52 protein-coding genes and 3 pseudogenes (2 of these 55 only partly in view) are annotated in these 56,624 nt (G+C 57.1%); 34 read left to right on the top strand and 21 right to left on the bottom strand.

The window, feature by feature from the left end:
• Positions 1-822, bottom strand: partial view of an MFS transporter gene (locus tag PspR84_RS19675; RefSeq protein WP_102902244.1) — the 5' portion only. The gene continues 480 nt to the left of window position 1, outside the view; the window shows 822 of its 1,302 coding nt (coding positions 1-822); the start codon lies at positions 820-822; its stop codon lies beyond the left edge, outside the window.
• Positions 823-912: 90 nt separating this feature from the next.
• On the opposite strand from PspR84_RS19675, the gene PspR84_RS19670 reads away from it, so the two are divergent.
• The gene (locus PspR84_RS19670) at positions 913-1,929 is read left to right on the top strand and encodes an FAD:protein FMN transferase (RefSeq protein WP_160058816.1); all 1,017 of its coding nucleotides are present in this window, start codon (positions 913-915) and stop codon (positions 1,927-1,929) included.
• A 197-nt stretch (positions 1,930-2,126) separates the two neighbouring features.
• On the top strand, positions 2,127-3,521 hold the full coding sequence (gene sthA, locus PspR84_RS19665) for a Si-specific NAD(P)(+) transhydrogenase (protein WP_007984277.1): 1,395 nt from the start codon (positions 2,127-2,129) through the stop codon (positions 3,519-3,521).
• Positions 3,522-3,563: 42 nt separating this feature from the next.
• Here the strand turns inward: sthA and PspR84_RS19660 are convergent, their stop codons facing one another.
• Both PspR84_RS19660 and PspR84_RS19655 read right to left on the bottom strand, forming a co-directional pair.
• Complete coding sequence (locus tag PspR84_RS19660; RefSeq protein ID WP_016986737.1) at positions 3,564-4,286, bottom strand: glycerophosphodiester phosphodiesterase; 723 nt, start codon at positions 4,284-4,286, stop codon at positions 3,564-3,566.
• Positions 4,287-4,300: 14 nt separating this feature from the next.
• Positions 4,301-4,882 carry a PilZ domain-containing protein gene (locus tag PspR84_RS19655; RefSeq protein WP_016986736.1) on the bottom strand — a complete coding sequence of 194 codons (582 nt, stop codon included), beginning with the start codon at positions 4,880-4,882 and terminating at the stop codon, positions 4,301-4,303.
• A gap of 94 nt (positions 4,883-4,976) precedes the next feature.
• Here PspR84_RS19655 and PspR84_RS19650 point away from each other — a divergent pair, with 94 nt between their 5' ends.
• The 3 genes from PspR84_RS19650 to PspR84_RS19640 all read left to right on the top strand — a co-directional run bounded on the left by PspR84_RS19650 (position 4,977) and on the right by PspR84_RS19640 (position 8,226).
• Complete coding sequence (locus PspR84_RS19650) at positions 4,977-6,227, top strand: lipoprotein-releasing ABC transporter permease subunit (RefSeq protein ID WP_008087733.1); 1,251 nt, start codon at positions 4,977-4,979, stop codon at positions 6,225-6,227.
• Positions 6,228-6,234: 7 nt separating this feature from the next.
• Positions 6,235-6,918: a lipoprotein-releasing ABC transporter ATP-binding protein LolD gene (gene lolD, locus PspR84_RS19645; RefSeq protein WP_174244468.1), complete on the top strand. Its 684-nt coding sequence runs from the start codon at positions 6,235-6,237 to the stop codon at positions 6,916-6,918.
• 63 nt (positions 6,919-6,981) lie between these two features.
• Positions 6,982-8,226, top strand: coding sequence for a lipoprotein-releasing ABC transporter permease subunit (locus PspR84_RS19640; RefSeq protein WP_160058814.1), 1,245 nt, complete (start codon positions 6,982-6,984; stop codon positions 8,224-8,226).
• A gap of 108 nt (positions 8,227-8,334) precedes the next feature.
• On the opposite strand, the gene PspR84_RS19635 is transcribed toward PspR84_RS19640, so the two are convergent.
• Positions 8,335-9,684: a heavy metal sensor histidine kinase gene (locus tag PspR84_RS19635; RefSeq protein ID WP_160058813.1), complete on the bottom strand. Its 1,350-nt coding sequence runs from the start codon at positions 9,682-9,684 to the stop codon at positions 8,335-8,337.
• Complete coding sequence (locus tag PspR84_RS19630) at positions 9,684-10,364, bottom strand: heavy metal response regulator transcription factor (RefSeq protein WP_160058812.1); 681 nt, start codon at positions 10,362-10,364, stop codon at positions 9,684-9,686. Before PspR84_RS19630 ends, PspR84_RS19635 begins: the two co-directional genes overlap by 1 nt.
• A 163-nt stretch (positions 10,365-10,527) precedes the next feature.
• On the opposite strand from PspR84_RS19630, the gene PspR84_RS19625 reads away from it, so the two are divergent.
• On the top strand, positions 10,528-11,061 hold the full coding sequence (locus PspR84_RS19625; RefSeq protein WP_160058811.1) for a cupredoxin family protein: 534 nt from the start codon (positions 10,528-10,530) through the stop codon (positions 11,059-11,061).
• 61 nt (positions 11,062-11,122) lie between these two features.
• Entirely contained in the window at positions 11,123-11,953 is an 831-nt protein-coding gene (queF, locus tag PspR84_RS19620; protein ID WP_160058810.1) for an NADPH-dependent 7-cyano-7-deazaguanine reductase QueF, read from the top strand.
• 189 nt (positions 11,954-12,142) lie between these two features.
• On the opposite strand, the gene PspR84_RS19615 is transcribed toward queF, so the two are convergent.
• Together PspR84_RS19615 and PspR84_RS19610 are read right to left on the bottom strand one after the other, a co-directional pair.
• Complete coding sequence (locus PspR84_RS19615) at positions 12,143-12,406, bottom strand: DUF4404 family protein (protein ID WP_122596978.1); 264 nt, start codon at positions 12,404-12,406, stop codon at positions 12,143-12,145.
• A 108-nt stretch (positions 12,407-12,514) separates the two neighbouring features.
• Positions 12,515-13,135, bottom strand: coding sequence for an HAD family phosphatase (locus tag PspR84_RS19610; RefSeq protein ID WP_160058809.1), 621 nt, complete (start codon positions 13,133-13,135; stop codon positions 12,515-12,517).
• A 198-nt stretch (positions 13,136-13,333) separates the two neighbouring features.
• Here PspR84_RS19610 and PspR84_RS19605 point away from each other — a divergent pair, with 198 nt between their 5' ends.
• Complete coding sequence (locus PspR84_RS19605) at positions 13,334-14,023, top strand: VacJ family lipoprotein (RefSeq protein ID WP_038362262.1); 690 nt, start codon at positions 13,334-13,336, stop codon at positions 14,021-14,023.
• A gap of 53 nt (positions 14,024-14,076) precedes the next feature.
• Here the strand turns inward: PspR84_RS19605 and PspR84_RS19600 are convergent, their stop codons facing one another.
• The gene (locus PspR84_RS19600; RefSeq protein ID WP_160058808.1) at positions 14,077-14,376 is read right to left on the bottom strand and encodes a PilZ domain-containing protein; all 300 of its coding nucleotides are present in this window, start codon (positions 14,374-14,376) and stop codon (positions 14,077-14,079) included.
• 275 nt (positions 14,377-14,651) lie between these two features.
• On the opposite strand from PspR84_RS19600, the gene rssB reads away from it, so the two are divergent.
• Both rssB and rssC read left to right on the top strand, forming a co-directional pair.
• Positions 14,652-15,833, top strand: a complete 1,182-nt coding sequence (rssB, locus tag PspR84_RS19595) for a two-component system response regulator RssB (RefSeq protein ID WP_150651528.1) — start codon at positions 14,652-14,654, stop codon at positions 15,831-15,833.
• Positions 15,833-16,315: an anti-sigma factor antagonist RssC gene (gene rssC, locus PspR84_RS19590; protein WP_003226553.1), complete on the top strand. Its 483-nt coding sequence runs from the start codon at positions 15,833-15,835 to the stop codon at positions 16,313-16,315. The genes rssB and rssC overlap by 1 nt, the downstream gene beginning before the upstream one ends.
• 202 nt (positions 16,316-16,517) lie before the next feature.
• On the opposite strand, the gene tal is transcribed toward rssC, so the two are convergent.
• Together tal and PspR84_RS19580 are read right to left on the bottom strand one after the other, a co-directional pair.
• Positions 16,518-17,444, bottom strand: coding sequence for a transaldolase (gene tal / locus PspR84_RS19585; RefSeq protein WP_160058807.1), 927 nt, complete (start codon positions 17,442-17,444; stop codon positions 16,518-16,520).
• Between the two features lie 202 nt (positions 17,445-17,646).
• Positions 17,647-18,603 carry a cellulase family glycosylhydrolase gene (locus tag PspR84_RS19580; RefSeq protein WP_160058806.1) on the bottom strand — a complete coding sequence of 319 codons (957 nt, stop codon included), beginning with the start codon at positions 18,601-18,603 and terminating at the stop codon, positions 17,647-17,649.
• Between the two features lie 294 nt (positions 18,604-18,897).
• Here PspR84_RS19580 and PspR84_RS19575 point away from each other — a divergent pair, with 294 nt between their 5' ends.
• The 8 genes from PspR84_RS19575 to PspR84_RS19540 all read left to right on the top strand — a co-directional run bounded on the left by PspR84_RS19575 (position 18,898) and on the right by PspR84_RS19540 (position 28,589).
• On the top strand, positions 18,898-19,338 hold the full coding sequence (locus PspR84_RS19575; protein WP_064117874.1) for a low molecular weight protein-tyrosine-phosphatase: 441 nt from the start codon (positions 18,898-18,900) through the stop codon (positions 19,336-19,338).
• Positions 19,339-19,377: 39 nt separating this feature from the next.
• Positions 19,378-21,606, top strand: coding sequence for a polysaccharide biosynthesis tyrosine autokinase (locus PspR84_RS19570; RefSeq protein ID WP_160058805.1), 2,229 nt, complete (start codon positions 19,378-19,380; stop codon positions 21,604-21,606).
• A 40-nt stretch (positions 21,607-21,646) separates the two neighbouring features.
• Positions 21,647-22,729: a glycosyltransferase gene (locus PspR84_RS19565; RefSeq protein WP_160058804.1), complete on the top strand. Its 1,083-nt coding sequence runs from the start codon at positions 21,647-21,649 to the stop codon at positions 22,727-22,729.
• A gap of 15 nt (positions 22,730-22,744) precedes the next feature.
• Positions 22,745-23,857, top strand: a complete 1,113-nt coding sequence (locus PspR84_RS19560) for a polysaccharide pyruvyl transferase family protein (protein ID WP_095121071.1) — start codon at positions 22,745-22,747, stop codon at positions 23,855-23,857.
• The gene (locus PspR84_RS19555) at positions 23,854-25,086 is read left to right on the top strand and encodes a phosphoribosylaminoimidazole carboxylase (RefSeq protein ID WP_160058803.1); all 1,233 of its coding nucleotides are present in this window, start codon (positions 23,854-23,856) and stop codon (positions 25,084-25,086) included. Before PspR84_RS19560 ends, PspR84_RS19555 begins: the two co-directional genes overlap by 4 nt.
• Positions 25,077-26,180, top strand: coding sequence for a hypothetical protein (locus tag PspR84_RS19550; RefSeq protein WP_160058802.1), 1,104 nt, complete (start codon positions 25,077-25,079; stop codon positions 26,178-26,180). Before PspR84_RS19555 ends, PspR84_RS19550 begins: the two co-directional genes overlap by 10 nt.
• A gap of 12 nt (positions 26,181-26,192) precedes the next feature.
• Complete coding sequence (locus tag PspR84_RS19545) at positions 26,193-27,239, top strand: acyltransferase (protein WP_160058801.1); 1,047 nt, start codon at positions 26,193-26,195, stop codon at positions 27,237-27,239.
• A gap of 219 nt (positions 27,240-27,458) precedes the next feature.
• Positions 27,459-28,589, top strand: coding sequence for a GDSL-type esterase/lipase family protein (locus PspR84_RS19540; RefSeq protein ID WP_160058800.1), 1,131 nt, complete (start codon positions 27,459-27,461; stop codon positions 28,587-28,589).
• A 60-nt stretch (positions 28,590-28,649) separates the two neighbouring features.
• Here PspR84_RS19540 and PspR84_RS19535 read toward each other — a convergent pair whose 3' ends face one another.
• Together PspR84_RS19535 and galU are read right to left on the bottom strand one after the other, a co-directional pair.
• Entirely contained in the window at positions 28,650-29,063 is a 414-nt protein-coding gene (locus tag PspR84_RS19535) for a mannose-1-phosphate guanylyltransferase (protein WP_160058799.1), read from the bottom strand.
• 29 nt (positions 29,064-29,092) lie between these two features.
• The gene (gene galU, locus PspR84_RS19530; RefSeq protein ID WP_007910549.1) at positions 29,093-29,926 is read right to left on the bottom strand and encodes a UTP--glucose-1-phosphate uridylyltransferase GalU; all 834 of its coding nucleotides are present in this window, start codon (positions 29,924-29,926) and stop codon (positions 29,093-29,095) included.
• 391 nt (positions 29,927-30,317) lie between these two features.
• Here galU and galE point away from each other — a divergent pair, with 391 nt between their 5' ends.
• The 6 genes from galE to PspR84_RS19500 all read left to right on the top strand — a co-directional run bounded on the left by galE (position 30,318) and on the right by PspR84_RS19500 (position 36,517).
• On the top strand, positions 30,318-31,334 hold the full coding sequence (galE, locus tag PspR84_RS19525; protein ID WP_160058798.1) for a UDP-glucose 4-epimerase GalE: 1,017 nt from the start codon (positions 30,318-30,320) through the stop codon (positions 31,332-31,334).
• 230 nt (positions 31,335-31,564) lie between these two features.
• The gene (locus PspR84_RS19520; protein ID WP_007910552.1) at positions 31,565-31,801 is read left to right on the top strand and encodes a hypothetical protein; all 237 of its coding nucleotides are present in this window, start codon (positions 31,565-31,567) and stop codon (positions 31,799-31,801) included.
• Positions 31,802-31,945: 144 nt separating this feature from the next.
• Positions 31,946-33,007 (top strand): polysaccharide biosynthesis/export family protein, encoded by a 1,062-nt coding sequence (locus PspR84_RS19515; protein ID WP_052178248.1) that lies wholly within the window; start codon positions 31,946-31,948, stop codon positions 33,005-33,007.
• Between the two features lie 11 nt (positions 33,008-33,018).
• On the top strand, positions 33,019-33,684 hold the full coding sequence (locus PspR84_RS19510; RefSeq protein ID WP_160058797.1) for a YjbF family lipoprotein: 666 nt from the start codon (positions 33,019-33,021) through the stop codon (positions 33,682-33,684).
• Positions 33,684-34,442 carry a capsule biosynthesis GfcC family protein gene (locus tag PspR84_RS19505; RefSeq protein ID WP_160060118.1) on the top strand — a complete coding sequence of 253 codons (759 nt, stop codon included), beginning with the start codon at positions 33,684-33,686 and terminating at the stop codon, positions 34,440-34,442. The genes PspR84_RS19510 and PspR84_RS19505 overlap by 1 nt, the downstream gene beginning before the upstream one ends.
• Positions 34,439-36,517, top strand: coding sequence for a YjbH domain-containing protein (locus PspR84_RS19500; protein ID WP_160058796.1), 2,079 nt, complete (start codon positions 34,439-34,441; stop codon positions 36,515-36,517). The genes PspR84_RS19505 and PspR84_RS19500 overlap by 4 nt, the downstream gene beginning before the upstream one ends.
• Before the next feature lie 753 nt (positions 36,518-37,270).
• On the opposite strand, the gene PspR84_RS19495 is transcribed toward PspR84_RS19500, so the two are convergent.
• From PspR84_RS19495 to PspR84_RS19485, 3 genes are all read right to left on the bottom strand, one after another.
• Positions 37,271-38,665, bottom strand: coding sequence for an undecaprenyl-phosphate glucose phosphotransferase (locus PspR84_RS19495; RefSeq protein ID WP_160058795.1), 1,395 nt, complete (start codon positions 38,663-38,665; stop codon positions 37,271-37,273).
• Between the two features lie 391 nt (positions 38,666-39,056).
• On the bottom strand, positions 39,057-39,689 hold the full coding sequence (locus PspR84_RS19490; protein ID WP_160058794.1) for a helix-turn-helix domain-containing protein: 633 nt from the start codon (positions 39,687-39,689) through the stop codon (positions 39,057-39,059).
• 279 nt (positions 39,690-39,968) lie between these two features.
• On the bottom strand, positions 39,969-40,709 hold the full coding sequence (locus PspR84_RS19485) for a winged helix-turn-helix domain-containing protein (RefSeq protein ID WP_160058793.1): 741 nt from the start codon (positions 40,707-40,709) through the stop codon (positions 39,969-39,971).
• 505 nt (positions 40,710-41,214) lie between these two features.
• Here PspR84_RS19485 and PspR84_RS19480 point away from each other — a divergent pair.
• Positions 41,215-42,048, top strand: coding sequence for an undecaprenyl-diphosphate phosphatase (locus PspR84_RS19480; protein WP_110720582.1), 834 nt, complete (start codon positions 41,215-41,217; stop codon positions 42,046-42,048).
• On the opposite strand, the gene PspR84_RS19475 is transcribed toward PspR84_RS19480, so the two are convergent.
• Both PspR84_RS19475 and dusA read right to left on the bottom strand, forming a co-directional pair.
• Complete coding sequence (locus PspR84_RS19475; protein ID WP_160058792.1) at positions 42,049-42,477, bottom strand: DUF2388 domain-containing protein; 429 nt, start codon at positions 42,475-42,477, stop codon at positions 42,049-42,051.
• A gap of 27 nt (positions 42,478-42,504) precedes the next feature.
• The gene (gene dusA, locus PspR84_RS19470) at positions 42,505-43,479 is read right to left on the bottom strand and encodes a tRNA dihydrouridine(20/20a) synthase DusA (protein ID WP_174244466.1); all 975 of its coding nucleotides are present in this window, start codon (positions 43,477-43,479) and stop codon (positions 42,505-42,507) included.
• 139 nt (positions 43,480-43,618) lie between these two features.
• Between dusA and PspR84_RS19465 the strand changes: the two are divergent.
• From PspR84_RS19465 to PspR84_RS19450, 5 genes and pseudogenes are all read left to right on the top strand, one after another.
• Positions 43,619-44,426: pseudogene (locus tag PspR84_RS19465) on the top strand (site-specific integrase); the annotation flags it as partial.
• Between the two features lie 329 nt (positions 44,427-44,755).
• Positions 44,756-44,956: pseudogene (locus PspR84_RS29805) on the top strand (helix-turn-helix domain-containing protein); the annotation flags it as partial.
• A gap of 9 nt (positions 44,957-44,965) precedes the next feature.
• Positions 44,966-45,172: a hypothetical protein gene (locus PspR84_RS29710; RefSeq protein WP_238785363.1), complete on the top strand. Its 207-nt coding sequence runs from the start codon at positions 44,966-44,968 to the stop codon at positions 45,170-45,172.
• Positions 45,173-45,221: 49 nt separating this feature from the next.
• Positions 45,222-46,742 carry a ParB/Srx family N-terminal domain-containing protein gene (locus PspR84_RS19455; RefSeq protein WP_160058791.1) on the top strand — a complete coding sequence of 507 codons (1,521 nt, stop codon included), beginning with the start codon at positions 45,222-45,224 and terminating at the stop codon, positions 46,740-46,742.
• 1 nt (position 46,743) lies between these two features.
• Entirely contained in the window at positions 46,744-47,595 is an 852-nt protein-coding gene (locus tag PspR84_RS19450; protein WP_160058790.1) for a DNA adenine methylase, read from the top strand.
• A gap of 243 nt (positions 47,596-47,838) precedes the next feature.
• Here PspR84_RS19450 and PspR84_RS19445 read toward each other — a convergent pair whose 3' ends face one another.
• A complete protein-coding gene (locus PspR84_RS19445; RefSeq protein ID WP_160058789.1) occupies positions 47,839-48,513 on the bottom strand; it encodes a hypothetical protein in 675 nt (224 codons plus the stop codon).
• Positions 48,514-48,650: 137 nt separating this feature from the next.
• Here PspR84_RS19445 and PspR84_RS29705 point away from each other — a divergent pair.
• Both PspR84_RS29705 and PspR84_RS19435 read left to right on the top strand, forming a co-directional pair.
• Positions 48,651-49,299, top strand: a pseudogene (locus PspR84_RS29705) (IS4 family transposase); the annotation flags it as partial.
• Positions 49,300-49,729: 430 nt separating this feature from the next.
• Positions 49,730-50,092 carry a DUF6124 family protein gene (locus tag PspR84_RS19435; RefSeq protein WP_122608670.1) on the top strand — a complete coding sequence of 121 codons (363 nt, stop codon included), beginning with the start codon at positions 49,730-49,732 and terminating at the stop codon, positions 50,090-50,092.
• Positions 50,093-50,179: 87 nt separating this feature from the next.
• Here PspR84_RS19435 and PspR84_RS19430 read toward each other — a convergent pair whose 3' ends face one another.
• From PspR84_RS19430 to PspR84_RS19420, 3 genes are all read right to left on the bottom strand, one after another.
• The gene (locus tag PspR84_RS19430) at positions 50,180-51,595 is read right to left on the bottom strand and encodes an amino acid permease (protein ID WP_077573797.1); all 1,416 of its coding nucleotides are present in this window, start codon (positions 51,593-51,595) and stop codon (positions 50,180-50,182) included.
• 127 nt (positions 51,596-51,722) lie between these two features.
• Positions 51,723-52,775, bottom strand: coding sequence for an ornithine cyclodeaminase (locus PspR84_RS19425; RefSeq protein WP_160058787.1), 1,053 nt, complete (start codon positions 52,773-52,775; stop codon positions 51,723-51,725).
• Between the two features lie 50 nt (positions 52,776-52,825).
• Entirely contained in the window at positions 52,826-53,860 is a 1,035-nt protein-coding gene (locus PspR84_RS19420) for a histone deacetylase family protein (protein ID WP_160058786.1), read from the bottom strand.
• A gap of 119 nt (positions 53,861-53,979) precedes the next feature.
• On the opposite strand from PspR84_RS19420, the gene PspR84_RS19415 reads away from it, so the two are divergent.
• Positions 53,980-54,480, top strand: a complete 501-nt coding sequence (locus tag PspR84_RS19415; protein WP_103306326.1) for an Lrp/AsnC family transcriptional regulator — start codon at positions 53,980-53,982, stop codon at positions 54,478-54,480.
• Between the two features lie 413 nt (positions 54,481-54,893).
• Positions 54,894-56,624 carry the 5' portion of a methyl-accepting chemotaxis protein gene (locus PspR84_RS19410; protein ID WP_160058785.1) on the top strand. The gene runs 204 nt beyond the window's last position, so 1,731 of the gene's 1,935 nt are visible here — the first part of the coding sequence; its start codon is at positions 54,894-54,896; its stop codon lies off the right edge, out of view.

Below are 56,624 nucleotides of genomic sequence, written 5' to 3'. Positions count from 1 at the left end.
CGTCACCAGTAACGCGTCGAAGTCCGACAGGTGCAGCTCAGCCTTGCCGAACGTCGGGGTGTACGCGGTGATCAGGTAGAAAGAAACCGTGGTCATCACCACCAGCGCCATGCCGGCGATGACGATGCCAAAGTTCTGACCGATCGAGCGGACGATTTCCCGCAGGGTAGGGCGGTGTTTTCTGGCCTGGAACTCTGGGGTTTCCTCCAACGAGCGACGAATGACGAAGATCACCGGCACAATCATGCAACCGATCAGAAACGGCACGCGCCAGCCCCAGTCACCCATTTGTTCCGGACTCAGCCAGTGGTTGAGGCCGACGCCGAGCAAGCCGGCGAAGACCACCGCCGCTTGCTGACTCGCAGACTGCCAACTGACGAAGAAGCCCTTGCGGCCCGGTGTGGCAATCTCGGCCAAATAGACAGACACACCACCCAGTTCCACGCCGGCTGAGAAACCTTGCAACAAGCGGCCAAACAGTACGAGCAGCGGCGCAGCGACGCCGAGAGTCGCGTAGCCCGGCACGCAGGCAATCAGCACCGTACCGGCCGCCATCAGTGCCAGCGTGATAATCAGACCTTGGCGACGACCATGACGGTCAATGTAGGCGCCGAGGAAAATAGCTCCGAGCGGACGCATCAGGAAACCGGCACCAAAAGTGGCCAGTGAAAGCATCAGCGAAGCGAAGGCACTGTCGGTGGGGAAGAAGGTTTTGGCGATGGCCGTGGCGTAGAAGCCGTAGACCATGAAGTCGAACATTTCGAGAAAGTTGCCGCTGACAACGCGAAAGATCGCTTTGCCTTTGCCCGTGGTGGAGGACATGTTCAGGTACTCACTATTGGATTTTGTATAAAGATGTTGCAGATCCTTTAATTCATAATGGCCGCCGCGGTTTTACGGAGAGATGAATAATTGTTCACTGGACGCTTGTTTGGGCTTGTGATTCTGGCTGGCGTATTGGCTGGCTGCGGTAATGGCGAGTCCATGGAACGCTTCGGCGGGCCGACCATGGGCAGCACGTATTCGATCAAGTACGTGCGTCACGCTGGCATGCCTGACGCGACGCAGGTTCGCAGTGAAGTGGAGGGCATCCTCCGCGAAGTCGACCGGCAGTTGTCCACCTATCGCAATGACTCGGACATCGAGCGCTTCAACGCTTTGCCCGCCAACAGCTGCCAGAAAATGCCTGGGTCGATACTCGAATTGGTCCGCACAGGCGAACAGCTCTCAGCGCAAAGCGAAGGCTCCTACGACCTGACCGTTGAACCGCTGATGAACCTCTGGGGCTTTGGCCCACAAGGCCGCGAAGAGAAAGTCCCTGATGTCGCTGCGCTGGCTGAAGTAATGCAACGGGTTGGCCACCAGCATCTGCATATCAATGGCGATCAGTTGTGCAAGGACGCCGCCGTCGAAGTCGATTTCAACAGCATCGCCGCCGGTTATGCCGTCGACACCATCGCGGTAAGGCTCGATGCCATGGGCATCCACGACTACCTCGCTGAAGCCACGGGTGAGTTAAAGGCAAAGGGTCGAAAGCTCGATGGCTCACCCTGGCGCATCGCCTTGGAAGAGCCCCGTGACGATCAACAGGTCGCCGAGCGCATCATCGATGTCGACGGCTATGGCGTTTCCACCTCCGGCGACTACCGTAACTATTTCCTGCAGGGCGGCCGGCGTTATTCCCACACCTTCGATGCACGGACTGGTGCACCGGTCCTACACGACCTGGCGTCAGTCACGGTGATTCATCCTTCAGCGCTGATGGCCGATGGACTATCGACGCTGTTGCTGATTCTCGGCCCGGAAAGGGCGTGGGACTATGCCGAAAAACATGACATTGGTGCATTCTTTGTGATTCGTGCCGATACAGGTTTTGTCGTCCGCACCAACACGGCTTTCGAACGCCTCAGTGGCAAGAAAACTGACTGAGAACAATACGAAAGCTGGCGTTGTAGTGCAGGCAAAAGTAGCCTACGACGCGACCAAGGGTTAATGTGCGCGGCGTTGACGCTTCTATAGACTGTGTCCGGGTTCTTGATTGACCCCCAATTGTTCCTTCGCGCCGCCGTTCGGCGTGATTTAGCCGCCGGTGCTGCTGGCACCGCGGCCTGTTCTGAGGAGTACGCATGGCTGTCTACAACTACGACGTGGTGGTACTGGGTTCTGGCCCGGCGGGAGAAGGCGCGGCAATGAACGCCGCCAAAGCAGGGCGCAAGGTCGCGATGGTCGACAGCCGTCGCCAGGTCGGCGGCAACTGCACCCACCTCGGCACCATCCCGTCCAAGGCACTGCGTCACTCGGTGCGGCAGATCATGCAGTTCAACACCAATCCCATGTTCCGTGCGATCGGCGAGCCACGCTGGTTCTCCTTCCCGGACGTGTTGAAAAGCGCCGAGAAAGTCATTTCCAAACAAGTCGCTTCGCGTACCGGCTACTACGCCCGTAACCGCGTCGACGTGTTCTTCGGCACCGGCAGCTTCGCCGACGAGCAAACCATCGAAGTGGTCTGCGCCAACGGTGTGGTCGAAAAACTGGTGGCCAAGCACATCATCATCGCCACCGGCTCGCGTCCTTATCGCCCGGCGGACATCGATTTCCACCACCCGCGTATCTACGATAGCGACACCATCCTCAGCCTCGGCCACACCCCGCGTAAACTGATCGTTTACGGCGCCGGCGTGATCGGTTGCGAATACGCGTCGATCTTCAGTGGTCTGGGTGTACTGGTTGAGCTGGTCGATAACCGTGGTCAGTTGCTGAGCTTCCTCGACTCGGAAATCTCCCAGGCGTTGAGCTATCACTTCAGCAACAACAACATCACCGTGCGCCACAACGAAGATTACGATCGCGTTGAAGGCGTCGATAACGGCGTAATCCTGCACCTGAAATCCGGCAAGAAGATCAAGGCCGACGCCTTGCTCTGGTGCAACGGCCGTACCGGTAACACCGACCAGCTCGGTCTGGAAAACATCGGCGTCAAGGTCAACAGCCGTGGCCAGATCGAAGTCGACGAGGCTTACCGCACCTGCGTGCCGAACATCTACGGCGCCGGTGACGTGATTGGCTGGCCGAGCCTGGCCAGTGCCGCCCACGACCAGGGTCGTTCGGCTGCTGGCAGCATCGTTGATAACGGTAGCTGGCGCTTTGTGAATGACGTGCCGACCGGCATCTACACCATTCCGGAGATCAGCTCGATCGGCAAGAACGAGCAGGAGCTGACCCAGGCCAAAGTGCCGTACGAAGTCGGCAAGGCTTTCTTCAAGAGCATGGCGCGTGCGCAGATCGCCGGCGAGCCGCAAGGCATGCTGAAGATCCTGTTCCACCGTGAAACCCTGGAAGTGCTGGGCGTTCACTGCTTCGGTTATCAGGCGTCGGAGATTGTTCACATCGGTCAGGCGATCATGAACCAGCCGGGCGAACTGAACACCTTGAAGTACTTCGTCAACACCACGTTCAACTACCCGACCATGGCCGAAGCCTATCGGGTAGCCGCGTACGATGGCCTCAACCGGCTTTTTTGACGGGCTCCGGCCGGTGGCCTGAGCCGGCCGGGGAGACCGATTTCAGCAATTCTCGAGGGTGGCAGTGGCCAAACCGGGAAAGTCTGTAATCAGGCTGTCAACGCCGAAGTCGGCGAGTCTGCGCATCAGTGCAGGCTCGTTGACGGTCCACACCGACACATGCAGCCCCTGACGCTGCGCCTTCTGCAAGCGTTCCGGCGTACACAGCGTCCAGTTCAGCGCAAGAATCTCACAGCCATAACTGGCCGCGACCTTCAACGGGTCGAGCCAGGCGTATTCGGCGACCAGTCCGCGCGACACATCCGGCACCAGATCCAGCGCCGCTTTCAACACTTCCCGCGAACTCGAGGTGATCGTCACCTTGTCGAGCAGGCCATGCCGTTGGGCCATTTCACGAATCGCCAGCACCGTGGTTGCCGCGCGAGTGCGTGAAGCGCTTTTGACTTCCAGTTGCCAGTGCTCGAAATCGCACTTTTCGAACAACTCTTCCAGCGTCGGAATCGGGCACGGCTTGATCCAGCCCGGGCCACCCTTGCGCGCGTCGTAAGTGACCAGTTCGGCGGCGCTGTGCTCGACAACTTTGCCGCGCCGCTCCGTGGTGCGCTTGAGGGTCGGGTCGTGGATGACCATCAACTCACCGTCCTTGGACAGGTGCAGATCCAGTTCGCAGCGGCGCACGCCGTGCTTGAGACATTCCTGAAAACTGCTCAGGGTGTTTTCCGGTGCTTCGCCCTTGGCGCCGCGGTGGCCGTAGATGAGAGTCACGGTTCTTCCTTAAATTAAATGCCTGATTCGTTCTGTTCGCGGGCCAGACGTCGTTCCTGTGCCTGCTTTTGCAAGATATAGCGGGCGAGCAACTGGCGCTGGGCATCGGTCAAGTGTTCGAACTCGGTGCCGACGTCATAACCTTCGCCCTTGCGGTCGCAATGGGTGACACGTGCGCGCAGCAGCAGGCCCAGCGCTTGCGGCATCAGCACCAGTTTCACCGACAGGTGTGCACCGGTGGCAATCGGCGTCGGATACTGAAAGTCGATCCCGCCTTCGGAGATGATCACCGGTTGCGGCTCGCCGATATGGCCGAGCACGGTCAGGGCGACCACCTGGCTAAGCAGGTCGATGCGCTTGTTCTGGGATTTCAGGAACGCAGCGATGGCCCGGTCGCGCTCGCTGATCTGGCGCAACAGGTGCTGCGACTCGAATTCGCTCAGGTGCAGTTCGCTGAGCAGGTTGAAGAGTGGGGAAGCATCCTGCAACACTTCCTGGCCTGCGGCTTCGGGAGCGGACAGGGGCCGAATTTCCAGTGCGATCGTGTCCTCGATACGGTAGTATTCGCGGCGATCTTCTTCATCTAATGTCGACATGGCGAACCCATGGTAGCGGCGGTGGTCTGAGTGTAAAGCTGGTTATCGACCCCCGCCACAAGGACGTTCCTTTTCCCTCCGAACAAGCCCCGACATGTTCAGACCTCTCTTCGTATTTATCGGCACGCGTTATACCCGTGCAAAGCGTCGCAATCATTTTGTGTCATTCATTTCCCTGACTTCGATGATCGGGCTCGCCCTTGGCGTGGTCGTTATGATCGTCGTGCTGTCGGTGATGAATGGCTTCGATCATGAGATGCGCACCCGCGTGCTGGGCATGGTGCCCCACGCGACCATTGAATCCACTGAGCCGATCAACGATTGGCAAAGCCTGGCGACCAAGGTCAAGCAGAACCCGCAGGTGACGGCGGTTGCGCCGTTCACCCAGATGCAGGGCCTGCTGACCAATAACGGTCAGGTGTCCAAGGTGTTGCTCAACGCCATCGACCCTGCGCTCGAGCGCAACGTGTCGATCATCGACAACTTCATGAAGCAGGGCAAACTCGATGATCTGACGCCGGGCAGCTTCGGCATCGTCATCGGCGACAAGGCCGCGACCAAGCTGGGCGTGGGCATCGGTGACAAAGTCACCTTCGTCGCGCCGGAGGTCAGTGTGACCCCGGCCGGGATGTTCCCGCGCATGAAGCGCTTCACCGTGGTCGGCATTTTCCATGTCGGCGCCGGCGAGCTCGATGGCTATCTGGGTGTGACCAACCTGCAGGATCTGGCGAAGATGCACCGCTGGAAGCCTGATCAGGTGCAAGGCATCCGCCTGAAGTTCGACGACCTGTTCCAGGCACCGCGTGTGGCATGGAACATCGCCCAGCAGCTCGGCGAAGACCATTACTACGCCCGTGACTGGACCCGTACCCACGGCAATCTGTATCAGGCGATCCGCATGGAAAAAGCCATGATCGGCCTGCTGTTGTTGCTGATCGTCGCCGTGGCCGCCTTCAACATCATTTCCACGCTGGTGATGGTCGTCAACGACAAGAAGGGCGACATCGCCATTCTGCGCACGTTGGGCGCGACGCCGGGCACGATCATGCGCACGTTCATGGTGCAAGGCACGGTGATCGGTGTGGTCGGTACGGCGATTGGTGCGGTGGTCGGCATTTTCGCGGCGCTGAACGTCAGCGCGGCGATCTCGGCACTGGAAGGCCTGATCGGCCACAAATTCCTTAATGCTGACGTGTATTTCATTGATTATCTTCCGTCGCAGGTGCAGAGCCAGGACGTGGTCATGGTCTGCGCGGCGGCGTTGGTTCTGAGTTTCCTCGCCACCCTGTATCCCGCCTGGCGTGCCGCGCGCACCCAGCCGGCGGAGGCGCTACGTTATGAGTGAGTCGGGCATGAGTGAAAAAGCAATCTTGAGCTGCCGCAACCTGGGCAAGTCCTACGAGGAAGGCCCGGAATCGGTAGAAGTACTGGCCGGCCTGCAACTGGAGTTGCACCCGGGCGAGCGTGTGGCGATCGTCGGCACCTCGGGTTCGGGCAAAAGTACCTTGCTCAACCTGTTGGGCGGTCTCGATACGCCGACCAAGGGCAGCGTCTGGCTCGACGGTGAAGAGCTGTCGGCACTGAGCGAGAAGAAGCGTGGCCTGCTGCGTAACCGTGCACTCGGTTTCGTTTACCAGTTCCACCACTTGCTGCCGGAATTCACTGCGCTGGAAAACGTCTGCATGCCGCTGTTGATCGGCAAGACGCCGATCCCGGAAGCCCGTCAGCGCGCCACCGCGTTGCTCGAGCGCGTCGGCCTCGGCCATCGTCTGGAGCACAAACCGGCGGAACTGTCCGGTGGTGAGCGTCAACGTGTGGCCATCGCCCGCGCCTTGGTGAACAAGCCGGGCCTGGTGATGCTCGACGAGCCAACCGGCAACCTCGACTCCCACACCGCGCAAGGCATTCAGGATTTGATGCTGGAACTCAGCACCTCCATGCGCACGGCGTTCCTGGTGGTGACCCACGACATGAACCTGGCCCGCCAGATGGATCGCGTACTGCACCTGCAAGAAGGTTGCCTCACGCCTATCTGATTGGCTGAAACCCGGCGCCTGCAAAGGCGTCGGGTCTTTTATTTTTATACGGTGCCCCAGCGAATGTTCAGACCGTTATCGATCTTTATCGGCACGCGCTATACCCGCGCCAAGCGCCGCAATCGCTTTGTTTCGTTCATTTCGATGACTTCGATGATCGGCCTCGCCCTCGGCGTGCTGGCGATGATCGTGGTGTTGTCGGTGATGAACGGCTTCCAGCGCGAAATGAGCTCGCGCATCCTCGGCATGGTGCCGCACGCGACCATCGTTGGCGTAAAGCCGATCGATGACTGGCAGCCGGTGGCTGCGGCCGCGATGAAGAATCCTGAAGTGACTGCCGCCGTGCCGTTCACCGAGATGGAAGGCATGCTCTCCTACAAGGGCCTGATGCAGCCGATCCAGATCAGCGGCGTCGATCCGGCGCAGGAAGGCAAGGTCTCCATCGTTGCCCAGCACATTGTGCAGGGGCGTCTGGATGCCTTGAAACCGGGCGAGTTCGGCGTGGTGATTGGTGAAATCACCGCGCGGCGTTTCCGCCTCAACGTCGGCGACAAAATCACCCTGATCGTCCCGGAAGTCAGCACTGCACCGGGTGGCATCACCCCGCGCATGCAGCGGCTGAACGTGGTGGGTGTGTTCAAGGTTGGCGCTGAACTGGACGGCTCGATGGGCCTGATCCATGTCGCTGACGCCGCGACCATGCAACACTGGGGGCCGAATCAGGTGCAGAGCGTGCGCCTGGCGGTGAAAGACCTGTACGCCGCACCGAAAGTCTCCTCGGACATCGCCGCTGGTTTGGGCGCGGAGTTCAAGGCTGACGACTGGACCCACACCCAGGGTAGTCTGTTCAGCGCGATGAAAATGGAAAAAACCATGATCGGCCTGCTGTTGCTGATGATCGTCGCGGTGGCGGCATTCAACATCATCGCGACGCTGATCATGGTGGTGAACGACAAGGGCGCGGACATCGCGATTTTGCGTACCATCGGCGCCACGCCACGGCAGATCATGGCGATCTTCATGGTGCAGGGCACGGTGATCGGCATTGTCGGCACGATCATTGGCGGCGTGTTGGGTGTGATCGCCGCGCTGAATGTCAGTCAGATCGTGGGCTGGATCGAGCGAGTCAGCGGGCAGCATATCTTCAGTTCGGATGTGTATTTCGTCAGCAATCTGCCATCGGAATTGCAGGGTGGGGACGTGCTTTTGATCTGCTCGGCGGGCTTTATTCTGAGCTTCCTGGCGACGGTGTATCCGGCCTGGCGAGCGGCGAAGATCGAGCCGGCTCACGCGCTGAGATATTCGTAATCCTTTAGACCGCTTTCGCGAGCAGGCTCGCTCCCACAGGGGATTTGTGAACGATGCAGATCCAATGTGGGAGCGAGCCTGCTCGCGAAAGGGCCGGAGCTGCTGGCCTCAATCTCCCTTTGGCAACTCAATCACAAACCGCGTCCATCCCGCTTCGGATTCGCAATGAATCTGCCCGCCATGGGCGCGGACGATGGATTGAGTAATCGCCAGCCCCAGCCCTGCATGCTCACTGCTACCTTCCTGCCGCGCCGGATCAGCCCGATAAAAGCGGTCGAACAAGCGTGGTAGCAACTGCGCTGAAATCCCCTCGCCACTGTTTTCGACTGAAATACGCACAGCGCTCGCTTGATCAACTATCCGCACGCTCACATAGCCCTCAGCCGGGGTAAACCGCAGCGCGTTATCCAGCAAATTCGACAAGGCCCGGCGCAACATACTGCGATCACCTGCGATCCGCGCATTGCCCTCACGGCTCAGCTTGACCCCGGCGTCCTCCGCCAGCGGCGCAAAAAACTCCAGCAACACATCGGTCTCGTCCGCCAGTTCCAGCGCTTCGCGCTTGGGCATCAGCAAACCGTGATCAGCCTTGGCCAGATACAACATGTCGTTGACCAGTTGCGCCATCCATTGCAGTTCTTCGAGATTGCTGTGCAGGGCTTCGCGATAATCTTCGATCGGCCGTGGGCGGGTGAGGGTGACTTGGGTGTGAGTGAGCAGGTTCGACAGCGGCGTGCGCAGTTCATGGGCGATGTCGGCGGAAAACGCCGAGAGCCGCTGAAACGAGTCGTCGAGGCGTGCAAGCATGGCGTTGAAGCTGTGGGCCATTTCCGCAAGCTCTGGCGGCATTTGCGCTTCCGGCAGTCGGGCATTCAGCGAGTGTGCGGAAATCCCACGGGCGACCGCGCTGATGCGCCGCAATGGCCGCAAGCCGCTGCGTGCGGCCCAGGCACCGAGCAAAGCAGTGGCAAGCGCCGAGAGGCCGACGGTCAGCCAGATCAGATGCTGCATGCGTTGCAGAAAGTGCTGGTGATGGGTGATGTCCAGCAGCAAGGTCAATTGCGGCGACTCGGGTTGGTCCGGGGAGAGCGGGGCGTTGAGTACGCGGTAATCGGTGCCGTCATTGCTTATGGTCGACAGGCCGGATTGTGGCGGCAAATCCTTGGGGATTTGCGTCGAACTGTCATACCAGCGCTGGCCGTCGGCGCCGGTAATGCGCAACGACAGATCGGCCTGGCGACTCAGCTCATCCGCCAGCCGTGCTTCACGTTGAGCGGGTTGAATATCCTGCAAGGCGCGGCGCAGGCCGATCAGCTTGCCGTCCAGTTGCTGCTGGTCGAGCTCGATAAAGTGCGCCTCGCTGGCGCGGTCGAACAGCACGCCGGCGAACAGTGAAACCACGGCGGTGCACGCAGCAAACAGCAAGGCCAGGCGCGAACTGAGGGACAACCGGCGCATCAGGCGCCACGCTCTTCGAGCACATAACCCATGCCGCGCACGGTGTGGATCAGTTTGTTGGGGAATTCGTCGTCGATCTTCAGGCGCAATCGGCGGATCGCCACTTCGATGACATTGGTGTCGCTGTCGAAATTCATGTCCCAGACCTGTGATGCGATCAGCGATTTCGGCAACACTTCGCCTTGGCGACGCAGAAGCATTTCCAGCAGCGCGAATTCCTTGGCGGTCAGGTCGATGCGCTGGCCGCTGCGCTCGACCCGGCGGCGGATCAGATCCAGACGCAGGTCGGCCAGTTGCAGACTGGTTTCCTGCGCTGTGGCACTGCCGCGACGCAACAGGCTGCGCACCCGCGCGAGCAGTTCGGAGAAGGCGAACGGTTTGACCAGGTAATCGTCGGCACCCAGTTCGAGGCCATGCACTCTGTCCTCTACGGCGTCTTTGGCCGTCAGAAAAAGTACCGGCGTATCCAGCCCGGCGCTGCGCACCGCTTGCAAAATCTGCCAGCCGCTGCACCCCGGCAGCATCACATCGAGGATCAGCAACGCGTAATCACCGCTCAAAGCCATTTGCTGACCGCTGTTGCCATCGGCCACCAGTTCCGTATTGAACCCGGCCTCGGTCAGGCCCTGGCGCAGGTATTGGCCGGTTTTCGCTTGGTCTTCGACGATCAACAGTTTCATGGGCGACTCAGTGGATTCGGGGTGTAGAAATGAACGCGTTATACCTTGAGGGCAGGCGATAAACGCCAACCTGACAAAGTTGTAATCTGCCTGTCAGGTAGATGCCAGCGCAGGCCGGCTAAAGTTTCCCACAGGCTGAACCTTATCTTGTTGGAGAACGACCATGTTTTTACGTAAATCCGTGATATTGGCCGCCTGTCTGCTGGCGCTGAGTTCGCCGGTATGGGCGGCACCCGCGCACACCTACGACTTCGGCCAGCCAGCGCCTGCCGCCAAAGCCACGCGCAGCATTGAAGTGGTGCTGAACGACATGTCGTTCGACCCCAAGGCGATTCAGGTCAAGGCCGGTGAGACGGTTCGTTTTGTGCTGGTGAATAAAGGCCAGCTGCTGCACGAATTCAACCTCGGCGATGCAGCGATGCACGCCAGACACCAGCAGGAAATGTTGCAGATGCAACAAAGCGGCATGCTCACGCCTACCGGCATGAAGGAAATGTCCCACGATATGGCCGGCATGGATCACGCAGCGATGGGCCACGGCATGAAGCACGACGACCCGAACAGTGTGCTGGTCGAACCGGGCAAGACTGCCGAACTGACCTGGACCTTCAGCAAGGCCACCAGTCTGGAATTTGCCTGCAATATTCCCGGGCATTATCAGGCGGGCATGGTCGGCAAACTGACTGTCAGTCAGTAAGCACTCAAAGGCGCGGGCAAAGGCTGGTAGAATCCGCTGATTCTTCAGTCAGGTTTCCGCCATGCATCCCGCAGCCGAACATTCGCCGCTGGGCAAATCCAGCGAATACATCGCCACGTACACGCCGTCCCTGCTATTCCCGATTCCGCGCACCGCGAAATGGGCCGAGCTGGGTCTGACCGCCGACACTCTGCCGTATAAAGGTGTGGATTTCTGGAACTGCTTCGAGCTGTCGTGGCTGTTGCCGTCGGGTAAGCCGGTGGTGGCGATCGGCGAGTTCAGCATTCCGGCGGATTCGCCGAACATCATCGAGTCGAAGTCGTTCAAGCTGTACCTGAACTCGCTGAACCAGACGGCGTTTGCCGACGTTGCCGCACTGGAAGCGACGCTGATCAAGGATTTGTCGGCCGCCGCCGGCAAACCGGTCGGCGTGCGGGTTCGCAGTCTGAAGGACGTTGAAGCAGAAGGCGTTGTGGCGTTGCCAGGCGTGTGCATCGATGATCTGGATATCAGCGTCAGCAACTATGAGCATCCGCGCCCGGAACTGCTGCGTTGCGATGAATCGCGGGTTGTTGAAGAGAGCGTGCACAGCCATCTGCTCAAATCCAACTGCCCGGTGACCAGTCAGCCGGACTGGGGCACGGTAGTGGTGGAGTATCGTGGCGCGGCGCTGGATCATGCGAGTCTGCTCGAATACATCGTCAGCTTCCGCCAGCATTCGGACTTCCATGAGCAGTGTGTGGAGCGGATTTTCCTCGATCTGCAGCGTTTGTTGAAACCCGAGAAACTGACCGTATTCGCACGTTACGTGCGTCGCGGCGGTCTGGATATCAACCCGTATCGCAGCACTGAAAGCGTACAGTTGCCGAATCACCGGCTGGTGCGTCAATAAAGATCCGGAATGTGCGATATCCAATGTGGGAGCGAGCCTGCTCGCGAATGCGGTGTGTCATTCAACGTTGATGTCGACTGACACGACGCCTTCGCGAGCAGGCTCGCTCCCACAGGAGACGGTGTTGCAAGTTGTAGAAATGAAAAAGCCCTGCCAGTGATGGCAGGGCTTTTTTGTATGGCGTGGGAATCAGATCCCCATGCTGCCCAGCGCATTGACGATGTTGCGCAGGGTGCCGGCAATCGCTGGGTGTTCGACTTCGAAGCGTTCAACCGCCAGATTCACGCCATCGGCGATGCTGGCGTCTTGAGTGGCATTTTCCAGTTGAATTTCGGACTCAATTTGCGCCATCAGCACACGCAGGTCTTCACGTTCGACTTCCGACAGCGGCGGATTCTGCTCCAGTTGCTCGCGCAGGGCATTCAGCTGTTTTTGCAGTTCTTGGGCGGGCATGGTGGTTTCCTTTTATCAATAGGCACTGGCATTGACCGCAGCCGCGCGCCAAAGGTCTATGGCTGACCTTTAGATTAATCCACTCCCGGCAAACCTGCATGATCCCGATCAGGGCTTTTCGCCTTTGAGGCGGCGCAGGCTGATGTCGGCGAGGCAAGTGTCGAGTTCGCCCAGATGATCGATCACCGAGTGCACGCCGAGGCCGAATAACTGCATCGTCGCCTTGCCACGCAGTTGTTCGCGTTCTTTCTGGCTCAGCGCTTGCCATTCACCCGGCGCCAGGCCGCACAGCGAGCCGCAGGAGGCGAGACCGATGGTCCACAGCCCTGCGTTAAGGCCCGATTGCAGCAAACGCGGCTCACCGCTGACCAATACGCAACCATCCAGACTGCTGACGTTCAGGTCCATCAGGGCCTGCCAGCAAGCGTTCGGCGCAGGCCATGGATTGATTGTTGCCGAGTATTGCGCGGGTTTGATCCAGGCCGGTAACGAGGTTGATAACGATTGGGCGAGGGCAGGGGGCAGTTCATCCAGCCAGGCGCAGGGAATCTGCTGGCGCTGCAAACTGTGCAGACTGTCGAGCGCGCCCGTTGTGGCTTCGGCATGCTCGGGCAGGGCGATCGCCTGTTGGCGGGCGCGAGCACCGAAATCCACCAGACAACCGCTGAGTCCAAACAGTACGGCGGTCAGGCTGGACGCGGCGACGGGCAAGGTTTCGGCGTGTGTCATGGCAACGTCCCTGAAATAGCGATAAGGCTAGTCATTCCAGGTGACAGTTGCGTGACGGCTATGTGAAACGCGGCGTGGGAGGCGTCCTACAACTTTGCACAATTGGCCGACTGCCCAAACGGGCTTTTGCGCTTATACTAGCGGCCTTAATGCCCGGGCCCCGATGTCCGCGACAGTACACATCCAAGGAGTTTTTCTATGCGCTGGAGCTATCCGCTCGCTCAGCTAAGTGTATGTGCCGGCCTGTTGCTGGCGCCGTTCGCCACTCAGGCCGCAACGGAAGAAGACCCTTGGGAAAGCGTCAATCGCCCGATTTTCCAGTTCAACGACTTTGTTGACACTTACGCGCTGAAGCCACTGGCCCAGGGCTATGAGTTCGTCACGCCGCAGTTCCTTGAAGACGGCATCCACAACATGTTCCGCAACGTCGGTGACGTCACCAACCTTGCCAACAACATCCTGCAAGCCAAACCGGCTGCTGCGGGCGTCGACACCGCTCGCCTGATCTTCAACACCACTTTCGGTCTGCTCGGTTTCTTCGATGTCGGCACCAAAATGGGCCTGAACCGCAGCGACGAAGACTTCGGTCAGACCCTCGGTTACTGGGGCGTGGGCAGCGGTCCGTACGTGATGCTGCCGCTGATGGGGCCGAGCACTTTGCGTGATGCGCCTTCCAAGTACGTCGACAGCTACACCGGTATGTACCGCTACATCGACCACGTGCCTACGCGTAACTCGATCTTCGGTCTGAACATCGTCGACACCCGCGCCAGTCTGCTGTCGAGCGAGAAGTTGATCAGTGGCGACAAGTACACCTTCATCCGCAACGCTTACTTGCAGAATCGCGAGTTCAAGGTGAAGGATGGCCAGGTCGAAGACGATTTTTAATCTCGACCGGTAAAAAACAAAGGCGACCTCAGGGTCGCCTTTTTTGTGTGTACCTATTTCATTTTAAGAATGGTCAGACCGAGCTTCTGGCCGCCGCCATCCTGTGCCCTGACCCAGACCACTTCGGTCTCGGCTTCAAGGCCGCTGAGTGCGGCATGTTCAGAGTCGATGCGCACGCTCAGGCGGTCGCCGACCGCGAACAGGCGCGGTGCTTCGACCTGCATGCCACTGCTGGAGAGGTCGATGCACACCCCTGAAACCTCATCTCCTTCATGAATCAACACGACATCGGCATCGACCCGCATGCGGATGAAATCGCGCTTTTCGCTGTAGTCCCGACTGGTTTGACTCATAGGTGCGTCCTTCCATTGGGTTACGGTTTGAGCTGTTCTTATAACTCTCGGTGATTTGACAAGTAAAGTCGTCAAGCGACCATCGGCGCATGCTTGAAACGCTCTGCGGATGGGAGTACCGTCTGCGCCTTAGAAGGGCACCTCTGGTGTAACCGCGTTTGCAGCCAATGCTCGAAAGCGGTGCAGTAGAGAGGCTAGAAAGCGAATCCAGTAGTCTGCGCAGGGCCAAATGCCTCGCCAACTACGCCAACCTAATTCTGGCGCCGTTTGCCCACATGCCAAAAACCAGTGCCACGCTGCTGATAATCGATGATGACGAAGTAGTGCGCGCGAGCCTCGCGGCCTATTTGGAAGACAGTGGTTTCAGCGTCCTGCAGGCCAGCAACGGCCAACAGGGTCTTCAGGTATTCGAGCAAGACACGCCCGACCTGGTCATCTGCGATCTGCGCATGCCGCAGATGGGCGGTCTCGAACTGATCCGTCAGGTCACCGAGCGGTCACCGCAGACGCCGGTGATCGTGGTCTCGGGTGCCGGCGTGATGAACGACGCGGTCGAGGCTTTGCGCCTGGGCGCCGCGGACTACCTGATCAAGCCTCTCGAAGATCTGGCTGTGCTCGAGCACTCTGTGCGCCGGGCCCTGGATCGTGCGCGCCTGCTGCTGGAAAACCAGCGCTACCGCGAGAAGCTGGAAAAGGCCAACCGCGAGCTTGAGGCCAGCCTGAACCTGCTCCAGGAAGACCAGAACGCCGGTCGCCAGGTGCAGATGAACATGCTGCCGGAAAGCCCATGGAGCATCGACGAGTTCAGGTTTGCCCACCAGATCATCCCGTCGTTGTACCTGTCGGGTGATTTTGTCGACTATTTCCGTGTCGACGAGCGCCGGGTCGCGTTTTACCTGGCGGATGTCTCCGGTCATGGCGCCTCTTCAGCCTTTGTCACCGTGCTGCTGAAGTTCATGACCACGCGCCTGCTGTTCGAATCCAAGCGCAACGGCACATTGCCGGAATTCAAGCCTTCCGAAGTCCTTGGTCATATCAACCGGGGGCTGATCAGTTGTAAGCTGGGTAAACACGTCACAATGGTCGGTGGAGTCATCGACGAGGAGACCGGTTTGTTGACCTATAGCATCGGCGGCCATCTGCCGTTGCCTGTGTTGTACACGCCTGACAGTGTTCGTTATCTCGAAGGGCGTGGTCTGCCGGTGGGGCTCTTCAATGAAGCCACCTACGAAGACCACGTGCTTGAGCTGCCGCCGACGTTCAGCCTGACGCTGATGTCCGATGGCATTCTGGATCTTTTGCCAGAACCTACGCTCAAAGAAAAAGAAGCCGCTTTGCCTCAACGGGTGAAGTCGGCGGGCGGCAGCCTGGATGGTCTGCGGCAAGTGTTTGGATTGGCCACGCTAGGGGAGATGCCGGATGATATCGCCCTGTTGGTGTTGAGCAGGAATCTTTAATGAGTACCGGTAGAATCCAGTTCGCCGAGCAGGACGGCACCTTCGTCCTGAAGTTCGTCGGTGAAGTTCGCCTGACCCTGTGTTCGGCGTTGGATGCGACTATTGAGAAAATCTTCACCGCGCTGAATTTCAACGCGATCGTGATCGATTTGACCGAAACCCGCAGCATCGACAGCACGACGTTGGGTCTGTTGGCCAAACTGTCGATCCTGTCGCGGCAGAAGGTCGGCCTGCTGCCGACTGTCGTCACCACCCACGAAGACATTACCCGTCTGCTGCAATCGATGGGGTTCGAGCAGGTGTTCAACATCGTCAACCACCCGGTGCCATGCCCGGAGTGCCTGGACGACCTGCCGGATCAGGACCAGTCGGAAGAAGTGGTGCGGATCAAGGTGCTCGAAGCGCACAAGATCCTCATGGGCCTCAACGATTCCAATCGTGAAGCGTTCCATGACCTGGTGAATGCCCTCGAAAGACACTGATCTGATGAAGTGATGTTGTCTGGGCCGGCCTCTTCGCGAGCAAGCTCGCTCCCACACTGGATCAGCGTCGTTCATTAATCCCCTTGTGGGAGCGAGCTTGCTCGCGAAGGCGTCAGATCAGACGATACATTTTCCATGGCTGACTGAATAAAAAAGGGCGAACCTTAACGGGTTCGCCCTTTTTGCATTTCCCTAACTCAAATCACAGCTTGGCCTGCAACAGCGCCTCAAGCTTCTCCTGGTCGCGAGCAAACTGACGGATGCCCTCAGCCAGTTTCTCGGTGGCCATTGCGTCTTCGTTGGACAGCCAGCGGAATTGCGCTTCGTTGAGGCTCAGACGGGCTTCACCGGCGTTGCCCGGGGCCAGTTTGCGCTCCAGCTTGCCGTTATCGGCTGCCAGCTTGTCGATCAGGTCCGGGCTGATGGTCAGACGGTCGCAGCCGGCCAGTTGCTCGATCTGGTTGAGGTTACGGAAGCTCGCGCCCATGACCACGGTCTTGTAGTCATTGGACTTGTAGTAGTTGTAGATGCGGGTGACCGACTGTACGCCCGGATCATCGGCGCCGGTGTAGTCGTTGCCGTTGGCTTTCTTGTACCAGTCGTAGATACGGCCCACGAATGGCGAAATCAGAAACACGCCAGCGTCGGCGCAAGCGGCGGCCTGGGCGAAGGAGAACAGCAGGGTCAGGTTGGTCTGGATGCCTTCCTTCTCCAGCACTTCCGCGGCGCGGATGCCTTCCCAGGTCGAGGCGATCTTGATCAGTACGCGATCACGGCCAATGCCGGCTTTGTCGTACAGCTCGATCAAGCGATGCGCGCGTTTCAGCACGGCATCCTTGTCAAACGACAGGCGCGCATCCACTTCAGTGGAGATACGGCCCGGAATGACTTTGAGAATTTCCTGGCCGACCGCGACGCCGAAACGGTCGCTGGCCAGGCCGACATCGCCCTTGCAGTCGCTGACGCAAGCGTTCAGCAGCTCGGCGTAGGCCGGAATGGCCGCCGCTTTGAGCAGCAGGGAAGGGTTGGTGGTGGCGTCGACCGGTTTGACCCGGGAGATCGCTTCGAAGTCGCCGGTATCGGCCACAACGGTGGTGAATTGTTTGAGTTGTTCCAGCTTGGAAGTCATGGGCGTGCTCTATCCTATGGGTCTGATGACATTACCCGAGCGCTGACGGTCACTCAAGGGCGTGTATGTGTATCGATGGCCCCTGCGGCAACAACCTGAAAACAATTGTTTGAAAGGCGGGGCGGGCTATCGATGAATACGATGCCAAAACGGCCAACAGGTTCAAAGCGACCGACCTGCGTGCAGGTCGGTCGCGCAGGGGTTACTCGGCGTTCAACAAGGCTTCGACCGACATTCGCGCCGGTTTCGGCTGACCGTCGGAAGTCAGCAGGCCGAAGTTCTTCTCGCGATCGTTACTGCCGGAATCACTGTTTTTCCATTCATAGATGGATGTCAGTGGAATCTTGAGTTTTTTAACATCGCCGATAAACGCGTTGATCTTGCTCGCCTGGCCTTCAGGCCCGCCGTTGGAGGCAAGCGCCGAGATGCCCCATTCACTGATGACCCCCGGCAGATGGAAGTTCTGCTGAATGAAGTTTTGCGCGTTGCTGATCTGCGTGGCCGTCATGCCATACGGGTGATAGGACACCGCGCTCAGGCATTTCGGGTATTCGCTGACGATGCGGTTCAGCGCCACCGTTGAAGCAGAACCGGCGCTGGGCGGCCGGGCGAAGCCGTAGCCGATCACCGGCGTAGATGGCGGTTGATCCTGCAGCGCCTTGCACACGCCGCTCATGAACGGCACAAACGTCGTGTCGAAATTGCGCGTCGGCCAATAGGTTTCCAGGTCCGGCTCATTCCATAGCTCGATCGCCACCAGTTGCTTGCCGTATGACTGTTGCAGCCCGGTCACGGCGTTGCCGAAGCGTTCACCGGCAGTGGTTAGCTCGGCGCTCGATGTCGCGGGCAGCGCCTTGATCGCGCGGACAGTCAGCAACACCGGCAAGCCCGCAGACTGGGCGGCCGCAAAGGCATCGCTGACCTGTTTCTGATAAGCCTTGGCCGTCAGGCTGTCGCTCCACACACCGAAGCGGACAAAACCGAAGCCTGCGGATTTGATCTGTGCGGCGTCAGCGGCGGAGAAGTTCTGGATCTTTACCTGAACACCGATGTTCTTGGCCGGAAGGTTGGGAAACGTCTCGCTGGCGTGCACCTGAGTCGTTGCACTCAGCACTATCAGCGCCAGCGCGCTGAGTCTTTTGAGATGTGTTGATTTCATGTCTGCTCTCCCGAAGAGAAGTGACAACTACGAATGTTTTATCTCGTTACTCGATTTTCGAGTGAGGTGATGGCACTTAGTGCGCGAATGTTATTTTTTGTCGGAAAACAATCAGCCGAAAATCACAGTTATTTTTAGTCCGCTAATTGTGGTTGGGGGGCTTTTAAACGCTGTGGTACTTAATGCTTCGGTACTAACAGGGCGAATCTATTTCCGAGTGAAGAAAGATCTTGAGGGTTCATTAAATTGCTCTCGAGATGTTGGCCGTTTGACATTACACAGGAAAGTAAAACCTTGTTCAGAAAGATCCTTGTCGTTTGCGTGGGCAATATATGCCGTAGTCCGACGGCAGAACTGATGCTGCGTAACGCGCTCGCTCCTTCAGCGATCACTGTCTCCTCCGCAGGCCTGTCGGCGCGGGTGGGCGAGGGCGTAGAGGCGTCCGCCCGGCAAGTGCTCGAAGACCATGGGCATAGCGCCGAAGGCTTCACGGCACGCCAATTGACCGCGGACATAGTCAATGAATCAGACCTGATTCTGGTCATGGAAAAACAGCATGTTAATCAAGTATTGAAGATTGCCTCTCATGCGAGGGGCAAAGTATTTCTGCTCGGCAAGTGGCAGAGCGAGCGTGAAATACAAGATCCGTATCGTCAAGGCAAGGCCGCTTTTATTCATGCCCATGCATTGATTGAAGATGCTGTCAGCTCATGGGCACAACGCCTCGCGCGTTGATGAATATTCTTCAGATCAATGAATGGTAAGAACAGACTTATGCAGTTACCGTCCGTCATCGGCACCCGCGACAATGATCAAGACAGTATTGATCTTCTCGGCATATTCGGCAGTTTGATCGACCAGAAATGGTTGATCGGCGCGCTCACCGGCGCGTTTATGGTCACCGGTGTGGCCTACGCAGTGTTGGCCACGCCCGTGTACCTGGCGAATGCGCTGGTGCAGGTCGAGCCGAAAAAGAACGACATGCTCGGTTTCTCCGACCTCAACAGCATGCTCGGTGGGCAATCGCCGTCGGTGACCGAAATCGGCATCATCAAATCCCGCGCGGTGATCGGCAAAACCGTCGACGACCTGCGTCTGGACATCGATGTCACCCCCAACACCTTCCCGATGATTGGCGGCTTTCTCGCCCGGTGTTATCGCGGCGAGACCGAAACCAGCGTTGCTGCGCCGCGTTTCGGCCTGAACAGTTACGCCTGGGGCGGTGAGCGTCTGGAGTTCGCCCGGCTCAATCTGCCGAAAGAACTGCTGGGCAAGAAGCTCACCCTGATTGCCGGCGAACAGAAGCACTTCCAGTTACTCGATGACAACGACAACCTGCTGGTAGAAGGTATCGCCGGCGAAGCGTTCTCGCAGGACGGCGTAGAAGGGCAGATCAGCCAGTTGCTGGCCAACCCCGGCACCAGTTTCGAGGTGGTGCGCAACCCACGGATCGTGACCATTCAGGGTTATCAGGATGCACTGGATATCTCCGAGCAGGGCAAGGAGTCGGGGATTATCAAACTGGCGCTGGCCAGCAGCGACGCCGCTGAAGCGGTGAAGATCCTCAACAAGATCGCCGCGCTGTACGTCGATCAGAACGTGCGCCGCACCTCGGCGGAAGCGGCGCAGAGTCTGGCTTTTCTGCAGAGCCAGTTGCCGCAGGTCAAACGTGATCTGGCCAAGGCCAGCGATGCGCTGAACGCCTACCAGACCCACGGCAAGACCGTGAACATCTCGCTGGAAACCCAGTCGGTACTCGGTCAGTCGGTGGCGCTGGAAACGCGGATCTCCGAGCTGAAAATGCAGCAGGCGGAGATGGACCGCAAGTTCACCAAACAGCACCCGGCCTATCGCGCGCTGATGAGCCAGATCGGCGAACTGACCCAGCAACAGAAGTCGCTGGAAGGCAAGGTCGGCGATCTGCCTGCCACGCAACAAGAGCTGCTCAACCTGACCCGCGATGTCGAAGTGGCCTCGCAGATCTACACGCAGTTGCTGAACAAATCCCAGGAGCTGGACATCGTCCGCGCCGGTGCCGTGGGTAACGTGCGTCTGGTCGACGCGGCGGATGTCGACCTGACCAGCCCGGTCAAACCGAAAAAAGCCCTGATTGTGCTGATTGCTACCTTCCTCGGTGCCTTTGTCGGTGTAGCTCTGGTGTTGCTGCGCAAATCCCTGAGCCGTGGTCTGGAAGGCCCGGAAGCCATCGAGCAATTGGGCTTGCCGGTGTACGCGTCGATTCCGTACAGCGCCTTGCAGGATGAAGAAGACAACAAAAAAGGCCGCGCCCGCGACGGTGTCGACAAACCGGCGTACCTGTTGGCCCTGCGTAACCCGACAGATCTGTCGATCGAATCGATCCGCAGCCTGCGCACCTGCCTGCATTTCGCCGGGCTCGATTCGACCAACAACCGCATCATGATTTCCGGGCCGAGCCCGCAGGTCGGCAAGACCTTTGTCTCGTCCAACCTCGCCGCCGTCATGGCCCTGAGCGGCCAGCGCGTGGTGCTGATCGATGCCGACATGCGCAAAGGTCACCTGCACAAAACCCTCAACACACCGATCACCAACGGCTTGTCCGATCTGCTGGTCAAGCGCTGCAGCATCGATCAGGCGATCAACAAGGTCGAAATCGACAACCTGCACTTCATCAGTCGCGGCCAGGTACCGCCCAATCCCTCCGAGCTGCTGATGCACGGCAACTTCCGCGATTTGCTCGCCGAACTGAGCGAGCGCTACGACCTGGTGATCATCGATACGCCGCCGCTGCTGGCGGTGACTGATGCGGCCATCGTCGGCCGTGAAGCAGGGATCAGCCTGATCGTCACGCGCTTCGGGGTGAACCCGGCCAAAGAGATCGAACTGACCATCCGCCGCTTCGCGCAGAACGGCATCGAGTTGAAAGGCGCGGTGTTCAACGGCGTCGAGAAGCGTGCCGCCAGTTACTACGGCAACGGCGGCAACGGTTATTACAACTACGAATACGCGTCCGACAAATCCTGACTGTCAGCGACTGTTTTTTCCTGTTTGAAGTGGGTGATTTGTGAAGAAAATACTGCACGTGGCAGAGACGATCAAAGGTGGCGTCGCGACGGTGATCCGGACGATTTCGGCTTCGCCTGAAGGCGATGCGGCGAACTACGAGCTGGTGTATCTGGTCCCGGACGATCAGGCCAAAGAGTTGCACGGCATCGGCGCGAAACAGATCCGCACCTTCCCGCGTACCGGGCGCAATGTGCCGTCGCTGTTGAGTTTTGCCTGGCGCCTGACCCAGGTGATGCTCAAGGAAAAACCCGATGTGGTGCATTTGCACAGCACCTTTTCCGGCGTGATCGGGCGATGTGTTTGTGTGCTGTTGCGACCGTGGCGCAAGCCGAAAATCGTCTACTGCCCGCACGCGTTTTCGTTCTTGATGGAAAGCTCGCCGACCAAGCAGAAAGTCTATGCGTGGATCGAGCGGGTGCTGCAGAAAGTCACCGACGTGATCATTTGCGTCAGCCAGTACGAACTCGACAAAGCCGCGCGCTTCGGCATCGAGCGCAAGCGCATGAAGCTGATCTACAACGGCATTCATCGCAAGGATGACGCGCCGAAAGCGGCGAGTCCCGAGCCGATTCATCTGCTTTTCGTTGGTCGCCTCGATTATCAGAAAGGCTTCGACGTGCTGCTCAAGGCCTTCGCCAATGTGCAGCGCAAAGACTTGAAGCTGACTGTGGTCGGCAGCGCGGTGAACGAGGACTCGGTGGAGTGCCCACCGATGGACTCTGTTGAATACCTGCCATGGGTAACGCCGAGCGAAGTGCAGGCGCTGTACCAGAAAGCCGATGCGCTGATTGTGCCAAGTCGCTGGGAAGGTTTCGCCATGGTGCCGCTGGAAGGCATGGCCATGGGTTTACCGGTGATTGCCAGCAACTGCACGTCGCTGCCTGAACTGGTCACCAACGAAGTCTCCGGTTATGTCTTCCCGTCCGGTGATCACCAGGCATTGACCGACGTGCTGACGATCATCCAGAAGCCGCGCCTGCTCGACCTCGGCAATGAAGGTCGGAGCATCGTCCGCGAGCGTTTCAGCGCCGCGTTGATGATTCGCCAGACCTACGACTTGTACCGCGCTCCCACTTTTTAAGTAGAACTCAAGCATATGAACGTAACGATTTTGCATGGCTACAGTGCCTCCAACTCCGGTGACGGCTTGCTCGTCGATCTGGCCATTGCCCTTGTGCAACGCAACTTTGGTGAAGACACCGCGATCAGTGTTGTCGCTTCCGATCCGGATTCTTTCAGCTACTTGCCGCACCCGCGTTTTGACGCGCCAGTGATGGCGGCCAAGGGTTTGGGCCGGGTCAAGCAAGCGGTGTTCCTTAATCAGTCCTACGCCGGGCTGGCGGATCTGCTGAAGAAAACCGATCTGATCGTCGGCGTCGGCGGCGGCTACATGCGCTCGAAAAGCGCTTTCGAACACATCAAGCTGAAACTCGGCCACGCCAAACAACTGGAAACCGCGATCCTCAGCAAAGTGCCGTCGGTGTACCTGCCGCAAAGCATCGGCCCGTTCCATGGCGAGAGCAGCAAGATCGTCGAACACTACGCCAGCGCCGATGCGGTGTTCGTGCGCGACAATCGCTCCTCGGCGATTTTCGATGCCTGTGCAAACGTCTACCGCGCACCGGACCTGGCAGTGCAGTCGCTGGCGAGCAAAATCCTCCAGCAAGCGAAGTTCACCCGCTGCGCGTCTTCGCCAGCCACGGTCTGCGTAGTGCTGCGCAAGCCGCCGGAGTGGAGCAAGGAAAAGAAAGTCGCTTACGTGGCCAATCTGAAAGTGCTGCTGCAGCGCCTGAAGAACAAAAGCAAAGTGGTCTGCGCCGTACAGAGCGCGGTGCGCGGCAATGATGACGGTGCTTTTTATCGCGAGCTGGGCATCACTGAAGACCTGTTGTCGCTGAAAGCGACGATTGCCAAATACCAACCGGACCTGGTGATTTCCGTGCGCTTGCACGGCGCTATCGAATCGCTGCTTTCCGGCGTGCCGGCGTACCACATCAGCTATGAACGCAAAGGCTTTGGCGCCTATCAGGACATGGGTGTCGAGGACTGGGTGATCAACGGCGGCGACATCAATGTCGACACCATCATCGACACGGTTTACGCGCCGAATGCGCTGTCGAACTTCGGCAAACGCCTGACGGATACCTGCCGTGAAATCGAAGCGAAAACCGTGGCCATGGATGACATCATCAAGGGTGTCGTTCGATGATATTTCGGCTGCTGCTTCGCGGCGGAGCGTTAGGCGCGAAGTTTTTGCTGGTGTTGGCGATCACCCATTACCTCGGATATGAGGCGCTGGGCTTTTACGGCGTGGTGGTCGCGGCATCGCTGATTGCGTCGAAGTTCTACAGCGTCGGTTTCAGTTCCGAGATCAATCGCTTGATCAGCGTCGGCGGCAGTTCGCGCCGCGTGGTCGACAAGGTTTTGCTGCTGTATCTGGCGGTGGGGCTGGTGCTGTCGGTGGTGACGGTGCTGATTTATTCACTGTTCCAGACAGTTGAAGCGACCGCCGCGCTGATCCTCTGTGTGACGCTGGTGTTGCTCACCGAACACCTGTCGTTCGAGATCAACTCGTTCGTGTTTTCCGCGCAGAAAGCCACGGCGGGCGCATTGCTGTTCTTCGTAAAGACCGGCCTGTGGGCGGTGTTGGCGGTGGGCGGGATGATGCTCGACTGGGTGTCGGGCATCGCCAGTGTGTTGTGGCTGTGGGTCGCCGCGAACGTGCTGGTGATCATCGCCGGTTACCTGATCGTGGTGAACGTGCACAAGGGACGAGTCGCCGGCACGTTGGCCACGGCCACGGTGTGGAAGGCCGGATTGCCGTTTTACCTCGGCACTGGATTGATCGCATTGAGTCAGTACGCCGAGCGCTTTCTGATCATCGATCTGGAACCCTACGCCAGCCTCGGTAAATACGTCTACGCGTGGTCGGCGGCGAACACTTTGCAGGCGCTGTCGTACGCCGTGGTGGCGGTAGTCGGGATTCCGGTGCTGGCCAAGCGTTTCCAAGCCGAGCAACAGGCGTTCACAGTCAAGCAACTGTTCATCAACAAGTGGGTGATGCGCTCGCTGCTGGTATCGGCGGCGGTGGCGGTGGCGATCTATGTGTTTTTCAACGTGGTGCTCGATTACGTCGCCACCAGCGTGCCGCGTCCGGACAATGTGATCCTCGGCGTACTGATTTTCTCCTTCGCCCTGCGCGCGATTGGCGACATCGTCTGGGGTGGTTTGATTGCCTCGAAAAACAGTCGAGTGTCACTGGCCAGCGCTGCCATTTGTTTGTTGATTTCGGTGCCGGTCAGCTATGTGTTGATCAAGCACTATTCGATCTACGGCGCGGCGTGGGGCAACGTCTTCGCGATCATCGTGCAACTGCTGGTGATTGCCGTGCTGACCCGCGCAACGGCCGGGAAAAAGGGCGCGTTGTCATGGGCCTGAAGCTGCCGTGCATCGAGTTTCGTGGCAAGCGACTCGATTCGTCGATCTCATTCCTGATCCTGTTCACCGGGCTGTTTCTGTCGGTGGCGATGCCGCTGTTGATCCCGCGTGATCCGGGCCCGGATGCGATGACCTTGTGGTCGTCCTACGCCCGTGCCGACAACTGCAATTTCTGGAACCCGTTCTCACCGGATCGCTCGTCCTACGAGTGTTCGGCGTTCCTGCTGCGGCCCACCGGGATCAACCTGACCAATGCCTGGGCCTACGGCATGTTCTGCAATTTTTTCCTCACTGCCATTCCGGTAGTGGTGTTTCGGCGCATGCCGTTGGCGATCTTCGGCACCCTGTGTCTGTGGGGCATCGTGCGCTCGTTTTTCCTGGAGAACCTGACCAAGGAAATCATTGTGTCGGTGGCGGTGTTGAGCATTCTGCTCAGCTCGCTGACGCGTAAATATCGTGGTGGTTTTTTCCTTTCGGCGGTGATCTACGGTGTGCTGATCCGGCCTTACTGGATTCTGTTTTCGCTGTCGTGGGTCGGCGTCTGTGTGATGAAAAAGTACGTGTCGCGCACGACGTTCTTCCTGATGCTGTTCTTGTTTTATCTGGCGGTGGCGATGTCGATCCAGCTCGCACTGGGCTTTCCGGTGTCATCGATTCGCGCCAGTAACAACGAACTGCGCACGGCGGGCGAGGAGGGCTCGAAGTCATTGATTGTCTCGTGGCTCACGGGCAGCGATTTTGTTTCGCAGGCGCTGGACTCGATGATCATCTTCTTCCGCCTGTCGTTCCCGGTGGAGCTGATTCTGCTGTCCGGCCCGGGTCAGGTGATCTTCGTCGCGTTGATGATCATGACCGCGTTGCTGCTGTTCAAAGTCATCACCTCGACCGATTACAAAGGCGCGCCGATCCAGACCAAACCCAAGGAACTGATCGCGATTCCGCTGGCGTTTCTGCTGGTGCAAGGGCTGTTCGAGCCGGACTTCGGTTCCTTCGCCCGGCACTTCTCGATGGTGGTGCCGGTGTTGTTTGTCGGCCTGGGCTTGATGCTGCGGGCGAACAAACCGGTGCAGGTTGAATCAAGAATTCTGAATTGAGGCAGGTGCTTTATGTCGAGCAAGAAAAAGTCCCTGGAGATTGAAACCCTGCGTGGCCTAGCGTGCCTGTTGCTGGTGCTCTATCACGTCATCGGGCCGTTGGGCGGCGGGTTGAAAATCGACATCGGCTCACCGTTCCGGGTGATCGCCGATTCGATGGTGTACGTGCGTATGCCGCTGTTCACCTTCATCTCCGGGTACATCTATTCGATCTACAAGATTCGCGGCAATGACTTTTCCGCGTTCTTCAGCGGCAAGGTGCGCCGCTTGATCGTGCCGCTGTTTTGCGTCGGCGTGCCGTTCTCGGTGCTGCAAGCAGTGGGACCGGGGGTGAACAAGGACGTCGGGGTGATCGACGCGTTGTTGTCGTTCTGGGTGCCGATCAACCACTTCTGGTTCCTGCAGGCGGTGTTCATCATTTTCATGTTCGTCGGGCTGCTGGAGTGGCGCGGGATGCTGCGTTCGGCGACGCGGTTGTATGGGCTGTTCGCGTTTGCGGCAGTGTTGTTTTTGTTGCCGCCGTTCAAGTTCGATGCGTTCGGGATCAACGGCGCGATTTATCTGCTGCCGTTTTTCGTGGCAGGGATGATTGGCCAGGAGAATGTCGACCGGTTGAAGCAGACGTTCAAAGTGATCGGGCCGCTGGTGTTGGTGTTGATCTCGCTGACGTTGTTGTATGTCGCGGCGATTGATCGTGAGTTGATTGTTGATCGTCGCAGTCTGATTGGTTTGACCGTGGGTTGCGTGTCCTGCATCGCGCTGCTGTCGAGTGATGTACGGTCGAAGGCGCTGACCTGGTTGGGCGGTTATTCCTATGCGATTTTCCTGTTTCATGTGTTGTTCGCGGCGACGTCGCGATTTGTGCTGGGACGGTTGGGGGTGAAGGATGAGAGCTTGCTGGTGCTCGGTGGGCTGAGCTTTGGCTTGCTGGGGCCGGTGGTGTTGTCGATGGTTTTCAGTCGGTTCAATTTCACTTCGGTGCTGTTCCTCGGCGAGCGCGTGGCGAAGAAGAAACCGGTGGCGCCCATCGTCCCTGTGGTGCAGACGCAAAACAGCTAAAAGCTTCGCGAGCAAGCTCGCTCCCACAAATTTTCTTGGTGTACACAGATTTAGCGGATGACCGCGATAAATGTAGGAGTGAGCCTGCTCGCGATAGCGTTGTGTCAGTCAATGCATTTGTATTGGATAGACCGCTATCGCGAGCAGGCTCACTCCTACAGTTGATCTCTGTACACCCAAGCATTCAGTGGGCCATTCCAGACTGAAGGAAAATTTTGCATGTTGGCAGTAGATGATGCGCAACCCGTGGCGGCCTCGGTGGTTCAGGTGGGCGACGCCCGCGAGCGATTCGCGCAGTGGCGTGAAGGCAAGGCCGGCAAGGTGTTGTCGGTCTCGGTGATCGGCGACAGCTACAGCGCCGGACAGGATTTCTACCTGAATAAGCTGGTGCAGCGCGTGGCCGGGGAGGTGGGTTTTGCCGGGCCGGGTTACGTCGGTTTCAACCACGGCGCGGCGCTGGGCGGCACGCATTTCAAATACACCCGCAGCAGTGACAAGTACTTCGGCGGCGACTGGAAGGTTTCAGACCTGGGCCAGGCGAGTCCGGACAGTCGCACGGTAACAGGCCGGCCCGGCGCATGGTTGCAAGTGGATGCCAGTCCTTCGCCGCGCATTGATACGGCGGTCACTCAGGCGAAACTGCTTTATCTGGGCAACGGTGAATCCAGCGAGCTCCGCTATCGCTGGTCTCCCGCGCAAGACTGGCAACCCCTGAAGCTTGAAGGTTCGGGCGTTCAGGAAGTCGCGCTGACAGGCCTTTCGGCAGCGAAAGACTGGTCCTTCAAACTGGAAGTGGTGAAGGGCGCGCCGACGTTGTTCGGCCTGTGGATGAGCAACGAGCAGAACGGCGTGCGGGTCTCGAAACTGGCGGCATCGGGTGCGGCCTCTGCGGACTTCTATCACAAGGATCCGCAATGGCAGGTGCAGTGGAAAGCTGCGGTGTCGAAGATCCCCGCTGATGTTTACCTGATCATGCTCGGCGGTAACGATCAAGGGTTCGGCGTCAAGCCTGCACAGTACTTGCAGAACGTTCAGGGGCTGGTGGGCATGCTGCGCGAGATTCAGCCGCAGGCGAGTATCAACCTGATCATGCGTCAGGACACCACGCGCTCCAGTGCGTATCCGATGTCGGCGTACGCGCAGGTGCTTGAGCCGTGGGCGCGGGAGCAGCATCTGGGATATGCCAATCTGCAATGCGCGTTCGGGCCCGACGTCAAACGCTACGCGGCGGCGATGATCGGCCCGGACAAGATCCATCCGGTGCCGGCCACGGGCGGGAAGGTGATTGCTGATTACTTCTACGGCTGGATCATGGGCGCCAAGGATCGTTGCGACACCCTCCCGAAATAACCACCAGACCCACTGTAGGAGCAGCCTTCGGCAGCTCCTACAGGGGGAATGTGTCAGGCATTAGACGTCCTGGGCGAAGGCGTCGACTTGCTCGAGCAACTCCGCAATCTTCTGCGGCATCAGCCGCGTATCGCACCGAGTCTCAACGTTAACGATGATCGCCGGATCGTTGCAGCAAATCCGCACGCGAAAGCGCCAGTCGCTGAAGATCACCTTCAGACCATCTTGGTCATCCATTTCCAACGCCTGCTCGCCATACAGCTTTTTCAAATGCGCGAGCAGCGGATACGGATCGCGCAACGGCCGGCGAATATCGCCTGACGCGGGAAATACGCCAATCCGCTCCACCAGCAGAATCGTGCCCAGCCAGGTTTCGTTGGCGCTGGGCAACGGCTGATGGCGCGACAACCAGCTCATCACCCCGAGGTTACCCACCTCGCGTTCAATCTCTACGGAATGTTGTGCAATGTTCATGGTGGCCTCGTTGGGTGAAGGGAGCCGTCTCAGCGGCCCTTGAGATAAACGTTTTCGTAGCAGAAATTGGTCGCCTGCAAGTAACCCTCGGCGTCACCGCAGTCAAACCGCAAGCCTTTGAATTTGTAGGCCAGCACGCAACCGTTCTGCGCCTGTTTCATCAGCGCGTCGGTGATCTGGATCTCGCCGCCCTTGCCCGGTTGGGTGTCGGCGATCAGGTCGAAGATGTCCGGGGTGAGGATGTAGCGACCGATGATCGCCAGGTTCGACGGCGCGTCTTGCGGGGCCGGTTTTTCCACCATGTTGTTGACCCGGTAGATGCCGTCGGACATCAGTTCGCCGGCGATCACCCCGTACTTGTGGGTCTGGTCGGCCGGGACTTCCTGGATGGCGACGATCGAGCAGCGGAATTTCTTGTATAGCTCAATCATCTGGGTAAGCACGCCGTCACCTTCGAGGTTCAGGCACAGGTCATCGGCCAGCACCACGGCGAAGGGTTCGTCGCCGATCAGTGGACGACCGCTGAGAATCGCGTGGCCCAAGCCTTTCATTTCCACCTGACGGGTGTAGGAGAAGGTGCAGGTGTCGATCAGCTCGCGGGTGCCGGCAAGGAACTTCTCTTTCTCGGTACCACGGATCTGATGTTCGAGTTCGTAGCTGATGTCGAAATGGTCCTCCAGAGCACGCTTGCCGCGACCGGTGACGATGGCCATGTGTTGCAGGCCGGCGTCCCGCGCTTCTTCAACGGCGTATTCGATCAACGGCTTGTTGACGATCGGCAGCATTTCTTTCGGCATGGCTTTGGTGGCCGGCAGGAAACGCGTGCCATAGCCGGCAGCGGGGAACAAACATTTACGAATCATAAAAGTATCCTGGACAGTCATGGAACACAGGCGACAGATGCGCGCACTAATAAAGGGCGTATAAGTTTCAATGTTGGATTGAAGGCTTACTTTAATACCTGAGTCAGGTTATTAATGGCAAATGCGAGTGACGGTAAAACACGACAATGTTATGAGATGTCGGTAAGTGCGTTGTTAGTTATTTTTAGTCGGTATCTGTTGATAGTGATGAGTGCACAGGGAGTGCTAATAAGTACCAAGCAATACAGTGTGACCTGCAAAAATATTTATTGCCAGTCATTGAACTAGTTTTGTTTTCGGTTGTTGTCGCCTGTTTGTGTGGATTGTGACACATCTTCAATAAATCAGGCTTGACACGCTACTTGTCACTCATCCAAAGACGGATAGCACTATGAAGATTCTGGTAACGGGTGGTGCCGGCTATATCGGCTCGCATACCACACTTGCATTGCTTGAAGCAGGTTATGAAGTTGTTGTACTGGATAATCTTTGCAACAGCAGTGAAGCCGCGTTGCACGCCGTTGAGGGCATCTGCGGCAAGAGTGCCTGGATGATCCGTGGTGATGTCTGTGACCGGGCACTGCTCGACCGGATTTTCCGCGAGCACAACATCGAAGCGGTGCTGCATTTTGCCGGCCTGAAAGCGGTCGGCGAGAGCGTGCGCAAGCCGCTCGAGTACTACGAGACCAACGTCAGTGGCAGCATCAATCTGTGCCAGGCAATGGCGGCGGCGGGGGTGTTCCGGCTGGTGTTCAGTTCGTCGGCCACGGTGTACGGCGAGCCTGAGCAGATGCCGATCCGCGAGGATTTTCCCACCGGCAATCCAACCAATCCCTACGGCCAATCCAAGCTGATCGTCGAGAATGTCCTGCGCGACCTGAGTCAGGCCGAGCCGCGCTGGAGCATCGCCTTGCTGCGTTACTTCAACCCGATCGGCGCCCACCATAGCGGCCATATGGGCGAAGACCCCAACGGTATCCCGAATAATCTGGTGCCTTACATCAGCCAGGTCGCGGTCGGCAGCCTGCAAGAGCTGTCGATCTTCGGCAACGATTACCCGACCATCGATGGCACTGGCGTGCGCGACTACATCCACGTCGTCGATCTGGCCGACGGCCACTTGAAGGCGCTGCAGTCGATCTCAGAGCGTACCGGCATTCATACCTGGAACCTCGGCACCGGCGATGGCTACAGCGTGCTGCAAGTACTCCACGCCTTCGAACAGGCCTGCGGGCAACCGGTGCCGTATCGGATGATGCCGCGCCGTTCCGGGGATATCGCCGAGAGCTGGGCCGATGCTTCCAAGGCTGCGAAGGAACTTGGCTGGAAAGCCACGCGCAACTTGCAGGACATGGTCACCGACACTTGGCGCTGGCAATCGAACCATCCCAAAGGCTACTTGCGATGATGGCCATTTAACCCAATGTTATCTTCAGTCAGGTTGTTAGATAACGTCGGGAAATTACACTGGCAATGCCTTTTGCAAGTCCGTAGATATAAACCTGCCGTTCGACTTTTATCAGTTGGGTAAGACTGTGAAAGAACAACGGAACTTGTTCGCGCTTTTTGCGGACTTGAACTCACCACCGCTAACTCAGGCCGGTTTTTTAACAGGTCGAATGTTAGAAAGGAGTTGATATGAAAAAAGTGATGGCAGTTGCCCTGTTGACGATGTTGAGCAACTGGGCTGCCGCCGCTGAAGCACCGCTGACAGCGGTAACCAATGTAGGTGGCAACGTGGCGGCTTCTCAAGCGCCCGCAGCCAGTACTGCAATGGTTGCCAGTGCTGTAGCGGCGTCTAACAGCGGTGGCAGTGCCAACGGCGGTACCACCGGTACGACGGGTACCACCGGTACAACCGGCACGCATAACTAACAGGAAGTTCTGTTAGTGCAGTACAGGGTCGCCCGACGCAAGTCGGGTGACTTTGTTTTTGGATTCGCCCTTGAATAGCGTAGTGCCATTATGACTCGTAGTGTTTATCTTTTAATGTTGGCAAGTCTCGCTCTGCAAGGTTGCATGTTTTCCCCCGGTCAATACCTCAGCACCAGTGACATCACCCGCCAGGGTGCCAGCGAAAGCAGCCGGGTCGAGCTGATCCCGATCACGCCCAAGCTGATTGCCATGAACCGCGCCACGCAAAAGCGTGAGTCGCTGCCGCCGGAACTGTTGGCGACCCCGGCCGAATACCGCATCGGCAACAACGATGTTCTGTACATCACCGTGTGGGATCACCCTGAGCTGACGGCCCCGTCCGGCGCGCAACAACAGATCGATGCCAACGGCCGTCTGGTGCGCTCCGATGGCACGCTCTATTACCCGTTCATCAAGGAAGTCCAGGCCACCGGCCGGACCATCCAGCAACTGCGCTCGGACATTGAACAACGGCTGTCGGCATTCATCGCCGAGCCGCAAGTGGATGTCGCGGTGTTGCGTTTCGCCAGCCAGAAAGTCGTGGTCACCGGTGCGGTAACCAAGGCCGGTCCGCAAGCGATTTCTACCAATCCGCTGAGCGTGGTCGAAGCCCTCGGTTCGGCCGGCATCGATACCAACAACGCCGATTTGTCCGGGCTGCTGCTGACGCGCAAAGGTCGCACTTATCCGCTCAATCTCGACTCGCTCAATCAGCAGGATTCCGAGTTGCAGAACGTCTACCTCAAGGGTGGCGATCAGCTGTATCTGCCGTACAACGACAACAAGCGCATCTACGTGATGGGCGAGGTCAATCAGCCGCGTGCGCTGAGTTTCAAGACCGCGACGATGAACCTCACCGACGTGCTCGGTTCGGTCGGCGGCCTGGCCCAGACCACCTCCAATGGCAACGCGGTCTATGTCATTCGTGGCGTGGAAAACCTTGATGTCGAACCGGCGAAGATCTACCAGCTGGAAGCCGAATCGCCGACCGCCATGGCGCTCGCTTCGCACTTCGAAGTCCGCCCGCAGGACGTGGTGTATGTCGGGCCTGCCAACGTGACTCGCTGGAACCGCTTGATCAGCCAATTGGTGCCGTCGGCATCGATTGTCGGCACTGGCGCTTCCGCTGCGAAGAACTGGAGCGAATACAGTAACAACAGCAAATAAGGTCGCCGACTTTGAACATTTTGAAAGTTGGCCTGTGCCTGATGGCGGCCTCGTTGCTGTGCGGCTGTAACCCGCTGATGAGCGCTTCGTTGAATAACCTTAAAGCGGCGGTCGTCGGCCCGGATGAAGTCGACGTATCGGCGGCCGAAGTCGCCGGGGTCAACTACCCGCAACTGAAACTGACCACGCCGTCCGGCTCCGGGGTGCTGGCGCTGGTGCGCGAGCGCGAAGACCTGCAGTTCTGGGTCGCTTCCGGCAAACAGGTTCTGCTGCTGCGCAATGGCCTCGCCGTGCGCACCATTGGCTTGGGTCTGGAAGGCGATCTCGATGGCACGCGGCTGGCCGATGACTCGCCGTTCAAGCAAGGCCTGCATCACGTCGCCGACGGTTTCACCACGCGGCGCTGGATCGACCTCTACAAGGGTCAGGAAGTCGGGGTGATCGTCAACAGCCGCTTCTCCCGCCGCTCGGAACAGACCCTGCAGATTCTCGACAAGGAATACACCGTGCTGCGTGTCGATGAGCAGATTGACGCCCCGGCCATCGGCCTGAGCGCGACCAATCGTTACTGGGTCGACCCGCGTGACGGTTTCATCTTGCAGAGCGAGCAGCAACTGACGTCGCAGTTGCGCGTCAAGGTCGTGCAACTGACCCCAGATCGCAGGCACCTGCCGTGATGCGCCTGAAAATGTTGTCGGCGGGCTTGATGCTGGTCGCGAGTGTGAGTCAGGCGGCCGTCACGGTGTCGGGTGATGTCGCCAATCCCGGACCAATCCCGCTGCCACCCGGCGGGCGCTTGCTCGATGTCATCAGCGAAGCCGTGCCGAATGCCGAAGGCTATTGGCTGGCGGGCGGCTTGCTGCGGCAGTCGCTGATAGAAGAGCAGACACGGCTGAAGGTCGGTGTGCTGTTTGATCTCGATGTGCTGCAACGCATGTCGATGCTGTTCGATCTGCCGAGTCGGGCGGCACTGGCGCAGCGCATTGCCGAACAAGTGCGGCAGATGCCGGTGACCGGACGGCAGATTGCCGATCTTGATCCGGTGGCGCTGGAAGTTGGCTTCGCGCGCAACATTCGCCTCGATGACGGCGATCGTCTGGTCTATCCGAAGCGCGTCGACGAAGTGCAAGTACTGGGCGCCGTCGCCGAGCCGTGCCACTTGCCGTATCAGCCGTTGCAGGAGGCCCGTGAATACCTGCAAGGCTGTTCGATTCTGGACGATGCCGAAGCCGATTACCTGTGGCTGATCCAGCCCAATGGCGCTTCGCAACGTGTCGGCATCGCCCATTGGAATCGCGAGTCCGGACACTTTCCCGTGGCCGGCAGCAAGATTCTGGTGCCGTTGAAAAATGATGATCTTGATCCGCCTCTACCTGAACTGAATCAGCAGTTGGCCGAATTCATTGCCACGCAGCTGGCCGAGGTGGTTCGTTGAAGTTACGTTTTGCAGCTGTGTTGTTATTGCCTTGCGGTCTGGCCCATGCCGAGCCGCGTATTACTCAGAATGACTTCGGTGGCACCGGTCTGTTGCAGACGCCGACCGCGCGCATGGCCCCGGCCGGCGAGTTGAGCGTCAACGCCAACCGCACCGATCCGTACAGCCGCTACAGCGTGTCGTTGCAGCCGCTGGACTGGCTCGAAGGCTCGTTTCGCTACACCGCGATCACCAACCGGCCGTACGGCTCGGAGGCCCTCAGCGGTAGTCAAAGCTATAAGGACAAGGCGGTCGACGTCAAAGTCCGGCTGTGGCAGGAAAGTCACTGGCTGCCCGATGTGGCGCTGGGCTTCCGAGATATCGGTGGTACCGGTTTGTTCTCCAGTGAATTTTTCGTCGCCAACAAGCGCTACGACAACTTCGATTTCAGTGCCGGGATTGCCTGGGGTTACCTCGGTAATCGCGGCGATATCGACAACCCGTTGGGCTACATCAGCGATCGCTTCGATACCCGTCCCGCGCTCGAAGGCACCGGTGATGTCAACTCGGGTTCGTACTTTCGTGGCCGGCCGTCGTTTTTCGGCGGCGTGAGCTATCAGACGCCGTGGGATCGCCTCAGCCTGAAACTCGAATTCGAAGGCAACGACTACAAGCACGAGCCGAAGGACAACGAGATCAAACAGGACTCGCCGATCAACCTTGGCGCGGTATTCAAGGTGACTGATTCGGTCGATGTCAGTGCGGCGTGGGAGCGCGGTAATACGGCGATGTTCGGCGTGACTTTCCACACCAATTTCGTCAGCCGCAAGGCACCGGCGAAGACTTACGATCCGACCCCGGAACCGCTGCCGGCGAAGGCACCGAACACAGCGATGGACCAGGTCAACTGGGCCAACGTCTCGCAGCGTTTGCAGCAGAACGCCGGCTATAAGGTCGAGCGCATCACCCAGCGTGATTCCGAGCTGATCGTCTATGGCGAGCAGCAGCGTTATTTCCATTCGTCCAAGGCTGTGGGCCGGGCGAGCCGGATTCTCGACAACAGCGTCAACGACGATATCGACTGGTTCACCGTGGTCAACAAGCGCTACGACTTGCCGCTGGAAGAAACCAGTTTGCCGCGCCAGACCTTCCGCGAAGTGATCAACAACGAAGAGCCACTTGAATCGCTGCACCGCACCACCGAGATCAACCCGGCGATGCCGCACAACGAGAAAACCCTCTACACCGAAGTACCGCAGCATTTCAGCTATGGCGTGGGGCTGGGGTTCAAGCAGAACGTTGGTGGTCCGGATGGCTTGCTCTATCAATTGAGCGCCGATGCCGACGCCGAATATCGCTTCAACCGCAACACCTGGTGGAGCGGTTTGCTCAGCGCCAACCTGGCCAACAACTTCGACAAATTCACCTACGACGCGCCGAGCGGTTTGCCGCGCGTGCGCACGGATTTGCGTCAGTACCTGACCACGTCTAACACCACCATGCCGTTGTTCCAGGTCAGCCATGCCGAGCAGTTGGATAAAGACTGGTACGGCATGGTGTATGGCGGTTATCTGGAATCGATGTTTGCCGGTGTCGGCGGTGAAGTGTTGTTCCGCCCGACCGGTGAGCGCTGGTCGGTGGGCGCGGATCTGAACTGGGTGCGTCAGCGTGATTTCGATCAGGGCTTTGCCTTGCGCGATTACTCGGTGGTGACCGGGCATGTCACGGCTTACACCGATTTGCCGTTCGATACGCTGGCGGCGGTTAGCGTCGGGCGTTATCTGGCCGGGGACTGGGGCGGCACACTGGACATCTCGCGCGAGTTTTTCAATGGCGTGCGATTTGGTGCGTGGGCGACGATCACCACGGCGGGCAGCGCCGAGTACGGCGAAGGTAGTTTCGACAAAGGCATCTACCTGTCGATCCCGTTCGACGAAATGATGAGCATGTCGACCATGCGCCGCGCCAACCTGGTCTGGGCCCCACTGACCCGTGACGGTGGCGCGCGACTGAGTCGCAGCTATCAACTGCACTCAATGACCGATAGCCGGGAAGGGGACATGTTTTATCGGAATTTCGAGAAGATTACCGAGTAAGCGCAGATCTCCGAAACACCGCATAAACCTGTGGGAGCGAGCCTGCTCGCGATAGCGTCCGACCGGCCGACATCTCTGTTGCCTGATCCACTGCCATCGCGAGCAGGCTCACTCCCACATTGGATATTTGTCACACCACAAATCCCCAGCCAACACAAATCCCCTGTAGGAGTGAGCCTGCTCGCGATAGCGTCCGTACAGTCGACATCCCCGTTACCTGACCCAGCGCTATCGCGAGCAGGCTCGCTCCTACATTGGCTATTTGTCACACCAAAAATCCCGAGCCAAGCACAAATCCCCTGTAGGAGTGAGCCTGCTCGCGATAGCGTCCGACCAGCCGACATCCCTGTTGCCTGACCCACCGCCATCGCGAGCAGGCTCACTCCCACACTGGCTATTTGTCACACCACAGATCCCGAGCCAACCACAAATCCCCTGTAGGAGTGAGCCTGCTCGCGATAGCGTCCATACAGTCGACATCGCTGTTACCTGACCCACCGCCATCGCGAGCAGGCTCACTCCTACATTGAATATTTGCTACGCCACAGAGCGTGAGCCGTCCATAAACCCCTGTGGGAGCGGGCTTGCTCGCGAAGGCGTCAGCACATCCAACATCAATGTTGCCTGACCCACCGCCTTCGCGAGCAGGCTCGCTCCCACAGTTTTTGCATTCACCCGCAATCCAGCGCCGCTCCCAAATCCCACGCACAAAAAAGGGGACTTTCGTCCCCTTGCGGTATCCAGCTTCGAATCTCAGTAAATATCCTTCGACAGCAACGTAAACGGCGTCTTCACCAGGATCTTCAGATCCAGCCACAACGACCAGCTGTTGATGTACTGCAGGTCAATCTCGACACGCTTCTGCATCTTGTCGATGGTGTCCGTCTCACCGCGGCAGCCGCTGATCTGGGCCAGCCCGGTGATCCCCGGTTTAATCCGGTGACGCGCCATGTACGCGAGGATTTTCCCCGAATAGTAGTTGTTGTGTGCGACGGCGTGCGGGCGAGGGCCGACCAGGGCCATATGCCCTTGCAGTACGTTGAACAGTTGCGGCAATTCATCGAGCGAAGTGCGGCGGATAAAGCGGCCGACTGCGGTAATGCGCGAGTCATTACGGCTGGCCTGCTTTACATCACGGTCATCGTGAACACGCATCGAGCGGAACTTCCAGACCTTGATCACCTTGCCATTCCAACCATGGCGATCCTGTTTAAAGAACACCGGGCCGGGCGAGTTGATCTTCACCGCCAACGCAATGATCAGCAGGATCGGACTCAGCGCGATGATCGCCAGAAACGCCACGGTTTTCTCGACCAGACTCTTGCTCAAAGCAGCAGTAGGGCGGCTGGTCAGAGGGCTCTCGTTCAAGTAGATCGCCGGCAGACCGTCCACAACCTTCACCGAGTGATTGAGCAGCGTCAGACTGTTCAAGTCCGGCACCCACACCACATCAACGTTGGCCCCTAGCAAGTCACCATAAATCGCTTCGATTTTCGCGGCTTCAGACAACGGCAGGGTGATGTACAAACGACGGATGTCATGCGCTTCGATCAGCTCCAGCAACTGTTCCTGATCGCCAACAACGCGCGGTGCATCCGAACCCAGCACAGACACATCGCCATTGCTGACCAAACCTACCAATGGCAGGTTTTCCAGTTGGCTGAGCTTCTTCGCCAGACCCAACGCCAGTTCGCCGGTGCCGACAATCAGCGTCTTGTGCTCGCTTTTACGCGAACGCTGGTAGTACTTGGAAAACGCATGCAGCGGAGCGTAAAGAAACGCCTGACCGAGGAAGCCATACACCGCCCAGCTCAGAATCACCTGCCGCGAAAACAGCTCATCGGCCTGGCAGACAAAGGCGATGCACGCCAGCGCCGCCATGGTCATCGACCAACCCATGAACAGTCGACCGAGACCGGTCAGGTAGTTGTCACGTTTGCGATAAACACCGCTAAACGTATAAGCCGGCACCGACGCCAGTACTGCCAGCGTTGCACACATCCGGTAGTAGAACGCGACCGTCCCGGTGTGCTGCTCGGCGAGTATGAACAACAGCGTCACCACAAAGCCTTGTGCCAGCGCCCATTGGCCCCAAAAGGTCAGTCCCTTGAGGCCTGTGCTTCGATTGATACTTAGAGAAAGATCCATACGGTATCCCCAAAAGACGTCCATTCAGGTTTCAACAGTTGAAATCCGAGTTGTTATGCAGACTTATTGTTTTTGTTCTAGCGAGTGTCCTGAGGTAACAACATCGATATGCCGAACTGTCGTCAGTCAATAGACTAAGTTATTGGCTGGAATGGTGTCTGACGAGTTCTAACAAGATGGCACAGTGCCAACTTTTTAATAATTAAATAGAAGGGTGTTAGAAAAGGTCGTAGAGGAAGGGGTGAATAAATGATGTTGTATTTGTTACTGTTGGAGGGGTGGAGGCAGGGAGTTTTTAATTCAAGGGAGGAAGATGAAGCCAAACAGAGTGCTCTTGTTGTTTTTGTAATCGCACTTTTTCTGTTTGTTCTGTTCGTGGAGGTCTTGCGGGTTACGCGACGACTTCCTGAATCAGGCAATAACCGCGATTTCTGACGGCACGAAACAGTCGCTCACCATTACTGGCGCTTTTGAATTTGTCTTGCAGGCGACTCAGGCACATTTCCAGGCCGCGATATTGTTCCGGTTCTCGACCGATGCTGAGAATCAGCTCGTCACGACTGACAACACGCTCTTCATGGCTGAGCATTTTCCTGACCAATGCTGTTTCCAGGCCAGTCAGGCTGATTTCAACACCTTCTTTGACCAGTGCACCCTGATCAGGGTGGAGATGCCAGGTTTCATTGCCGGGCATATCACCTTCAACGGCAGGCGGCATGTTGCGGGTTTCCGCGCTTATCGCCGGGACATTCTGGAAGGGATTGGCCGATTGCGCTGCCCGCCATTCGGACTCAAGTGTGGCCAATATCCGCTGAGTATCATGTTCGATACTGCGCGGGGCATTTTTGCGACTGATGCCTGGATATGTGAACTCCATCACCATTGGAGCGGAAGAGGGCGAATCAACCCCTTCAAACGAATTGAAACGTTCACTGGACAGCATGCTCTCCAGTTCGCGTTGCGACGTTGTACTGTGAGTCACGACAACAAAATATTTCCTTGGGAGGGTTGTACTAGTTTCCATGTCTCTCTCCTAAATACATACCAAAATTGGCTAAAAGAAAAATCGGCAGGCGAGCAATGACTTCCTCGGAAGTAATCGATAGGCAGGGTCTGGGCCCAAGAATGGCCCTCGATAAATTCCACTCGAACTGCTGCTATGTTATGGAGTTTTATTGTTATGGGTCGTGTTGTCGCGCTCATTCAATTGCTTGATTTCAAACAGGCGTGAAGCAGAACTGGAGCTATATGGTTGCATCAGACGATCCTTCGTACGTATGCAAATGGGATGGCTGCCCGAGAGTCAGGCAGTCGATATCAGACCCCGCAGCAGGCGATAGCCATAGCCGCGAATGCTCTGAATCGCGTTTGTACCATACATGTCCTTGATTTTTCCACGCAAGCGACTGATTGATTTCTCCAGTGCGCGAGGGTCGTAGAAATTGGTATTGAGGCCCATGATGCTGGCGATTTCATCATGGCTCAGAATGTGATTACCGGTTTGCGCAAAGGCTTCGAGGATCTTCATTTCGGCAAACGAGATATCGAGTTTCTTGCTGGTGCCCATCAGGCAGATACGGGTCGGATCAAGCGTCAGATCGATATCGCGTTGCCATTCTTCACTATTGAAGAACTCGCCCAGCAACTCGGCGCCATCGTCGGAAAGGGTATTGAGCTTGATACAAACATCCGCGCCAGCCAGATAATATTTGATCTTGTTGAAGGCGCCGCGACCGGTGATGACCGCGCAAATGATCGGCTTCAAGTTGTCGCTGCGCAGGTTCTCGACCAGCGCCAGATTGTCTTCGAGGGCCTGTGGGCTGTCGATAACCAGGAAGATGGCTCGATACGAACCAGACTGTTCGTTCAACTGATATGAACTAGTGTACGCATCGGCTTCGAGCGCCACATCAGTGCGTAAATGCTGGGCGACTAGCGCTTTGAAATGTTCAGCCACGCCACGGGTACGACCCAGAGTAAGAACACCGGGTTCGTCGTTTGTCGGGCGCGGACTTCTAGTCGCTAAGTTCCCTGAGAGCATCATGCATTGACTCGAATTAAGTGCTGACATCGGGATGTTAAAGCACCGGTTCTCATCTGTGACTGACAATTGGTAACATTCACGCGATTTTTAGACGTGGCTCCCGAGTTTTCTAACAATAATTAAGCTTTTCAAGCTTTTAGTTGATTTTCTCGAAGGGGTGAACTACTGCTTAGATGGTGGCGATATGCAATGGTGCCACTATTTTGAGCTTATTGCGATAGCCATGTCCATGTCTAATTGCCACTGTCTGGCCATCTCTGAATAATGTGATATTGATCACACTTTATTGTCAGAGCAACTTTTTTCTGCAAAAAGGCCTAAATATTTTCTGCGTAGTTCGTCAGCCGACGATTACTAACATGGCTTGAGTGTGTCTTTTAATAAGACGTAATCTTTGTGGCTGATGAACTTTTGCGTTTATGTATGTCAATGGTCTCACTGCAGATACTCAACCCCTGAGTGTTATTACCCGGTCGCTCGCCAAGAGCGCTCTGTCGGAGGATTAATGGATTTCTGGACCCTTTTCCAGGTGTTGATATTAGGTGCGGTAGAAGGCCTGACCGAGTTCTTGCCGATCTCGAGTACCGGCCACCAGATCATCGTCGCCGACCTGCTGGAATTCGGCGGTGAACGCGCCATGGCCTTCAACATCATTATTCAACTGGGTGCCATCCTTGCCGTCGTCTGGGAATTTCGACCGAAGATCTTCGAAATCGTCAAAGGCCTGCCAACTCAACGCAATGCACAACGTTTCACCCTCAATTTGCTGATCGCCTTTCTGCCCGCCGTGGTCTTGGGCGTATTGTTCGCCGACGCCATCCACGAATACCTGTTCAACCCGATCACCGTCGCCGTGGCACTGGTCGTCGGCGGCATCATCATGCTGTGGGCCGAACAGCGCAGCCATGTGATCAGCGTCGAACACGTCGACGACATGCGCTGGTCTCACGCACTGAAAGTCGGATTCGTACAATGCCTGGCGATGATTCCCGGCACCTCACGCTCCGGCTCGACCATCATCGGCGGCCTGCTGTTCGGCCTGTCGCGCAAAGCCGCCACCGAGTTCTCGTTCTTCCTCGCCATGCCGACCATGGTTGGCGCCGCCGTCTACTCCGGCTACAAATACCGCGACCTGTTCCAACCCAACGACCTGCCGGTCTTCGCCCTCGGCTTCGTCACCGCATTCATCTTCGCCATGATCGCCGTACGTGGCCTGCTCAAATTTATCGCCAACCACAGCTACGCCGCGTTCGCCTGGTACCGGATCGCGTTTGGTTTGTTGATTCTGGCAACGTGGCTGTTTGGCTGGGTCAACTGGACCGCAGCAGCGGCAGCCTGATCACTGAGCGCTGATCAACGCCGCAACGGCGAGATCGTTTAACGCCGAATCCGGCGACTCCTGTCGATAGCGCTGCAAGGCCGAGGTGAAATACGCGGCCTGCAGCATGCCGTCGCTGGCGAGGAAGTACCGCGCGGCTTCGATTTCCTCAGCCGAGTAAACACGTTTTTTGAGGCCGGATACGTCCGAGGTTCCATCGACCGACACCATCGTCGCCGTGAACACCAGAAAGCCGGACATTTGCGTTGATTCAAAAGGGCCACCGCTCCCTTCACCACACCCTCGCGCAAAATTGCAGTCGGCGAAGACGCTGGAGGAAACCGTCGAGCATAAAGCGAGGAGGATGAAGCTATTCAATAGAGCACGTTCAAGCGCGGGCATAGCCAAAAGACATCCTGTCAGTACATCAAAACGCCGGGCAACGCTCATGCGTCGCCCGCACACTCAAACCATCAATCAACGACCTTCAAGCAACTCAGCTGCCTGATCCAGCAACGCCAGCGGATCCTTGGCCTTGTGAATATCCACCGACAACAACTGACGGAATTTCCGCGCCCCCGGGAAACCCGTACCCAGGCCCAGCACATGGCGCGTGATGTGATGCATCGCCCCACCGGCCAGCAAATGCTCGGCTATATAAGGACGCAACTGCGCCAACGCCTTAGCCCGACTGATCACCGGCGCCGAACTGCCAAACAACTGCTGATCCACCTCCGCCAGCAAATACGGATTGTGATAAGCCTCACGCCCCAACATCACACCGTCGAACGTCTGCAAATGCTCATGGCAAGCCTCCATCGTCTTGATCCCGCCATTCAGCACAATCTCCAACTCCGGAAAATCCGCCTTCAGCTGCGCCGCCACGTCATAGCGCAACGGCGGAATGTCGCGATTCTCCTTTGGCGACAACCCCTCCAGAATCGCAATCCGCGCATGCACGGTGAAACTCGTACACCCCGCATCGCGCACTGTGCCGACGAAATCACACAGCTCCGCGTAACTGTCCCGACCGTTGATGCCGATGCGATGCTTCACCGTCACTGGAATCGACACCGCGTCTTGCATCGCCTTCACACAATCCGCCACCAATTGCGGGTGACCCATCAGGCAGGCGCCGATCATGTTGTTCTGCACACGATCGCTTGGGCAGCCGACGTTCAAGTTCACTTCATCGTAGCCATGCTCCTGGGCCATGCGTGCGCAGGCGGCCAGATCCAACGGAACGCTACCGCCTAACTGCAAGGCGAGAGGGTGCTCGGCTTCGTTGTGACGGAGGAAACGTTCGTGATCGCCGTTGAGCAGCGCACCGGTGGTGACCATTTCGGTGTAGAGCAGGGCGTTCTTTGACAGGAGGCGTAGGAAGAAACGGCAATGGCGGTCGGTCCAATCCATCATGGGTGCAACACTAAAGCGCCGAGACAGCGTAGGCATTGGTTTTACTGGGCTAAGGCTCTGATTCTGTACCATTTTACTCAACGTGTTTTCGGCGTGTTTTAGGGCGTTTTCAGGCGTTTTTTAGGTCTCGGTGGTACGATGTACCACTTCAAAACTGACGCGTACCACTTTCGATATGGCAGCTATCAGGGCAAGAAAACTTGCGGGATGGTTCTTTGAGCCATACCGCTCAGATCCGCGTCAAGCGTGATGGGGTGCAAGTCTACCAAGAGAGCCAGACCTTCGCCCGGAAACACGCTGTACAGGCTTGGGCGCGTAAGCGTGAATCGGAACTTGATGAGCCTGGTGCGATCGAGCGGGCGAGCCGCAAGGGCGCTACCGCCAAAGAGTTGATTGATCAATACCTTCGCGAGGTCAAAAAAGCGCGGCCCTTGGGCAAAACCCAAAAGGCCACTCTTACGGCCATCGGTGCCAGCTACTTCGGCAAGCCCAACGATACCGATATCAATACGCAGTGCCTAGTGGACTTCGCCCTATGGCGCATGAGTGCCAAAGGGGGAGGCGTCCAAGCGAAGACCGCCGGCAATGATCTTGCGCACCTCGGCGCCGTGCTTTCCATCGCCAGGGACGCATGGGGCTATCAGGTCGATCCGCTGGCCATGGCTGGTGCGCGGCGAGTGCTGGGCAAACTCGGCTACAACCTAAAGAGTCGTGAGCGGGACCGGCGTCCGACACTGGATGAGTTGGGCAAGATCATGACCCACTATAAGGACATGCAGGCGCGGCGGCGGAGCGTCACCAACATGCTGAAGGTCGTAGGCTTCGCCCTGTTCTCAACCCGCCGCCTCGATGAAATCACCCGCATTCGCTGGGCGGACGTAGACGAGGCTGGCCAGCGCGTCCGGGTTCGGGACATGAAGAACCCCGGCCAGAAGATCGGCAGCGACGTTTGTTGTTACTTGCTAGATGAGGCGTGGCGGATAGGGTCAGCTGGCCTTAGCGAAGGGGTGGTTGAGGAGGCCGGGGAGCAGCTCTGCGCCAATCTGCTGGGACAAGTCGCGCATGATCGAGAAGGCAATGCGTCCGTTGGGCAGGGTGGCGGAGCCGGCCCAGCAAGCGACTGTCTGGGTACGGTATGCGGGTCGTAACCTTTGGCCAGGGCGAACTGGCGGAAAGACAAGTCCTGCTCGATCAGGCGAGCGCGGATTTGGTTGGGGTTCATGGCTTGCGGCCTCCTTTGGGGGTAAGCTGTACTCATTGCGCATAAAGATAATTATGCATAAAGGATAAATTAGCATGGTTTTTGTTTGAGATGCATAAAGACTCACTGGATGCCGTACTTGGCCGGATGATGGGGTACTACTTGGTTACCACTGATAGCGCCCTATCTAGAGTGCTTCCTGTGAATCGGCAAACACTCGCGGGCTGGCGGAAACGAGACAGTGTTCCTTATGGGGAGTGCATAAAATTCTGCGAGATGCATGGCATCAGTCTCGACTGGTTGTTGACTGGGGACGGTCAAATGTTGCGCAGCGAGGTGGGCAAAGCAGCCCCGGAGGGTGCCGAGAATCCCCGCGAACAGGCTTTGTTGACTCTATGGCGAGAGCTGGACGAGGATGCCCAACGAGAAATACAGCGCGCTGCTGAAGAGAAGAAACGCCTGACCACACTCGAACAGCGTGTGTCGGAGTTGGAGGCCGTTGTCGCAGATGGCAAAAGGCTGGCATGATCTGTTCCAACTGGGAACAATTGCCGGCTAAGTTTCTGGCCATGAGTCCATGAATAGCCAAGCCGTTTTTGCCGTAACAGATACTTCAGGTAGGGTAAAGGGATTTATGTCAAAAAATATCGTTCTTCCTATTTCTAAAATTCTCATGGATGAGGAAAACCCTCGGCACGACAAAATTAATGGGCAGAAAGAAATTCTCAATTGGCATGTGGAACATCTTGGTTCAAAGCTAATACTTTTGATGAGAAGTTTGGCTGAAAATGGTCAAAGTGATATTGATAAAGTTCTCGTTACTCCTGTGAAAGGGATGCTTGATAAGTATGTTGTAAAAGAAGGAAATCGTAGGGTCGCGGCGCTCAAGTTACTCAATGATCCGTCTCTTTGCGATGATGATTTATTCAGGCGCAGAATTGAAAGTGTCAATATAAGTGATCAACTTTCATTTGAGATCGACTGTGTTAACATCAAGGATCAACGGCGAGTGGCTTGGTTGATGGGGCTGCGACATCTCGGTGAACAGGGAGGGGTCGGCACCTCTAAGTGGGGGGCCGTTGAGAAAGATAGGCATACGCAAGATGTCTTGGGTGGAAACAGGTACTGGCGGTCGCTGTATTTTATCGACTATGCAAAAAATCATGGTTTGATTGCTGACCAACAGGCTGCTCGACTCAATGATCGGATCACAACTCTAGATCGACTTATTTCGAATAAAGATTTCAAAACTACTTTAGGTGTTGTTTATAAAGATCGGAATGTAGTGCTAACCATTCCTGAGGACATTCATCGTCTTTTGTTGGGTGCCGTCCTTGAGCAAATTTCCTTGCCTGACTTTAAGGTGAAGGAAGTATATGACTCAGATAAAAAATTTGATTTTCTTACCCGGGTTGTTGAGCAGGCCAAAATTGCGCATGAGAAAACGGCACTTGGATTGAGCGAGAAATCGGGGTCTGAGGAGAGAACGACTGGAAGAAACGGTCCCGCTCATGCTTCAGGTCATACTGCAGCTGATCAGAATGCGAAACCTACTGCGGAGGGGGAAAAGGCACATCTGATTGAAAAACAACTGCCCAGAAAAACTAGGAAAGACCCTAATCCCGCTCAGAGGGATAAGTTGTTTGTCAGCAGTATTACTATTCCTTCTGTCGAGTCCAAGTGTAGTCGCTTGTATAATCAAATAGACAGCCTGAAGCTAAGTGAGCACGGGTTGGTGGTTGCCTGCGCCGCCAGGGCCCTTGTAGATATATCTATGCAAATATACATTGAAGAGTTTGCACTTGTTGCTGCTGAAAAGAGAAATCGTTTTGGGCAAATCCCATTGCCCGACATGATCAAAACTTGTGCTGAGCATCTTTTCTCAAACGGGCAGATTTCAAAGGATCTGAAAAATTCGATATTAAGTGGCGAGGTCTCGAATCCAAATAGTTTTGCTAGTCCTCAAGCTTTACATTCGTTTCTGCACGGCAGATATACAAACTCAATGGAGGGTTTGAAAGCCGCTTGGGAAAGCTGCTATGAAGAACTTCTTCGCAGTTCTTGGCGTGCGGTAAAGGCAAATAAGGGAAACTCTTAACATGTACGATCGTTTTTTTACTCCCTTACGCTATCCAGGGGGAAAGTCAAAGCTTTGTGGCTTTATTCGGGACTTGATCCGCGAGAATAATTTTAATGGTGGAGTTTATGTTGAACCATATGCCGGCGGCGCCGGCGTGGCTCTGGAACTGCTGCTGACAGATACTGTTTCAAAAATTCACATAAATGATTTGAATGTTGGTGTGTACAATTTTTGGATGAATGTGCTTTTGCATACTGAGCAATTCATTGAGAGGATATATTCCTGTAATCTGAATATGGATGAATGGCATTTTCAGAGGGGGGTTTTTAATAATCCGGATCAGCATAGTGGGTTTGATGTCGGTTTTGCTTTTTTCTATTTGAATAGAACTAATAGGTCAGGAATTATAAATGGTGGGGTTATTGGTGGGTACGATCAGACCGGGAATTATAAAATTGATGCTCGGTTCAATAAAGATGCCCTTGTTGAAAGGGTGATAAGAATTTCTCGGCGGGCTGATGATATTTTTCTTTACAATATGGATGCCGAATTATTTTTGCAGACGGTCGATGCGATGAATCTATCCGATGCGTTGATTTACATTGACCCGCCTTACTATGTTAACGGAAGAAGGCTTTACGATAATTTTTACGAGCATGATGATCATTGTCGTATAAGCAAGCTGGTAGCTTCTCTAAAAACCCCTTGGCTGCTTTCTTATGATGATACAGAGCAGATTCGCCGCTTTTACTCTAATAGCCGAGTAGCTGAGATTGATCTGATCTATAGTGCGCAGCGTAAAATGAAAGGTCAAGAAGTTCTCTTTTTCTCTCAAGATCTGATCGTTCCTGTCAGCTTGCAGGTCGCGTAATAGAAGGTGGCGTTGTAATTTTTAGTCCTGACCGAAAATTGAAAGGCCGGCGCAATGCAGGTTTTTTAAGTCAGACGCATGCGCTGCCACTCGCGCTTGATCGCCCGCTGCGCGCTGGCCTTCGGGTCGATCCGCGACGCCGCCCAGGTGTGGGCGCTCAACGAGCTGGAGCCGGGGCAGGCCCGGGTACAGCAGATTAACGAATGGCTGGGGGAGGAGGTGGTGCAATTCAGGCCGTATGAACTACCTGGGGTTTGATGGCGTTCCCTTTTTCGCCGGCTTTTCATGGTCTGTTTTCTCCTTGAGGTGCTTCAGGAACAGCATCTTCTCTTTGTAGCAATAGCCGGGCGTCTTTACATCGACCTGCATTGGCGCCTCATCAGGGTGTTTGGCAATTGTAGCTTTCTCTGGGAACAGCCCCCTCGCACCTTCAAGTGGCGTCACTGTCATGAGGAGCCCCTTTCTCTCGAAGCGCAACCGAGCGAAATTCTGTCGCTGACCTCCAATGAAGTCGTAGGCAACCCCCTCGAAGATATTCGAGCTGCCTTTGACCTTCCCCTCTAGGAGTACGAAGTCCCATATTGGGAAGCTCGCGCACAACGCTTTTGTAGCGATAGTGCCGTCGATTACACCCTGCTTAACATCGATCTCCAGTCGGACATCGATAGCTGAAAGGGGAAGTTCAGAGGCATCGACGTATCCTTCTGGCTGCGCTGACCAAACGCCGCTCCAGGCCTCGTCGTCGTGATACCAACTGCTGAATCTATTGACGGTCGTCTCCGCTGCGGCTGGAAGATCTGATGCGTTGGATAGAAACTCCTTGCCCTCCTTTCCGATCAGCCAAACGACACCCCCCAAGACAGCGATCCACCACCAGTTGCGCTTCAACCATGAATCGTCAGGCTTCTTTCTTCCCATGAGTCCTCACTCCGCTCGGAACTAGCGATATCTTGCCGCTTAGCCGTTCGTCAGGCTAGTGCATGCCCGGGCGCGGGCCTCGCCAAGGTCAATTTACACCTGGCGCGCGCGCTCGTCCCCCCGCCACGCCTCCCGTCAAAGCCATCGAGGCGCAAGGCTGGTATTACGTGGGTCGAGTGCGTAACCGGGACCTCTACCGCAACGACGCACAAATTTGGCTGCCGGTTAAAAACCTCTACGTCTTGGCGTCGTCCTCACCAAAATCACTGGGTCGGATCGAGATGACCCAAAGCGCTCCGCACTTCATCCATTTGTACTGCATCAGGCATTCTGCAAAGGGTTGTAAGCATCAGCGTGTCACCGGTTCAATCGCCAAAAACAAACTCAGCAGGCAATCGGCCAATCGTGAGCGAGAGCCTTGGTTATTGGCCAGCAACTTACCGGAGGATCAATGGAATCCATCGAGAATCGTGGCCATTTACAAGCAGCGTATGCAGATAGAGGACTCGCCATCGGAGTAACTTTCCACGCCGAATCGAAGTGCTTTTAATGATCTCGGCTTTGGCCAATTACATCATTTGTTTAAAGGGGTTACAGGCCCGCGAAGCGGGTCATGAACATCGTTTTCAAAGCAATAGTCTTAAACGCAGACGGGTGTTGTCGCTGTGGCGACTGGGTTTGGAATACTGGCTCAGTGGACGCGGATCAAACTCTCGAAAAACCTTGGTGAGACTTGAGCGCGCCTTGCGAGCCGAGGTACATCAACAGGCGCAGGTGTTGGAGTAGTTTGTGGGGATCCCTCAGGGACGGATCTATTTACCCGGAATGGGCTCAATTTTTCAAATTCCCAATGCAAATCTTCAATAACTCTACGTTTGTTTAAAAACGTATTGGTTCCACCATCCATGCCCTACACCACCTTGCGCCACCCCCTACACCTAAGACAGAATCCGCCGGCTTGTGCGTCTAGCTAGCGGGCTCTATCGTTCCTGTGTCACTGAAAACCAGTGATCGGGTTTGGTAGACCCGCAGCACTGATGCATTGCGTCACCCCATGCAGTCGCATTTTTGCGCCTGGATTATGGTGGCCATGCTCAGGGCTTCTTCGGAAGCGCCGGTTCCAGTGCTCCGGTCTACCAACCTGTGTATGGTCACCACCCTTCGTTTGGTAGCGAGAGTGGATGGCTCCCATTTTGTAAGTGCTGGAGTTCCATCTATGTTCAAAGTAACGCCCAACCCACCAGAAACCGATCCCGCATCCCCCTACGAATCCCTCAACTCCAAAAAACTCCACGAAGCCGCCGAGCGCGCGCTCGATCACTACCTCCTTCCCGCCGGCCACATCATGGCCAGCGTCAACGAACCCGAGCGCATGTACCTCGCCAATCCAAAGTACGACTCGGAATCCCTGCTGGCCAATGCCAGTGAAACGCTGAGTTCAGCCTCGGAAATGCTCAACAACTTCGCCGCCGCACTCGAACCCTCACACCGCAAAACCGCGCTGGGCATTGCGCAGGTGGTGATGTTGGGTGAGCTGGCGGTGAATCAGGCGTTGGATAACGTTGAGGTGAAGGCGTAAAGCCTTTCCCGCCATGGGCAGGTGAAATGCTTTTTCACGGATAACAAAAAAGCCGTCACTTTCAAGTGACGGCTTTCACTCGCAGATCTAGCCAAACTGCCCCGCCGACTCAACCGCAGATTTCGGCTTCCTCAACCGCGTCAACTGGTAAGCAATCCCCAGCCAGACAAACCACCCCGGCATGACCATCAGCGCAATCCGCGTATCAGGCCTCAACGCCAGCAGCCCCAGCACAAAGCCCAAAAACGCCAACGAAAACCAAGCCATCGGCACGCCGCCGGGCATCTTGTAAGCCGACTTCGCATGCAGATCCGGGCGTTTTTTCCGGTAGGCGATGTAAGACGCGAGGATGGTCGACCAGGTGAAGATCACCAGAATCGCCGACACGGTGGAGACGATGGTGAATGCGGTCATGACTTCCGGCACGATGAACAGCACCAGCACGCCGACCAGCATCAACAGCGTGGTGAACGCCAGGCTCAGCAGCGGCACGCTGTTGCTCGACAGTCGGCGGAATAGGCCGGGGGCGTTGTCTTGATTGGCCAGTCCGAACAGCATGCGGCTCGAGGAGAACACGCCGCTATTGGCCGAGGAGGCCGCTGAGGTCAGGACTACGAAGTTGACGATGCCGGCCGCTGCGGGAAACCCGGCGACGAGGAACAATTCGACAAAGGGGCTTTTGACGGGGGAAACCTGCTGCCACGAGGTCACGGCAATAATGCAGGTCAGCGCGAGGACGTAGAACAGGATGATCCGCAGCGGAATCGAGTTGATTGCTTTGGGCAGGGTCTTCTCTGGCGAGCGGGTTTCAGCGGCGGCGGTGCCGATCAGCTCGGTGCCGGCGAAGGAGAAGATCGCCATTTGAAATCCGGCGAAGAAGCCGAACAAGCCGTTGGGGAACGCTGCCTGTTTGTCCACCAGGTGACTCAGGGACGCGGTGACGCCACTGGGCGAGACGAACGAGCTGGCAATCAGCACGGTGCTGACGCCGATCAGAGTCACGACGGCAATGATTTTGATGATCGCGAACCAGAATTCCACTTCACCGAATAGCCTGACGGTCAGCACGTTGAGGGCGAACAGGGTCGCCAGCATGCCGACGGCGGGTATCCACGCCGGTACGTCGGGGAACCAGTACTGGAAGAATCCGCCGACCACGACGGCGTCGCCGATCACCGCCACGCTCCAGCTCAGCCAGTACGACCAGCCGAGGAAGAATGCCGCGCGCGGGCCGAGGTAGGCGCCGGCGAAGTCGGCGAAGGTTTTGAAGTTGAGGTTGGACAGGAGCATTTCGCCCATGGCGCGCATGACGAAAAACACGAACAGGCCGATGATCATGTAGATGAGGATGATCGACGTCCCGGAGAGGGCGATGATCTTGCCGGAGCCCATAAACAGGCCGGTACCGATGGCGCCGCCCATGGCCATTAATTGGATGTGACGATTGCTGAGCGTGCGCTGCAGCGCGGGCTGTTCGAGCAGCCCGGAAGGGTTCGATTTCATTGCAAAACCTCTTGATTTTATGTTTTTGAGTTTTGGCAGAAAGTAGGTGTCGAGCGTTCTTGTTAGAGGTGCAGCGGCTGATCACGAGGTGAGTCGCCCCCTGTGGCTTGGGGGCGGCGGTTAGCGATCAACTGACGGTGCGCAGACGCGAGGTTTTGGCCGGTTGCGTATCGAGCAGTTGAAAGAGGTTTTTGATGTTGGCCGGCGTCGGCACCAAGTGGATGCGCTGGCCGATTTGCTGTGCCTGCGCCAGGTCGTTGAGGTAACGCAGTGAGGAAAAGTCTTCCAGGGCAAAACCCACCGAATCGAACACCGTCACCTGTGCATCGTTTTCGCGTCCGTCGACTTCGCCCAGCACAATGCGGAAAAACTCGATCACCGGGGAATCGGTTTCCAGTTGCTGAATGTCGCCTTCAATGCGCGTTTGCGGTTCGAATTCGACGATGACCCGGGCGTTGCGCAGGATGTCGGCGTGCAGTTCGGTTTTACCCGGGCAGTCACCGCCGACCGCATTGATGTGCATGCCGGGCTCGATCATCTCCGGCGTCAGAATGGTTGCGTAGGCTTTGTCGGCGGTGACCGTGGTGACGATGTCCGCGCCCTTGACCGCGTCCTTCACCGAGCTGGCCAGAATCACTTCGATGTCCGGGAACGCGGCGAGGTTGCGCTTCAGTTTGAGGGACGCTTCGCGATCAATATCGAAGATGCGGATTTCAGTGATGCCCAACATTTCATGGAAAGCCAGTGCCTGAAACTCACTTTGCGCACCGTTGCCGATCAGGGCCATCGAGGTCGAATCCGGGCGAGCCAGCGACTTCGCGACCAGTGCCGAGGTTGCTGCGGTGCGCACGGCGGTGGTCAAGGTCAGTTCGCTGAGCAGGGTCGGATAGCCACTCTGCACATCCGCCAGAAGACCGAAGGCCATGACCGTCAGCAAGTTCTGCTGGCCGTTGTTCGGGTGGCCATTCACGTATTTGAATGAGTACTGCTGGCCGTCGTCGGTGGGCATCAACTCGATCACGCCGTCTGCCGAGTGATTGGCCGTGCGCGGCGATTTATCAAACTGCGCCCAGCGTGCGTAGTCCGCTTCGATGTAGCCGGCCATCTCACGAATGGCGCGGCGGATGCCGACTTGGGTGAACAGGCGTGCAGCATCATCGACATCAATAAAAAGCGTCATGGTCTTATTCTCCGATCCAGTCATTGAAAGGTTGTAGAGCGCGGGCTGGCTCAGCTGCGTTTGCTCTCGAAACCGTGCAGCACGTTGACTGCATTGATGCCGATCTCATCGACCATGTAGCCACCCTCCATGACGAACAGGGTCGGGCAGCCGACGCTGGCGATCAGTTCGCCGATGCCGATGAAGTCATCGCTTTCCAGCAGGAAGTGGCTGATGGGGTCGTCCTTGAACGTGTCGACACCGAGGGAAATCACCAGCACTTCAGGGGCGAATTGCTGGAGTTTTTTGCAGGCGTGGACCAGGGCGTTGCGATAGCTCTCCCAGGTGGTGTTTTTCGGCAGGGGATAGTTGAGGTTGTAACCCTCGCCGACGCCCGCGCCGACTTCGTGGCTGTAACCCGAGAAGTACGGATAGGACACCGCCGGTTCGCCGTGCAACGAGACGAACATGACGTCGCTGCGCTGGTAAAAAATGTTCTGCGTACCGTTGCCGTGGTGGAAGTCGACATCCAGCACCGCGACACGTTTGGCTCCCTGAGTGATGGCTTGTTGCGCGGCAATGGCGGCGTTGTTGAGGTAGCAATAACCGCCCATGTATTCGCGTGCGGCGTGATGGCCGGGCGGGCGGCACAGGGCGAAGGCGCTGTCGTGGCCTTCATCGAGCAGGGCCAGGCCGGTGAGGGCAATATCGGCGCTGGTTTTCACCGCTTGCCAGGTCGTCGCGGTGATCGGCGAACCGGCATCCATGGCATAGAAGCCGAGCTTGCCGTCGATGAACGTCGGCACCTCTTCGCCGGCCAGATCGCGCACCGGCCACACCAGCGGCAAGGCGTCGTGCGTGCGACCGGTTGCGCACCATTCGCTCCAGGCACTTTCGAGAAAACTGACGTAGCGCTCGCTGTGCGCGTTGACGTAGCACGAGCGATCAAACGCGCGCGGTTCGACGATCTGCCCGAGGCCGACCTGTTTGACTCGGTTGTGCACGGTGTCGGCGCGACTCGGTTGTTCGAACGACGGCTTGAGCACGCCGTCTTTCAATTCGGTGCCGTGGTGCAACCGGTGGGAATCACTGAAAACTGTAAACATTCTGCGCATCCGTTATTGTTAGCCAGTGCAAATATTCTGTTCCGGCTAGGCTGCGCTTTCTTTGCTTTGTGTTCGGGATTCAGTCGATTATTCGGGCGTTTTTACTCAGGAATGGCGTCATGCAGAAAAAAATATCCAAACGCATCAGCCTCGACGAGACCGATCTGGCGATTCTTGAGTTGTTGCAGGAAGACGCGAGTATTTCCAACGCTGAACTCAGCGAGCGGCTGTCGCTGAGCCTTACGCCGTGCTGGCGGCGACGCAAGCGCATGGAGGAGGCGGGAGTGATCAAGGGCTATCAGGCCAACCTTGATCGGCGAATGCTCGGGCTGGATATCATGGCGTTCGTGCACATTCGTTTTTCCACCCATGCCGACCATGCACCGGACGCTTTCGAGGCGGTGATTGCGCAATTGCCGCAGGTGGTGGCCTGCCACAAGATCACCGGCGATGCCGATTATGTGTTGCAGGTGTTGGCGGAGGATCTTGATAGCTACAGCGACTTTATCGAGCAGGTGCTCCGGCGTCAGGTGGGGATTGCGTCGATCCAGTCCAGCCTGGCATTGCGCGAGGTCAAGACTGGGAGCCGGATTGCGATTCCCAAGCCGGCAAAGGACTGAGCGGACAGGCATCTGGATCAGCATTTTCAGCCCCGTTTTACATCAGTAGCGATGTGCCATAAAGCGTGATGGCAATGCGTCATCACGCAGCTGTAAAAGTTCAACGATTGTACAAAAATATAAAGTTGTACAAGTTTTCGCAAAATTACTAGCATCCCTCCAGACACCTTTGCTGAAACGATAAATCCAGCGTGCAGACCCTCTGTTTGCGACGTGATGGGTTTGTCTGCCGATGCTCGCGTCGGGTTTCTTCTCGACGCTTCGACAGCATCTGCATTTTGCATTTTCGGGACAGCTGGAGCGTCCCGTATTACGCCTTGGATGACGACCCCCGAATGTCTGGACGGTGACTGTGGTTACCGGAGATCAATTTTTTGTGCCTGGCGTTTCGCGTCAGGGCGTTGAGGCTGAATATGGCAGTTGCATCGAATTTCCTGGGTGACATCAAAGTTTCCCGCAAGCTGGGAACCGGCTTCGGCATTCTTCTGCTGGCTGTTTTGGCGGTTGCCTTCATTGGCTATAACAGCAACAGCGTGCTGGTTGATCGCTTGAGTACGACGCGTCTGATCGGCACGCTGAATGACGCTACGCAAGAGATGCGTCTTTCCGAGAAACAGTACGAAGCCGCCGCTGATGCAGCGTTCGCCGACGCCTATAACGCTCAGTTGAATGTCTTGCAGGGCCTTGTCAGCAAGGCCCTGGAAACGTTGACTCGCGCTGAAAACCAGCAAGCCTTGAAGGCCTTGCAAACGACGATTGTCGCCTACGACCAGAAGGTCAAGCGGTTGATCGCTGCCGATAAGTCGACCACCGATGCTCTGAAGCCCTTGAGTGCGCTGTCGGACAAGTACGCGCAAACTTTTGCCGGCATGCTTGAAGGCACCACGACCAGTGCGCTGGCGTCTGCCGATGGCGAACGCGTTCGGGATCTGCGCACGGTGGCCGATTTGCGCAATGGCATGACCACGTTTCGCCTGATGTTGCGTCGTTACATTGCGGTGCCTAACGAGGCGAACAAAAACCTGATGATGGAAACCATCGATACCTTCTTGAGTGATATCACCAAGGCGCGTACCAGCCTGCCGGCGACCCTGTCGAGTCAACTGGAAGAAGCGCATGCCGGCATGCGTCGTTATCGCGAAGTATTGGTGGAAGTGGCCGGGCTGTTTGAGCAGAAGCAGAACATGCGCGAGCAGGTCGACCAGGAAAGCAAGGCGATGGACAAGATCATGAATGGCCTGATGGACACCCAGCAGCGCCTGGCGCGTGAGGATCAACACTCAGCCTTTGTTCAGATCTCCGTATTGACCGTGTTGGCGCTGGTGATCGGGCTGTTTGCTTCGCTGGTCATCTCGCGCCAGATCACTTCGCCACTGGCGCTGACGGTTGAACTGGCTCGACGTATTGCCAAGGGCGACCTGACGGTACAGGCCAAATCAAACCGCAAAGACGAGTTGGGCGATCTGCAAAATGCGATGCAGGAAATGGCGCAGAACCTGAACACGCTGGTGCAAGGTATCGGCAACGGAGTCACGCATATTTCCACTTCTGCGCAAAAGCTCTCGGCCATGAGCGAGCAGACCAGTGCCGGTGTGCGTCAGCAAAAAAGCGAAGTGGATCAAGTCGCCACGGCGATGCACGAAATGGCTTCGACGGTGCAGGAAGTTGCGCGTAACACCACCGATGCGTCCGCCGCCGCGACGTTGGTCGATCAACAGGCTCGCCACGGCAGTACGGTGGTTAAGCAGGCGACGTTGCAGATCAGTGAACTCGCTGTGGCCATCGAAGAGCTGGGCGGCGCGATGAACGTGCTGTCTCAGGACAGCGAGCAGATCGGCAAAGTGATCGATGTCATCAAAGCCGTCGCCGAGCAGACCAATCTGCTCGCGTTGAATGCCGCTATCGAAGCCGCACGGGCGGGAGAGCAGGGGCGTGGTTTCGCTGTGGTGGCAGACGAGGTGCGCTCGCTGGCTCAACGCACGCAGGACTCGACCAAGGAAATCGAAGCGCTGATCGTCACCCTGCAACAAGGCGCGCAAGCGGCCTCGACCCTGATGGCCTCCAGCCGCGAGCGCACCCTCGATACGGTGGTGTTGGCGCAGAAGGCCGAGTTGGCGATTACCGAGATCAATCAGTCCATTGGT

The sequence above is a fragment of the Pseudomonas sp. R84 genome, from assembly GCF_009834515.1.
Lineage (GTDB): Bacteria > Pseudomonadota > Gammaproteobacteria > Pseudomonadales > Pseudomonadaceae > Aquipseudomonas.
The sequence above is the reverse complement of the archived record's forward strand: the minus strand, read 5'-3'. Positions and strand labels throughout refer to the sequence as shown.

Excerpts from the sequence above, each read along its gene's own strand:
- PspR84_RS19600 (WP_160058808.1), bottom strand. The coding sequence starts at position 14,376 with ATGAGTCAAACCAGTCGGGACTACAGCGAAAAGCGCGATTTCATCCGC.
- PspR84_RS19415 (WP_103306326.1), top strand. The coding sequence starts at position 53,980 with ATGCAGAAAAAAATATCCAAACGCATCAGCCTCGACGAGACCGATCTG.
- dusA (WP_174244466.1), bottom strand. The coding sequence starts at position 43,479 with ATGCCTACGCTGTCTCGGCGCTTTAGTGTTGCACCCATGATGGATTGG.
- galU (WP_007910549.1), bottom strand. The coding sequence starts at position 29,926 with ATGATTCGTAAATGTTTGTTCCCCGCTGCCGGCTATGGCACGCGTTTC.
- PspR84_RS19610 (WP_160058809.1), bottom strand. The coding sequence starts at position 13,135 with ATGACACACGCCGAAACCTTGCCCGTCGCCGCGTCCAGCCTGACCGCC.
- PspR84_RS19640 (WP_160058814.1), top strand. The coding sequence starts at position 6,982 with ATGTTCAGACCGTTATCGATCTTTATCGGCACGCGCTATACCCGCGCC.
- PspR84_RS19490 (WP_160058794.1), bottom strand. The coding sequence starts at position 39,689 with ATGGAAACTAGTACAACCCTCCCAAGGAAATATTTTGTTGTCGTGACT.
- PspR84_RS19550 (WP_160058802.1), top strand. The coding sequence starts at position 25,077 with ATGGGCCTGAAGCTGCCGTGCATCGAGTTTCGTGGCAAGCGACTCGAT.
- PspR84_RS19545 (WP_160058801.1), top strand. The coding sequence starts at position 26,193 with ATGTCGAGCAAGAAAAAGTCCCTGGAGATTGAAACCCTGCGTGGCCTA.
- PspR84_RS19630 (WP_160058812.1), bottom strand. The coding sequence starts at position 10,364 with ATGAAACTGTTGATCGTCGAAGACCAAGCGAAAACCGGCCAATACCTG.
- PspR84_RS19535 (WP_160058799.1), bottom strand. The coding sequence starts at position 29,063 with ATGAACATTGCACAACATTCCGTAGAGATTGAACGCGAGGTGGGTAAC.
- PspR84_RS19425 (WP_160058787.1), bottom strand. The coding sequence starts at position 52,775 with ATGACGCTTTTTATTGATGTCGATGATGCTGCACGCCTGTTCACCCAA.
- rssC (WP_003226553.1), top strand. The coding sequence starts at position 15,833 with ATGAGTACCGGTAGAATCCAGTTCGCCGAGCAGGACGGCACCTTCGTC.
- PspR84_RS19430 (WP_077573797.1), bottom strand. The coding sequence starts at position 51,595 with ATGAAATCGAACCCTTCCGGGCTGCTCGAACAGCCCGCGCTGCAGCGC.
- PspR84_RS29710 (WP_238785363.1), top strand. The coding sequence starts at position 44,966 with ATGTTGCGCAGCGAGGTGGGCAAAGCAGCCCCGGAGGGTGCCGAGAAT.
- PspR84_RS19540 (WP_160058800.1), top strand. The coding sequence starts at position 27,459 with ATGTTGGCAGTAGATGATGCGCAACCCGTGGCGGCCTCGGTGGTTCAG.
- PspR84_RS19570 (WP_160058805.1), top strand. The coding sequence starts at position 19,378 with ATGCAGTTACCGTCCGTCATCGGCACCCGCGACAATGATCAAGACAGT.
- queF (WP_160058810.1), top strand. The coding sequence starts at position 11,123 with ATGCATCCCGCAGCCGAACATTCGCCGCTGGGCAAATCCAGCGAATAC.
- PspR84_RS19650 (WP_008087733.1), top strand. The coding sequence starts at position 4,977 with ATGTTCAGACCTCTCTTCGTATTTATCGGCACGCGTTATACCCGTGCA.
- galE (WP_160058798.1), top strand. The coding sequence starts at position 30,318 with ATGAAGATTCTGGTAACGGGTGGTGCCGGCTATATCGGCTCGCATACC.
- PspR84_RS19515 (WP_052178248.1), top strand. The coding sequence starts at position 31,946 with ATGTTTTCCCCCGGTCAATACCTCAGCACCAGTGACATCACCCGCCAG.
- PspR84_RS19655 (WP_016986736.1), bottom strand. The coding sequence starts at position 4,882 with ATGTCGACATTAGATGAAGAAGATCGCCGCGAATACTACCGTATCGAG.
- PspR84_RS19520 (WP_007910552.1), top strand. The coding sequence starts at position 31,565 with ATGAAAAAAGTGATGGCAGTTGCCCTGTTGACGATGTTGAGCAACTGG.
- PspR84_RS19485 (WP_160058793.1), bottom strand. The coding sequence starts at position 40,709 with ATGATGCTCTCAGGGAACTTAGCGACTAGAAGTCCGCGCCCGACAAAC.
- PspR84_RS19435 (WP_122608670.1), top strand. The coding sequence starts at position 49,730 with ATGTTCAAAGTAACGCCCAACCCACCAGAAACCGATCCCGCATCCCCC.
- PspR84_RS19615 (WP_122596978.1), bottom strand. The coding sequence starts at position 12,406 with ATGCCCGCCCAAGAACTGCAAAAACAGCTGAATGCCCTGCGCGAGCAA.
- PspR84_RS19605 (WP_038362262.1), top strand. The coding sequence starts at position 13,334 with ATGCGCTGGAGCTATCCGCTCGCTCAGCTAAGTGTATGTGCCGGCCTG.
- PspR84_RS19445 (WP_160058789.1), bottom strand. The coding sequence starts at position 48,513 with ATGGGAAGAAAGAAGCCTGACGATTCATGGTTGAAGCGCAACTGGTGG.
- PspR84_RS19480 (WP_110720582.1), top strand. The coding sequence starts at position 41,215 with ATGGATTTCTGGACCCTTTTCCAGGTGTTGATATTAGGTGCGGTAGAA.
- lolD (WP_174244468.1), top strand. The coding sequence starts at position 6,235 with ATGAGTGAAAAAGCAATCTTGAGCTGCCGCAACCTGGGCAAGTCCTAC.
- PspR84_RS19555 (WP_160058803.1), top strand. The coding sequence starts at position 23,854 with ATGATATTTCGGCTGCTGCTTCGCGGCGGAGCGTTAGGCGCGAAGTTT.
- rssB (WP_150651528.1), top strand. The coding sequence starts at position 14,652 with ATGCCAAAAACCAGTGCCACGCTGCTGATAATCGATGATGACGAAGTA.
- PspR84_RS19505 (WP_160060118.1), top strand. The coding sequence starts at position 33,684 with ATGCGCCTGAAAATGTTGTCGGCGGGCTTGATGCTGGTCGCGAGTGTG.
- PspR84_RS19420 (WP_160058786.1), bottom strand. The coding sequence starts at position 53,860 with ATGTTTACAGTTTTCAGTGATTCCCACCGGTTGCACCACGGCACCGAA.
- PspR84_RS19495 (WP_160058795.1), bottom strand. The coding sequence starts at position 38,665 with ATGGATCTTTCTCTAAGTATCAATCGAAGCACAGGCCTCAAGGGACTG.
- tal (WP_160058807.1), bottom strand. The coding sequence starts at position 17,444 with ATGACTTCCAAGCTGGAACAACTCAAACAATTCACCACCGTTGTGGCC.
- PspR84_RS19475 (WP_160058792.1), bottom strand. The coding sequence starts at position 42,477 with ATGAGCGTTGCCCGGCGTTTTGATGTACTGACAGGATGTCTTTTGGCT.
- sthA (WP_007984277.1), top strand. The coding sequence starts at position 2,127 with ATGGCTGTCTACAACTACGACGTGGTGGTACTGGGTTCTGGCCCGGCG.
- PspR84_RS19635 (WP_160058813.1), bottom strand. The coding sequence starts at position 9,684 with ATGCGCCGGTTGTCCCTCAGTTCGCGCCTGGCCTTGCTGTTTGCTGCG.
- PspR84_RS19580 (WP_160058806.1), bottom strand. The coding sequence starts at position 18,603 with ATGAAATCAACACATCTCAAAAGACTCAGCGCGCTGGCGCTGATAGTG.
- PspR84_RS19455 (WP_160058791.1), top strand. The coding sequence starts at position 45,222 with ATGAATAGCCAAGCCGTTTTTGCCGTAACAGATACTTCAGGTAGGGTA.
- PspR84_RS19450 (WP_160058790.1), top strand. The coding sequence starts at position 46,744 with ATGTACGATCGTTTTTTTACTCCCTTACGCTATCCAGGGGGAAAGTCA.
- PspR84_RS19560 (WP_095121071.1), top strand. The coding sequence starts at position 22,745 with ATGAACGTAACGATTTTGCATGGCTACAGTGCCTCCAACTCCGGTGAC.
- PspR84_RS19625 (WP_160058811.1), top strand. The coding sequence starts at position 10,528 with ATGTTTTTACGTAAATCCGTGATATTGGCCGCCTGTCTGCTGGCGCTG.